Raw genomic sequence first — 54,841 nt, 5'->3', positions numbered from 1 at the left:
TGTAAATAGACCCGTTTTAGTTCCAGGCATTTTTTGAGATCCCGGCCAAATGATTGTGTTGCCGATATTCCTCCGGCGTCATATTGTTCAGTGATTCATGCGGGCGTTCACAGTTATATTCTGACACCCATCTTTCCGTGATTTCCCGCACTTCATTCAGCGTTCTGAACAGATAAAAATCGAGTATTTCTGTACGGTATGTTCGGTTAAAGCGCTCAATAAAAGCGTTCTGCGTCGGCTTACCCGGCTGAATAAATTCCAGTTTTACTGCATGTTGCTCTGCCCATTCAGCCAGTGCAAGTGAGATAAATTCCGGACCATTATCCATGCGTAGCATGACCGGATAGCCGCGATTTGCCGCGATCCTGTCGAGTACACGGACCACGCGCAAAGCTGGCAGATTCAGATCGATTTCAATCGACAATGCCTCACGGTTAAAGTCATCAACGACATTGAACGTGCGAAAACGACGGCCACAGACCAGAGCATCATGCATAAAATCGACAGACCAGCTCTGGTTCAGCGCTTCCGGTGTGGCCAGTGGCGAGGGATTACGCACCGGCAACCGTTGTTTGCCTTTACGGCGAAAATTCAGCTTCAGCAGACAATAAATACGATGGATCCTTTTGTGATTCCACGGGTATCCCTGCCGCCGCAGAACCTGGAAAAGTTTTGGAAAACCGTACCGTGGGTATCGCTCTGCCACTGCCTGTAACGCGACAATAACGGGTTCGTCACGCGTGGTATCCGGACGGTAATGGTAAACCGTTCTGCTCAGGTTCAGACTCCGGCAGGCCTGACGGATACTGAGTCCAAATGTCGTTATCAGATGAGTGACCAGCTCACGCTTAAAGGCTGGTTTTAAAGCTTTTTTTCGATAACGTCTTTCAGCGCCCGGTTCTCAAGGCTCAGGTCGGCAAACATCTGTTTGAGACGTCGATTCTCGTCCTCAAGATCCTTGATCTTTTTAATATCAGAAGCCTCCATGCCGCCGTATCTGGACTTCCAGTTGTAGTAGGTGGCTTCAGAGATACCGGCCTCCCGGCAGACATCTTTAACGGTTCGTCCGGCTTCAACCGATTTAATTACAGCAATGATCTGATGCTCAGTAAAACGGGCTTTACGCATAGCGATCTCCTTTGTTGGCAGAGTGATTATGCCGGAGGGTCTCTAAATGTGAATGGCACGATTATGCGGGATACTTACACTACGATCTGCTTCGCTCAGTGCGTGCTGAGTTCCCTCAAACTGTTTTACTATTCCGAGCATCTATTTAGGACGATCTGGTGATGAGATTTGGCATTGAATTCGCACAAAAAATTACCATTCCCATGAACAGAAGTTTTGTGATTTAATCATCATGACGGGTAAGTTTTTTCTTAAAATTAAGCTATATCAAAGAGAATGCTTAGCTTGCTAATTAATTGACTTGCAAAGGACTTGATATGCAGTGTTTAGATTTAACATTTGAAGTCATCAGCAATACCAACGCTACCGCCAACTATACGGGTGGTTGCTCTGGAGAACGTAGCGACTGTTGTACTCGTGTATGCACACGAGCTGGTAACGACGAGCAAAACTCAACGTCGAATTTAGATGCTTGGGAAAAATACTTGGAGGTTAACGCCGGCGTTCTCCAATATTAATCTAAATTCAAAATCGCCCTTGATGGGCGATTTTATTAGGAATATACAATGGACTCCAAAAAATATAAAATAAAAGAAACTGTAGATATTTTCATATCGAATGAAGATAATACTGATAATGTCAAACTCACATTTCATGTGATGACAACGCGTGATAGATTAGAAATAAAAACCAATAAAAATGTCGCTCGATTTATTGCCAGCCTTGATGGTATAAAAACTATAAATGATATAGTTACTGAGATGGGGTCCCTACGCTCAAAAGATGTCGATAAACTAATTTCTTTTTTACTAAATCAGCATTTTATTTATGATGTAAATAACATTTGCGATATTGAGCCTCGTTTTTCACGACAAATTACATTTTGGGACGATTTTGTCCTTGAACGACCTGGTGTAGACACTCAACATATCTTGGAGAGCAAAAAGGTTGTTTTATTTGGGTGTGGAGCTGTTGGAGCCAAAATTATAGAAATACTTGTCCGCGCGGGTGTTAAAAATATAGTTTTGGTTGATTATAAGTCCCTTTCAAAGTCAAATGCAGCAAGGCATTGTTATTATAACTATAAGAAAATCGGAAAACCAAAGGTAGATGTCCTGTCAGAATTTTTGAGTTGGATCGATAGTAGGGTAATAATAACAAAACATTTTGAAAAATTTATACCTACTACTAATCTATCCTCTATCATTCCTGATGATACAGATCTGATTATTAATACTTGTGATGAGCCTTATATAGGTCATACTTCTTTAAAACTTGGTCGATATGCACAAGCAAGAGCTATTCCGCTGTATGTATCAGGTGGATTTGACGCCCACTTAATGAGTTCAGGAGAATTAATATTCCCTCCACATACACCCTGTATAGACTGTGCCCAAAATACGTTTTCAAAGGCATTAAAAGGATGGAAGCCTGTATATAGCATAGTCAATAATCCTCAACTGGATCTTTCAAAATCTGTCTATGAGAATTATATTCCCGGAGGGCCTGGTGGATTAGCAATGATGAATGGTTTTTCAGCTAACCTAAGTTGCATGAAATTAATTCACTTCCTGTTGGATGACTCAGCATTTTCATATGTAAATAGTCGGTATGAATACCTTCCAAACGAAGGCAAAATGACTAATTTTGAATTGGTAAAACAAAGTGGATGCAAAATCTGTAATGAATAATTTTAGACTGCGACAAAGTATTGGCATCGTCGTAAAGGATGATACTGTAGAGTTTTTTAAATCAAATATTAGAGAAAGTATAAAAATAAAAATCAGCTTTCCAAATATAGTTGAACTCTTAAAGATGTTTGATGGGCAAACTTCTCTTCAAGAAATTGTAGCAAATTATTCAGGAATCGATATTCAACAACTTGAAAAGTTAGCTTTGTTTTTGAATGAAAACAATATAATTATCGTTCAAGATTGCCAATACCCTGCAGAGCTTGTCACTGAACAATATAGAATGATCAATACATTTGAAGACTACTGTCATACCACCAGTGAGGTTTTAGAATGTATAATTAATCTTAAAAAATCAAAAGTAATGATTGTAGGTATTGGAGCAGTCGGTAGTAATGTGGCAACGTATCTTGCTCATTGCAATGTTGGTTCGATAATTTTTGTGGATCACGATAATGTAGATATAAGTAATTTACATCGTCAGTTTTATTTTGAAGATGAAATTAACTCTGATAAAAATTTGGCGTTACTCAACTCTTTGAAAAAGATATCTCCAGATATTAAGATTGACATTATCAATGACGTTATCGATGATGATTTTTTTAAAAGAAATGTTCTGCCCTCTGATATAGATTTGATAATAAACTGCGCTGATGAACCTAATGTGGATTACACCAGTAAAATAATCGCCCTCTTTAGTATGACTCATAATATCCCACATATAGTTGGCGGGGGATATAATCTTCATCAAACCCTTATCGGTCAGACAATTATTCCATTTAAGTCAGCATGCTTTAATTGTTTTAACCTATTTTTAGGAAAAATAAATAGCAAAGACCTTGTCAATGTGAAGAAATTGCATCGGGTAAAACGAAAATTAGGTTCATTTTCACCACTATCAGGTCTGGCTGCAAGCCTTGCAAGCTTGGACGCTATAAAATTACTTACCGGGAAAGTAGAGCACTTGCAACAAGAAAATAAAAGGGTCGAATTTAGTCTTAGAAGTTTATCTTTTAACGTCCAAGATGTTCCACGTGATCCTGAATGTGATTGGTGTAGAGGAAAGTATGAATAAGATTATTTTTGAGGGAATAGCCACCCATAATTTAAAGGAATTAGATGTTACTATACCATTTAATACAATAACCGCTATTTATGGCCGTTCGGGCGCAGGAAAAAGTTCTTTAGCATTTTCATCAATTTATCAATTATGCAAAGATGAGTTTGATGCTGTAGAAAACGGTTATTTGAATGAAAGTGATTATAAAGTTGCAAATTTCAGTGGGTTAATTCCCGCTGTTGCGATACCACAAAGAAACACAAATAATAACCCTCGTTCAACAATATATTCATATCTGAATATAGCTCAAGCTTTGTCATCTTTAAAAGTCAAGAGAAACGTAGTAGTACCTAATTATGATAAATTAAAAATAAACAATTACAAAAATGAATGTCCTTACTGCTTAGGCCTTGGCGAGATAGTTAGTGTGGATGAATCTGAATTAATTAATGAAAAATGTAGGCTAGATCAAAAACCATTTTTATGTTGGCGGACTGGTGAATTATCAGATTATTATCACCAATTACTTATGGTCTATTGTGATAAAAATAATATAAAAGTAGATGATACTTTTGATTCACTATCACTTGAAAAGAAAAACCTAATACTATACGGAGAAAGCGCTGAGAAATTATCTTTTAGATTTAAACACAAAGGAAAAACTAAGCAAAGAAGAGCTTTTTATAAAGGCGTAATGTCTTTTGCTAATTCGAATATAGGACGGAGCCAAAACAATTCAAAGTATAAAAAGGAAGAAAATTGCTCATTTTGTAATGGAAGCAGAATTAACCAAGAAACGGCACAACTTGATGTTTTAGGATTTACATTTGATGATTTTTTACTATCTCCTATATCTGAATTATGTAATACCCTGAAAAAAACTATAGGTGACTCCGTATTAATTAGAGTGTTGTCCTCAATAAGTAATATGGGATTGGGATATTTAAATTTGTCTCGTTCAATTCCCAGTCTTTCTGGGGGGGAAATACAAAAACTTATTTTCAGCAGGCTTTTAACATCTAATACAACAGGTATTCTGATTGTTATTGATGAAATATCATCCCAAATTAACCCCATCGATTTTGAAGATATCTTTAAAAAGCTAAAAAAATTATCAGAAAAAAACACAGTGATTTTAGTAGAGCACTCGCAGTATTTCATAGATCTTGCTGATCAGCAAATCCATGTTGGTAAATACGCAGGTTCTTCTGGTGGGGAAATTTGTGAAAAAGAAAAAATTCAGCCGCAAAGGAACCTAAATCCCAAAAATAATATATCTGATTACTATTACTTTGAAGGGCTTAATAAAAACAACATCATTAATCAAAATATACGTATCCCTAAAGAGTGTGTTACTGTTTTTTCTGGAATCTCTGGATCGGGGAAATCATCTTTAGCTAAAGCTATTTGTAGTCTTACCGATTCGATTTATATAAGCCAAAAATTGTCTTCATATACAGGACGTTCTAGTGTCGCAACTATCACAGATTTGAATAAATTAATTGCAGAATTTTTCTCCGATACAACAAAATTAGATATAGAGTATTTCCTTCCAAACAAACTTGGTGGATGTAAAGTTTGTGAAGGTAAGGGCGTGATAAAATATGAAAGGGGTTTTGAAAAGGATATCTACATATCATGTCATAAATGTGAGGGCAAACTGTTTGACCACAATATAGATGAAGTAATGTCTCAAATTAATGGTATGAATATAATAGATGTATATGATACTGAGTTGAAAGAGTTAAGCTCTTTTTTTAATAACACTAAGATTAATACTATTCTTGAAACTATCCATTGTCTTGGAATATCACATTTGAAACTTAATAGAAAAACGCAGTCCCTGTCAGGTGGCGAAATGCGAAGAATAAAATTATGTGAAATACTATCTAAGTCCAGAAAAACAAACAAAATATTGTTTATTGATGAACCTGTCGCCGGACTTGATTCTGAGACGGCTTCGAAGGTGCTGAATTTTATATATCAAAAATCTAAATTATTCAATGCAATTGTCATTATAGAGCATAGGCCTGAGGCAGATGACTATGCCGACTTTAAAGTACTAATTGGTCCTTTGTCTGGAAAGCAAGGTGGGCGAGTTATAGAACAAAAGATTATTGAGTCAGTTAGATGAATATAATTAACACACTATCTAATTAGTATGTGTAGTTATGATATTAATTTAATGAAATATAAGGGGGTGTTTTTGAAGAGTTAAGAAACGATTTTTAAATTAGTGTTGTTATGTATTTTAATCACATGAGATGAAGGCATCTTGTTAAATTTATATACCCATGATCATCAAAGACGGTTGATTGGCTGCAATTGAGATCATGGGCGGTTACCTTTTTAATTTTTACTGAACGTTATAAAACTGAACTGGAACGTCTGCACAGTTCCTGAGGTGATAAAAGAGTTAATGATTCGAACAAACGGCTTATGTAGGCTGCAGTTCGTCATGATAATTCCAGACTACATCTTCACAACATGACCATAGATAACCACATTTATAATCACTAAATTTAGGAAATGACGCAAGTTCGATGGTCGGCTCTCCTTGTCACTGACAAATTAGACTGAAGAGCGTAGTGTGATTCTGGTAATTATCAAACCAGACAAGTCCGTATTGGATAAGATTACCGAAGGTTTTAAACGAATGTACCGGATACAGCTATCATATATTTAACTGTTCAGAACGCTGTAAGAAGAACGGAAAATTGAAGTGGACTCATTAACGGATTGCAATAATAATTATCTTGTTCAATTCTTCGATAATATTAATCTGGAACTGTGTTCAATGATATCTTGAAATGAACCTCCCTTTACCTCTAACCGGATGGATAGAATTAAATTAAGAGAATCTACAATTCAATGTTCGATTTTGACTATTAGTTTGCTTACGTGTAAAAACTTACGGAACGCCTTGGTATATAAACTTAAATTTATCTTATGCAAAATGATTGATAAAAATGAGATCTACAATTTAAGCAATAGTTTTCCATATAAAATATATAGTTGCGATTGTCTAATCTGTTATAGTAAATGTTGCAGACATTGAAGGAGAAAGACCAGGTTTTTCTTTTCTAACCGAAGGGAAGAAAAGCAAGGGGAAACCGGAGAAGCAAGTGCAGCGGCTTCGCAGAGTTAGCCCTTGCTTTAGTTAAAAGATGACAAAAATACTGTACTAGATGTTTTACAAAATGCAAAAGGTAGCTTTGTTTCTGTTGACCTTAAATGCTTCTATTGCAGCGCAGGTGAAGCTCTGGATTTATTGCTTCGCTTATACAAGCGAAGCATTTTTAATGCAGTTCTTTCAAGCTTCACTTGTACTGATTTTAAATAATTCTATTTAGAAAGGGTGAGGGGATCATTTTTTTCTCAGGGTGTATTTTTAATCTATTATTTTGAATTAAACCATTACCTCCTGTTGACAATCTTTTAAAATACATTATGAATAGTGTGTGTCATGCAGAATGGTTTATGAAATTTATCCTGTACTGTGTACAGTTTTCTAATTGCCCCATGTTATGGGGATATTGGAAAGGCTACTTTTTTGAGTAGCCTTTCGTCCATTTAGGCTGCGAAAGTTTTAAGTTGTTGTGACTGAATATAATTACTCCACCATTGCATAAGTTTTTCTCTTTCTGCAATATATTCCGCACGATTATATGCTGCAATGATTTCGTCCTTTTTAGAGTGGGCAAGTGCTGCTTCGAGCACCTCGGTCCTGAATTTTCCTGATTCTTCTGCTGCAGTTCTTGCTATAGACCGCATTCCATGTGCTACAAGCTCACCACCAAAACCCATACGAATAATTGCTGCATTAGCTGTTTGTTCATGCATATGATTGAGTGGGGCTTTTATGCTGGGAAACACCCATTCGCGATGTCCACTGATAGACTCCATTGTATTGAGTATTCGAATAGCTCCTTTGCTTAATGGAACTTTATGAGGCTTTTTCATTTTCATGAACTCAGCTGGAATGTTCCACATATGATTGTCCATATCTATATCAGACCATCTTGCACGTACTGCTTCGCCTGGACGAACCCATGTGAGAAGCTGCCATTCAATCAATAATCGTGTTTCTAAACTGACAGAAGCATTGTTTAAGGCAACTAAGAAGCGGGGGAGCTCGGAAGGGGGTAATGCTGGCATATTCTGTTTTTTAGGCTTACTGAACCGTTGCCCCAGATTGTCAGCCGGATTGAACTCGATAAGTTCCTCAGTGGCTGCCCAACGGAAAATTTCATTTAATCGAGAAATGACTCGACGCAAGGTTTCTAGAATCCCTCGTTGCTCAATAGGATCAAGATGTTGTTTTAAGAGTTTAGGTCGGATCTCATTGATAGGAACATTACCTAGACCTGGAAAAATATTCCTCTCCAGGCTTCTCCAGATGTCTTCTGCATGGTCTTTTGAGATGCCTGAAGTCTTGACCTTCTCATCTAACCATTTTCTTGCTACGGCTTGTAGGGTGTGTTCAGTCGCACTCTTTAATGCATTTGCTTTATCGTTGATATGGACCTGAGGGTCAATGCTATTGGCTAGCAGGGAGAGATACTCATCCCGTAAAGCTCTGGCTCTTGCAAGGGGGAGGTGAGGATAGGTTCCTAAGCACACTTTAGTTCGCTTTTTGGTCACTGGCACAGCATACCTGAAGTACCAATTTTTCCTTCCTCCACTTGAGAGGGGAGCGATTCGTAGCATCAGACCATCGCCGTCAAACAGGTTGGTTTCTTTGTCTGAAGGTTTGGTGCTTTTGATTTCAGTATCTGTGAGTTTTTTTGCGAGTTTTGCCATTTTGGGACCCTCGATTTTTGGACCCTTTGTGTTGGGTCCCATTCAGGGTGCCATAACTTGTGGTTCCCAGCAATTCTCACTAGACGTTAATGGACATAAAAAAGCCCGCAGAGCTTGTGCTATGTGGGCTTAGTAGACTTTACTGAACTTCAGTATATCAATGTTTGGTGGAGCTGGCGGGAGTTGAACCCGCGTCCGAAATTCCTACATCCTCGGTACTACATGCTTAGTCAGTCTTTACATTCGCCTGGCACCTGCGGACAGACACGCCACTACCAGACTAGCCTGATTAGTTTTAACGCTTCAACCCCAGGCAGGGCCTCCACGCGATCTCTTTTGGGTTTGACCTCTCTTTGATCCCCGTCTTAAGAGCGGAAGCTAGGGAGAGAGGGCTCAGAGCAGGTTATTAAGCTGCTAAAGCGTAGTTTTCGTCGTTTGCGACTATTTTTTTGCGGCTTTTTACGAGGCCAACCGCCCCTCGGCATGCACCTTGGGTTTCGCGAATCCCGTCGAATCCAGAATCAGCCCCAATGTGTTAGAGCAAGTATAACAGACTTGTGACACGCGTGACCAGCCCCCGCAACCCCTAATCCTCAAGGATTTAGCGCTCGCGCAGCGCTTCTTTTGCGCGATTAAACGGTTTGATTAAATAGTCGACGATGGTTTTTTCACCTGTTTTTATATCCACTGTGGCAATCATGCCCGGTACGATGGAGAAATGGCGTCCCAGTTTGTTCTGTAAGAAGTCCTGATGCGTGCGGATAAACACGCGGTAATAGAAGATTTCCGGTTTCACTTTGTCCTGAATGGTGTCCGGAGAGATGGTTTCGACTACGCCTTCCAGGCCGCCGTAAATGGCGTAGTCATAGGCGGTAATCTTCACCAGCGCCCGTTGTCCAGGATGGATGAACGCGATATCACGCGGCGACAAGCGGGTTTCTATCAGCAGATGATCGTCCAGCGGCACAATCTCCATCATCTCGCCGTTGGGCGGGATAACGCCGCCGATGGTGGTGACCTGGATGTTTTTCACAATACCGCGCATCGGCGCGCGTACGGTCAGGCGGGTGACGGAATCCTCGCGTCCTTTTAAAATCGCCGCCAGCATGTCCACTTCGGCGTTAGCTTTTGACAGCGCTTCCCGCGCCTGCACGAAATATTGCGAGCGCAGGTCGGTGATTTTTAATCCCAGATCGCTTTTTTGTCGTTGCAGGCGCAGCACTTCTACGTGGCTGGCGGCACCGCTTTTCTCCAGCCGTTGGGTGATGGCCAGTTCTTTATTTACTGAGACCAGGGCATCTTGCAGTTCCGCCATTGAATCCGCAAGCTGCGCGCGACGGCTTTTATACAGGCGAGTTTCGGAGGCGATGAGATCCGGCCAGGCGCGCAGTGAATCGGGAAAGACCAGCGGCAGATCGTTAACTTCGGCATTAAGCCTTGCGCTGGAAGCCAGTGAGGCGCGATAACGGGCGGCGCTCTCCCCAACGTTGGACTCAGAACGGGTAGGGTCGAGGCGCGCCACAATTTGATTGGCCTGCACTTTATCTCCCTCGCGTATCGTAAGCTCAGCGAGAATGCCGCCATCCAGCGACTGCAAGACTTGCTCTCGCGAGCTGGGGATCACTTTCCCGCTGCCGGTTGAGACTTCATCCAGCTTGCCGAAATATGCCCAGATACCCAGGACGGCAAACAGCAGCGTGCTGAGCAGAATAATGCGGCTGGCCCCGGAAAAACGGTGCTCGCGGCGGATATCGAGGTCGTCCATGGCGGCATCATGCGGATTGGTTTTCATTTTTCCACTCCCGACCGTGAGTTGGGGCGGGTGCCCGACTCGCATTTAATGCCTGCGCTTTCGGGGCATCCATAACCAGTTGGCCTTCTTTTAATACCACCACGCGTTCGACCAGCTCCAGAACCGGTACGCGATGGGTGGCGACAATCAATGTGCGGTTACCCAACCACTGGTTGAGGCGCTGAATAAACTCCCGTTCGGTATGTTCATCCAGCGAGGCGCTGGGTTCGTCGAGCAGCACGATATTGGGCGATCGCAGCAGCATTCTTGCCAGCAGGATCGACTGCCGTTGCCCACCGGACAAACCGTTGCCGCCCTCCATAATGGGATGCGCCAGCCCTTTGGCGAGCTGTTTAACGAAAGCCGCCGCGCCGCTGACCTCCAGCGCTTCGAAGATCTGCGCGTCGCTGGCATGCGGTGCGCCGAGGGTCAGGTTCTCGCGTAGGGTGCCGAAAAACAGCCGAGCATTCTGGCTAAGAAAACCGATGTTGCGGCGTAAATCAGCCATATCGATCTGCGCCAGACTCAGGTTGTCGAGCCGGACATCGCCCTGGATAATCTCCACTCCGCCCGCCATGGCCTGCAGCAGGGTTGATTTCCCGGCACCGTTACGCCCGAGGATCGCCACCCGTTCGCCGGGCATGACCTCCAGGCGCGAGATGCGCAGCGGAACGCGCTGGTCGTCGCTGTGGTAGCGAAAGTGTGCGTTCTCAAACAGATAATGACCGTGAAAAATTTCCTGATGCACCCGGTCTTCGTCGTACTGCGTTTCGGTGGGGAGCTGCATGATGCTGTCTAACCCCATCTTCGCCGCCTTGACCTGTTGCCAGCGGGCCAGCACGCCGCACAGATTAGCCATTGGGGCAATCATTCTGGAACCGAGCATCGAGGCGGCCACCACGGCCCCGGTGGTCATCGTGCCTTCAATGACCATCGGCGCACCAAACATAATGATGGCGGCGTAGACCAGACTTTGTACCGACATGCCCCAGCCAATCAGCCCCTGAGTCAGCCTGCGCGTGCGCAGCCCGGACTCTCCGGTAATGCGGATGTAGCTGTTCCACTGCTGTAAAAAGCGGTTTTCAGCCTGCATCAGCTTGATGTCTTCCAGCCCTTGGACGCTTTCGACCAACACTGCGTTGCGCAGGGTGGATTCATGGGCAGCCTGGTTGGCGAGCACCGCCAGCTTCTTCTGTAACAGCAAACCGGGCAGGATCATCAGCAGGGCCGCGACGGGCGCTATCCATGCCAGCGGCGGGGCGATAAAAGCCAGCACCACGATAAACAAAAAGAAAAACGGCAGATCGACAATGGTCGACATGGTCGAGGAGGTGATCATCTCGCGAACCTGTTCCAGCTCGCGCAGTTGAGAAATGAAGCTCCCCGTCGAGCGGGGGACGGCGCTGTTACGCAGGCGCAATGCATGGCTGAATACGCGATCGGAAATGCGCATATCGGCGCGTTTGCCGAGCAGGTCCATTATGTGGGTACGCGCTTCGCGCAGCAAAAAGCCAAACAGCACCGCCACCAGAACGCCAGTGGAGAGAACATACAGCGTTGGATAAGACTGAGCGGGGATCACCCGGTCATACACCTGCATAGAAAAGATAATCCCGGCGAGCGACAGAACGTTAATCAGAAAGGCGGCAATCATGACCGGCAGGTAAGGGCGGATGTCCTTTAACACCAGTTCGCGCATCCAGTCGGGCTTGAAGCGCGAAATATAGCGGTCTACCCGACTGTCCTTCAGCGCCGACAGCGGGCGCAGCGCGGTAATACTCACGATCTCCGGCAGAAGTTCTGCAATCGTTAACCGGTTACGCTGGCCCCCTTCGGCGATGATGAAAACATCTAACGTATCTTCGCCGTTGAAATGCTCTATCACCATTAGCTGGCCGTCGCGCAGTTCCGCCACCACCGGCAGATGCCACTGACCGAACGCCTGCGTGGCGGTATCCAGCGCATGAAATGACAGGCCCGCCTGACGCGCCAGTTGCGACAGGGCCGTTGCCCGGCTTTTTCCCGCAAACCACGGGGCGTTGGCCTGGATTGCGCCGGGAGAACAGGCCACGCGATAGTGATTGGCAATATGCGTCATCGCCAGCGCCCACTGGCTAAGAGCGTGTTCACTAATCGCATCTTCTGCATGTGAATCGAGGTCGCTCATAGCTTGATCTCCACCGATTGAATGCTGCGATTATTTAAGGCGAACGCCTGGCGAAGCGAGCCAGTGTTATAGAGGCAGTTCAGCTGGAGCTGGCGCAGCTGGTTTTGAGTCTGGAGTTCGGCAAAACGGGCCTGATACACCTCTTGCTCGGCGTTAAGCACGTCGAGCAGCGGGCGCGAACCGAGGTCCAGATACTGCTGTTGATAAAGCTCGCGCGTTTGTTCACTCAGTCGCTGCTGGCGGCGCAGAATCTGCAGGGCGGTGGCGAGGCTCATTGCCTGGCTGCGGGACTCGAGTAATTTTTGCCGTACTTCGAGTCGGGTGCGCTGGATGGAGTATTGCGCAGACTCTACCGCATGGCTGGCGGCGTTGCGCCTGGCGGTGAGTCCACCCCCCTGATACAGCGGCATCTCAACTTTTACCCACGTGGAGTACTGGGTTTTGTCGAGTACCTCATGGCTGGGGTATTTGTCGTTGAGATAATGCTGAACCGACGGTTCCAAAGAGATGGTGGGCGTCATCTGCGCGTTGGCGTAATCGAGATTTGCCTGTGCCACATTCGCTTGTGCCCAGGCCGCCAGAACCGCGGGAACCAGTTTATCTTCCGGTTTGACCACATCGCAGCTGCTGTCCAGTTTGGCCGGGAATTCGTTGCTGATGCCGTTAAGTGAGTTCCAGCCGAGGTAACTCATCAATGTGGCCTTACTGCTGTCGAGATTGGCCTGATACTGCGCCAGCTGAGAACGTGCAGACTCGATACGCGCATCGGTTTGCACCACGTCGGACAGCGAGGTTGCCCCTTCATCATTGCGTTGTCGGGTCAGTCGACCAATGTCGTTTAAGGCGGTGAGCTGTTCTTCGGCGGCATCCACCATTTGTTGCCACGTCTGCACCTGGACTATCGCGTTGGCGGTTGCGTGGGCGATGGTATCAATACTGAGTAACACATTCGCCTGCTGTTGTGCGGCTCCGGCGGTCTCGGCGCGGACCTGGCTTGCGACTTTACCGAAGTCGTACAGCATTTGTGACACCGAAATAACCAGCGCCGGGCTAAAGCCGTGGTCGGTATAGGTATTGCTGTAACCGTTATTCATTCCGGCAGAAACCTGCGGGTAATATTTCGATTTCGCCACGTCTATCTGCTCGTTTTGTGAGAGCAGTTTGCCGATCGATTCACGAATAGAAGGATGCCAGCTCACGGCACGACTTACCGCGTCGTTGAGCATCAGGTTGCCGGGGGCGGCAGCGCTCAGCGGCAGATCGGCAACCGCGCCGTCCAGCGAGGGAAGCATCTGGCTGGTGGCCAGTCCTTCCGGCGTAATAATTTGCGGTTCATCTTCGGCATTCACCCGCAGGGTACAGAGCGTTAATGCCAGAAGTAATGCAACAGGCGCGACATTTTTCATAGTTTATCCCTTACAAAATACGGCAGCGACGACTGTTATTGCCCCGGACGTCATGGCATCCGGGGCTGTAGTTATGGCGCTTTAACGCATTGCGTTAACGTCAGGGTACGATGTGATTTTGTTGCACCAGCTCATCGAGCGTGGTGTGTACGTTCTCCAGCGTTATGAGATTGGTTGAGTGATATGTGTTGCCCGTACCGTCGCGGTCGATGGCAATCACCGTGTTGTTACCGCTGGTGGTTACGGTGAGGTAGTTGCCGAGTGTAGCGTTCTGCCCGTTCCAGCCCACCAGCAGGTCGCCGATATCGATTTTGTCACCCTGGGCCAGCGAGAAGTTGGTCCAGGTATCGGTAGCACCATTGCTAATGTTGCCGCCGGTAGCGTCGTTGGCGTTGAGCAGGTGATAAATCAGCGTATCGCCGTAGGCGCTGCCAGTCAGGCGATCGGCATCGACGGTACTCACCACTTGCGGATTCATATTGATGGCCAGCGTAGCGGTATCGGTATGGCCATTCTGGTCGTTAAGGGTGTAGGTAAATGTCTCTTTGGTGACGATGGTGGAGAGCGAGACATCGCTGTTGAGGGCATAGGTGTAATGACCATCAATGCCAATGGTCAGTTTGCCGTACAACCCGTTAATGATGGCGCTGGTCGTGCTACTCAGCGGATCAAGCGTGGCGGTACTGCCGCCCGTGCCGTTCACCGTCAGCAAGGTATGCACGCTGGCAATATGGTCTCCGTCATAAATATTGCCGGTGACGCTGTTCGCTGTGGAAGTCTCGAAGTTTTGCAGGTCGATTATCGTGCCTTTCACGCTGGGGGTGATGGTGATATTCCCCAGCCCCAGCCCCCCGACGCTTCCGGTATAGTCGAGGCGATAGTTGCCGGGGTGCAGTACGATCCCGCTCAAGGCTATATCGATATTGCCGCCAACCAGCAATCCGCCATTGAAAGAGTTACCGGCAATCTTGATGTTGTTGCTGTCATACAGCGCCCAGGTGACGGTCAGCCCGCCCAGCGTCAGACCTGACGCGACGTTAAAATGCAGTATGGCGTTTTGCACCGCCGTTCCCGTAGCGATTTCAATGACGCCAGTACCACTTTTTGAGGTGGGTGAAAGGAGTTGGGCACTCCAGCTGGCGTTCCCGACGCTGTCGTCGGTAAACGACCGGGAAGTATCCGCCTGGGTGGTGACCGCCATCGTGCTGCTGACGTCATTTACTGCATCCAGCGCCTGCGGTGTTGGTTTGATATTCAGCGATGCACTGCCGGTATCGCCGTTTGGCGCTTTGACCTTATACACGAAACTGTCCGGCGTATTGATACCGTCTGCGCCCAGTCCGCTTCTCAGTGTGTAGGTGTAATTCCCTTTCGCATCAATAGTCAGCGTGCCGTACTGCCCGTTAATGGTGGTAGTGCCCGTTGTGTTCACGGTGACACCGTTCACTTCGGTGATAACGGTATTGGCCGGAGCCGAGTCGTTGACCAGCAGGTTTCCATTGGTTGTCGCACTCAGGCTGTCGACGGCGTAGGTGTGATCGGCCTGGATATTCAGGGTATAGCTGGTCAGCAGCGTCAAACCGCCGGAGGCGTTAAGCAGGAACAGGTAGTCACCGCCAGGTAGGGTGATGGTGTAATCCGTTGAGCTACCTCCTAGCAGCGCCGTGACCCAGTTGGGCTTCACGCGGAACTGCTCATACTGCTGAATGGACTCGTTGAAGCGATAAACATAGAGATCAAAACCGCCCACCGTGACGCCGAGAACGCTGGCCTTGACGGTCAGCGTGCGGGTCGCGCCGTCATCTACGTTAAATTTGATCGGGTTGGTTAAACCGTTAACCAGGCTGACGTCCAGCACATTACCCAGTCCGACGTTGGCGAGGGTGAAGCCGGTTTGCTGTGATGTGCCATGATCAACCGCGATGACCTGCGTCCCGTAAGTCAGCGCAGCCACATCATCTGCCGCGGTTACCGTACTGGTGGTTGGAGCCTGACCGAGCGTTACCACCAGTTTTGCCGAGGAGTGATCGCTGCCATGCGTCAGCGTGTAGGTAAAACTTTCAGAACGGCCATACACCGAGATTGACGTATTGGTCAGGGTATAGGTGTAACTACCGTTCTGATTGATATGCAGAATGCCGTATTTCCCCTGCACATTAATGCCCTCTGCCGGGATGTTCACGACGTTGCCGTTACCGTCGGTGATGGCGGTGACCAGCGTACCGGAAGGGGCGTTATCCTGCCCGTTGGCGGGATCGGTATCGGTGATGATATTACCAGACTCGGTCGTACCACCGGTGATGGTCCCTGCGCTGGCTTTTACCACTGAGACATCAAGGCTGGTATATGCCCCGGTCGCCAGCAGGTTGGTGTTGTAGCTGACCACGCGGTAATCACCGCCAGTCAGTCCGCTGTAATTGAGCGTTACGCCCGAGGCGCCCAGGGTGAGCAGGCTGGCAAAGTTTGGTTTCCCGGTATCCACCACTGTCACCCAGGTATTCAGCGCGGTGTCAAAGCGCTGGATGACGACTTCAAGCGTGTTTAAAAGCGACAGCACCACGCCGGTCGCTGCGGCATTGATCGTAATGGATCCGCTGCCGCCAGAGGCGATGCTGAAATTCACGCTTGCCGTATCGTTCCCCAGCACGTTGGCGACATTTCCCAGCGCATTGACCAACAGGAAACCATAATCGCTTTGATGCTCGGTGCTGACGGTGACATCGGTTTGTAGCGGCAGGCTGGTGACATTGTCTTCAGCCAGCAGCGGCAATACTGGTGCGAGAGCGCTTGTCGGCGATGAGGCATTTCCCGCCGCATCGGTCGCCGTGGCGGACAGCGACTGCCCTTCAATTTGGCGAACCGGCAGGTTGACGCTGTAGACACCGCTGCTGTTGGCGATTGCCGTCACGCTGGTGCCGCCGGGCAGAGAAATGGTGACGGTGCTTCCCGCTTCGGCGACGCCGCTGACGGTACCGCCATCGGCGCTGATCAGGATCGTTGGTGCGGTCGGTGGTGTGGTATCCACAATCACGCTGAACGAACCGGACAACCCACTTGCGCCGTTGGCGTTGGTTGCCGTGGCGGTAAACGCATGGTTACCTTCACTGAGTGCACCGGATGGGGTAAAGCTCCAGATCCCGTTACCGTCTGCGGTCGTGAAGCCCATTAGCACGCCGTTGTTGTACAGATTGATGACGGCGTTAGCCTGCGCCGTTCCGCTGAGCGTTGGCAGGGTGTCATTGGTGGTTTTACCGGGAGCGACGGGTCCCATGATAGTGCCGACGTCATCGAGCACGCTGGCAATAACAGGCGCAGGTGGTACGCCGGTAAACGGTGCCAGCACGCTACCCGCCGTACCGATGTTGCCTGCGGCATCCTGTGCGCTGACCAGCAGAGTTTGCCCACTGATTTGCGGTGGGTTCAGAGTGAAGGTGAAATTACCGGAGGCGTTGGCGGTTGCCGTGCCGAGCACCGTTCCTCCGCTGGAGGTAATAATGACCGTGCTGTTTGGCTCGACAACGCCGGTGAGCGCGGTGCCGTTGGCGTTTACCGCCAGCCCGGTTGGGATACCCGGGGCAACGGTATCGACCACGATCGCTGCCGCAGACGATATGCCACTGGTATTACCCGCACTGTCCGTTGCAGTGATGGTAAACGAGTGGGTACCTTGTGCCAACGCGGTAGTCGGGGTGTAGCTCCAGTTGCCGCTGCCGTCCGCCGTTACGCTGGTGACAAAGCTGCCGTTATCATAAATATCAACTCGCGCGTTGGCTTCCGTGATGCCGTTTAACGTTGGACGCGCGTCGTTGGTCGACTGATTGCTGCCAATCGGCCCGGTGTTTGGCCCGACATCGTCAATAATACTGCTGATTGAAGGCTGCGTCGGCGCCGTGGTGTCAACCACCACGCTGAAGCCTGCGGTTGCGCCGCTGGTGTTGCCCGCCGCATCGGTGGCGGTGACGGTGAAGGTGTGCGATCCATTTGCCAGCGGTGTGGTTGGGGTAAACGACCAACTGTTATTGCTTTGCACCAGCGCGGTACCCAACAGGGTGCTTCCGTCATAGATGCTGATGGTGCTGCCTGCCTCGGCGGTGCCGTTCAGCGTTGGACGTGCATCGTTGGTCAGTTGTCCGTTGCTGAGCGCTGCATTGAACACGCCGCCTGCGATATCATCCACCACAGAGACCAGCAACGGGACGGATGGTGCAATGGTGTCGACATTAATCGTAAACCCGCCTGAGACAGGACTCACGTTCCCGGCGGCGTCGGTGGCGATGGCGGTAAACACATGCTGACCGTTACCCAGCGTGGCAGGCAGATATTCCCAGGTGCCGTCTATCGTCGCAGTCACCGTTGCCAGCAGCGCGCCATTATCGTAGATGGCTACCCGGGCACCGGCTTCCGCTGAGCCGCTGAGTACGGGGCGGGTGTCGTTGGTAGAGGCTCCGTTCGATAGCGTTCCGGTTCCCGGCTGCACGTCATCAAACGCCTGGATAATCGTTGGCGCAAGCGGGGCGACGGTATCAACAACGATGTTAAATCCTGCAGATGTCGGGCTGACGTTTCCGGCCGCGTCGGTGGCTGTTACCGTCAGCGCGTGGTTACCGTTGCTAAGTTGGGTTCCCGGTGTGAAGCTCCAGGCGCCCGTACCATCTACAGGAGCAGATCCGATCAGCGCTCCGTTATCGTAAATTTTCACCGTGGAATTGGCTTCTGCCGTACCGCTAAGCGTCGGGAGTGGATCGTTCGTGGCCTGACCGTTGTTCAGATTTCCAATCAGTGGGCCGACATCATCCGCAACCTGAGTAATCACTGGCGCTGTCGGTGCCAGAGTATCGACAGTGTAGGTAAAGCCACCAGAAGGCAGGCTGGTATTGCCTGCGCTATCTGTAGCCGTGACGGTCAGAGTATGCTGGCCGTTACCCAATGCCGCGGAGGGCGTAAAACTCCAGTTTCCGCCTGCGCCGACGATGGTGGTGCCAATCGGCTGACCATCGCTCAGGACGGTAATCGTCGCGCCAATTTCACCGGTACCGCTGAGCGCCGGGCGACTTTCGTTGCTGATTTGCCCATTGGAGATTGGCCCGGTTGTCGGCGCGGTATTGTCCTGAACGGTCAGAATTACCGGTGCAGACGGGGCAATAGAGTCCAGCTCAATAGTAAACGATGATGATACTCCGCCTGTGTTCCCCGCCTGATCTGTGGCAACGACGGTGAAAATATGTTGCCCCTGTCCCAGCGGAGTATCCGGAGTGAAGCTCCAGTTACCTGACTCGTCCACCTGAGTTGTACCTATTTCAGCGCCGTTATCACGGATCGTGATGATGGCGCCAATCTCGCCTTTGCCGTTCAGGGTAGGCTGCGCATCGTTTGTAAGCTGTCCGTTGGTCAGCACGGTATTGCCGAGCTGATCGTCAATTACTGAGGTAATGCTCGGTGCGGCTGGCGCCAGCGTGTCGACGACGACCACAAATGGTGGCGTTGTCGGGCTAATGTTACCCGCGTTATCTGTAACGCTGGCAGTCAGCGAGTGGCTTCCTTCTCCGAGAGCAGGGGCAGGCGTAAAGCTCCAGTTGCCATTTTCGTCGCTGGTGGTTGTGCCGATTACCGTGCCATTATCGCGGATGGTAACAACCGAATCCGCCTCGGTAACGCCAGCAAGCGTTGGGGTATTATCATTGGTCAACTGCCCGGAGGTCAGGGGCTGGATCGTACCAACGTTGTCCGTGACCGTCACAATAGATGGCGCATTCGGTACCAGGGTATCGACAATGATCCGGAAATCACTGGATGGATCTCCCTGGTTGCCAGCGGCGTCCGTTGCGCGGACGGTAAAGAGATGATCGCCTTCTCCCAGCGGTGCTGTCGGGGTAAAGCTCCAGAATCCGTTACTGTTTACGGTCGTTGTGGCATAAGCGATACCGTTATCGTAGAGGGTAATGGTTGCCCCGGGTTCGCCAGTTCCGTTGAGCGTCGGACGTGAATCATTTGTAATTTGCCCTTTATCCAACGATCCAGTGCCGGGGGCAACATCGTCGATAATGCTGGTGATCGTTGGCGCTTGCGGTGCCGTCGTGTCGATGGTGATAGCGTAGTTGGGTGACTGACCGCTCAGTATGCCATTGACGGTTTGCGCCACAGTGAAGTTATAGGTTACGCCATTAGTCAGTGGGTCGGGTAACTGATAACTCCATGCGCCAGACACGGCATCGGCAGTTACCGTGATGGGGAGCAATGTGCCATTTATATAAATATTAACAGTCGCCCCTGCTGTGGCCGTCCCTTGCAGCAACGGTAATGTGTCATTGGTAGTTTTACCGTTGCCAATCACCCCCATGATAGGCGCAATGTCATCAACGATCTCAAGCGTTGGTGGATGAGGAACGCTGGAGGTTGCAGCGTTAAACGTTGTCGGATCGCTTTGATTTCCGGCGGGATCCTGAGCGATGGCGTTGAGCGCCTGACCGGTTGTTTGTGCTGGCGAAATTGTGACAGCGAAGTTACCTGAACCGTCTGCGATCCCTTGGCCGAGGATCGTGGTACCGCTGCGAATGATGACGGTACTGCCTGGATCGGCAGAGCCGCTAACCAGCGTACCTTTCGGGTCTACGCTGGTAACCGTAGGCGTTGCAGGCGGCAGGGTATCGACAATCAACGTCAGCGGGTTATCTGCTGTCAGTGAGTTACCTGCGTCATCCACGGCGCCGAAAGTCAGTGTGTGAGTGACATTGGGCGTGAGGGGGACATCCACACTCCAACTGCCGTTAGCAGCAACGGTAGCTGTCGCAATGGCGATGGGATTGTTACCATCGAAAATCAAAATCGTACTGCCCGGTGTGCCGGTACCGCTAATGGTTGGCGTTGTATCGTCCGTGACGCTGCCGCTGGTTAGCGAACCGGTAAAGACGCCAACGTTATCCTGGATATCCGTGACCTGCGGCAACGTTAACTTCGTGTTGTTAACCGTAAACGAAATGCTGTTTGAATTGTCGCTGACGTTACCTGCGGGGTCAGTTGCGGTAGCGCTTAATGTGTAGTTTCCGTTTGCCAGCGCAGTCCCGGGGGTAATACTCCAGGTACCGCCTGCCACCGTTGCAGTGCCGATCACCGTACCGCCGTTATACAGAGTGATGATGTCTCCATTGACACCTGTACCACGAATGGTTGGCGTGGTGTCATCGGTCACGGCGTTGGGCGCAAGGTCACCCATGATATCGCCGATGTTATCATTGGCGGCGATAATCACCGGCGGCGCAGACGGCGTCGTGTCGATGTTCAGTGTTATAGCTGTTGATGGCTGGCTGACGTTGCCTGCCGGATCGGTTGCGGTGAGGGTTACCTGGTAAGTACCTGGAGTAACCGGTGCTGGCGGAGTAAAGCTCCAGGTTCCGTCTGCACCTACTGTTGTCGTTCCCTGCAAAGGGGGAGTGCCGTTCAGATAAATGGTAATCAAATCCCCGACGTTTCCCGTGCCGCTAAAGGTTGGCGTGGTATCGTTGGTGTTGCCGTTAGTGACCACACCTGTTACCGGAGCCACATCGTCGGTAATGATTGGCGCGGCTGGTTGTGCGGGAGGTGTGTTGTCTACCGTCAGGGTAAAGCTGGCTGATGGGATCCCCGTGTTGCCTGCAACATCAGTCGCCGTAGCAGTGAATTTGTGCGGCCCGTCGGCGAGTGAGGTTGGGGTAAATGTCCAGGTGCCGTCTGGCTGTACGGTGACGGTGCCAATGGAACCGCCATTATCATAAATCGTAATCTTCGCGCCGGGCTCGCCGGTTCCGGAGAGTTCTGGATTCAAGCTTTTGGTACTGCTGCCGTTACTCAGCGTTTGTAGATTTGTCCCAATCAGACCTTCTGCGGAGCTGATAACTGGGGCTGCTGGTGGGGTGGTATCAATCGTTAGCGTAAAGGTCCCGGCATTACTGGCGTTGCCTGCAACGTCCGTGGCAATAGCGGATAAATTGTGTGAGCCTTCACTGAGCGGTTGGTCGAGTTGAATACTCCAGGTGCCTCCGGGCAAAACAGTCGTGCTTCCAATTGGCGTAGTTCCATCATAGAGAGTGATCTTAGAACCGTCTGTTCCAGTTCCTTTCAGCTCTGGCAAGGTATCGTTTGAACGGCTTCCGGTAGGCAGATCGATCGGTGCATTCCCAACGTCGTCGGTAGCAGCCAAAATGACAGGATCGCCTGGCGGTTGGGTATCTACGGTAACGCTGACCACTGTGGGTGAAGTGATGACATTACCGGCGGCATCAGTTGCCGATACCGTAAACTGATGGGTGCGATCGCTGAGCACCTGATTCCCCGGAACGGTATAACTCCAGGTACCCGAGCTGTCGACAAGAATAACCGTCAATAACTGAATGCCATCGTACAGGTTCACCAGTGAACCTGGCTCACCGGTACCCGAGATGGTTGGCGTATTGTCGTTGGTGACCCAACCGTTATTTGCAACGCTGCCCGTAATGCTGCCAACGTCATCGTTAACCAACGTTATCACTGGAACAGTTGGCGTAATGGTATCGACAATTATTTTCCAGCTTGCCGCGCTGCTGGTGTTATTCGCGGCGTCTGTGGCTGTCACCGTGAAGATGTGAGCGCCCTCGCTTAGCGCCGAGACTGGCGTATAGTTCCAGTTACCGTTGATATCAGCGACAACGGTCGTCAGCAGGGTGCCGTTATCGTAAATTTTGACCTGAAAACCTGCTTCGGCGGTGCCTTCCAGCTTAGGTTTGCTATCGTTGGTGACATCGCCGTTTTTGAGAGGGCCCTGGTACATGGGCTGGTCATCCGTCACGGCGGTGATGATGGGTGTTCCGGGGGCGGTAATATCCGGAGCCACCGCGGAAGTTGGCTGACTCTCGTTATTGCTGCTGTCCGTTGCGGTAACTTTTACCGTTTCGCCGTTCATTTTCGACGGCGTAATCGACACCGTGAAGTTGCCGCCGCTGTCTGCCTGGCCTGTGCCGATCTGATTACCATTGCTGTCTTTTACGGTGACGGAGCTTCCCGCTTCAGCATGTCCGCTTACAGAACCACCGTCCCCGGCGACGATGACGCCGGTAGGCGCGTCAGGTGCCGTGGTATCCGGGGCGGTAATCGCGCTGTTGCCGCTGGTATTGCCAGCCGCATCCGTCGCATTGGCGACAAGATGTTCTCCGTTGGTCTGCGGCGGAACCAGCGTGGCGGTGAATTCTCCGTTCGAGCCGGCGGTTGCTGTTCCAATTATCGCGCCACCAGGATCCAGAATATGTACCGTACTGTTGGGTTCCGCCATGCCGGTAACCTGATCGCCTGTAGGATTAATCACCAGATTAGCTGGCGGTTGTGGTGCTGTGATGTCTGGCGCGAGCGCGGTTTCCGGTTGGCTTGGGTTCCCGGCGGGATCGGTGGCAATAGCGGTAATGGTTTCACCATTGGTCTGTGGCGGGTCAATGGTAATGGTAAATGAGCCATCCGTTCCGGCGACGCCGCTGCCGATCTGAAGACCGTTATTATTGATGGTCACGGTACTTCCTGGTTCGGCTGTACCGGTGACGACAGAGCCGTCGGCAGATACGTTCAGATCGTCCGGTGCTGACGGTGGCTGAGTATCGATAGTGATATTGAATGCCGCTGACGTTCCTCCCGTGCCCAGGTGGTTGGTTGCTGTGGTGGTGAAGGAGTATGAGTCGTCCTGCAAGTTGGTGTTGGAGGTCCAGGTCCAGTTGCCGCTGGAATCGGCAAGCACGCTTACAACAAGCGCACCGCTGTTATAAATGTTAACCGTGCTGTTGGCGTCTGCGGTACCCGAGATCGTAGGCGTTGGGTCGTTGGTGGCCTGATTATTGTTCAATGGTCCAGTTGAGGGGGTAACATCATCCACAATGCTGACGATAACGGGTACGCCCGGGTAGCCAGAGTTAGTGGCATTGAAGGAGGTATCTGGCCCGATGTTGCCTGCCTGGTCCTGAATCTTCGCGATCAGTGCTTCACCGTGCGTCTGTGAAGGTGAAATCGCGATGACGAAATTGCCGGTTTGATCAACGGTAGTTGAACCCAAAACCTGATTATTACTACCGATGATAATGACCTGGCTTCCCACCTCTGCACTACCGGTTACCTCGGTGCCTTGCAGGTTTACGGAGGAAATGACCGCGCCTTCAGGCGGGGTGGTATCAACGGTGAATGTCGGTACACTCGTTTCCGTGCTCACGTTACCCGCATCGTCAGTTTGCGTCAGCGTCAGATTGTGAACACCGTCGCTAAGCGGTGTATCCGGTGTAAACGTCCAGTTACCATTGTCATCCACCTGAACCATGCCAATCAGAATGCCATTATCAGAAATACTGATGTAAGAGCCCGCTTCACCAGTGCCTGTGAGTGTTGGCGTGGCATCGTCGGTTACGCCGTTATTACCTATCAAGCCTTTAATGGAACCTGAATCGTCAGTTACTTCTGTGACCACTGGGGCGTCGGGGGCAAGCGTATCGACAATAATCTCCCAACTGTCCGACATGTCGCTGCTGCCCGTACCGTCTGATGCACTGACGGTAAACTTGTGGGTACCGTCTGCGAGCGGAGAGGATGGCGTAAACGACCAGTTGCCGTTGGCATCGATAGTGACCTGGCCGATTTCGACGCCGTTATCAAAAATATGCAATGTGGCATTTGCGGGGCCGGTGCCCTGGAGAGTGGGCGTATTATCGTTGGTGGATTCCTGCTGATTAACAGGACCAGTAATCAGCTCCTGGTTATCGATTATGCTGGTGATAACGGGTACGTCAGGCATGTTAGGGGTTGTTGTTGGCGGTGAGCCGCCATCCCCATTATTACCGTTGCCATTTCCGCCATTTCCGTTTCCGGCGTTATTATCACTCCCGCCGCCGCCGCCGCCGCCACCTGCCGCGAGGCCAATTCCGCCTGCGACCGCGATCCCACCAAGAACCCACGGCCAGACGGCGCCGCCTTCATGGCTTCCCTCGGCAGTCATTAGTGGAGTGAGATCGTCCAAATGCTGGAAATGGAATGCCCCATCAGTATCCTGAACCCACCACAGCGCACCATTACTGTCTTCCAGAACAAGCTGGTTTTGCGCATCACCTTTTCCGACGTAGAAGTTCTTAATGGTGATGGTTTCACCTGAGCGGAGTGTGACAACCAGATCCTGATTAACGCGTGTCAGTTGACTCACCTCCTCACGCGACACCGACAGTTTCACGATAGAAGGCGAACTGAGCGTAACTTCAGAGGATTCAACATTTGTGGAAACGCCAGTTAATTTTGATACAACGGCGAGTAGACGCATATGTTCACTCCTGATGGCATGTCGGGAGTATTAATCCGCAACAGCGCGCTGGGAAAATGAGCAGACAGGGGCCCGTTCATCATAAAGATGAATTTAGACATGTAATTACATTGATTAGGTCATACAGATGTTCGTTTACTTATCAAATACGTTTGGGACCTGTCGGCTGAATAGTTCTTTCGTATTAGATGATATAGTCAGAAAGAAAGTATTCTGCAACTTATCCATATTAAAAATATATTTGGCTTATTGAAAAGGATACTTTCCGGTGCGTATTTAATGGTTGGTTTTTTAGTTAATTTATTGTATCTAAAGGGTTTGTGATTTAACTGGGATGAGGAGGTGATATAATAAACAACAGTAATAATAGTGTTATTAAATAAGTTTAAATACAGGTGGTATGGTCTTGAAGTTTTATTTTATTAGACTATGGAGTGCTACGGTAATGCCAGGGAAGTTTATTTTATACCTGAACGATTCAGCTCAAATAAACCATAAACTCGATGAATGTATTAGGTGGGTTTCAATAACTAAAAAATAAGAACCAGTCTCAGGATGAGAGACTGGTCATAGGGGAGTAGCGATTAGCGACCAGCATTTTTCATAATACGTGCTTTATCTAACTGCCATTCGCGTTCTTTCACATCGGAGCGCTTGTCGTGCTGTTTCTTACCTTTTGCGACGCCAATTTTCACTTTGCACCAGGCATTTTTCCAGTACAGTGAAAGCGCAACGACGGTATAACCGTCACGATTCATACGACCATACAGGGAGTCGAGTTCACGCTGGTTTAACAACAGCTTACGGGTACGGGTGGGATCACATACTACATGCGTTGAGGCAACAGCCATCGGTGTGAAGTTGGCGCCAAACAGGAACGCTTCGCCGTCTTTAAGGATGACGTAGCTGTCGCCGATGTTAGCTTTACCCGCGCGCAGGGATTTGACTTCCCAACCTTGCAGAGCGAGTCCTGCTTCGAACTCTTCTTCAATAAAGTATTCGTGTCGCGCGCGCTTGTTCAGCGCGATTGTGGCTGAGCCAGGTTTGTGTGCTTTTTTCTTCGTCATAATGCCGCTCAGTATAGGTAATCTGGAATCGAAAAACACCCCATTTCATCCAGCGGGGCGCAAGGCGCTATCTTAGCACGAGTTAGGCTATAGCGTTTTTTTTAGCGGGGGATAAATGGTATTATTTGTGTGATTGATATTGATGGAAATTGTTATGCCTCAGATTAGCCGGACCGCTTTAGTACCTTACAGTGCGGAACAGATGTATCAGCTAGTGAATGATGTTAAATCCTATCCCCAGTTTTTACCGGGTTGCACCGGTAGCCGTGTGCTGGAGTCAACTCCGGGACAGATGACAGCGGCGGTGGATGTCTCGAAAGCAGGGATCAGCAAAACGTTCACTACGCGCAATCAACTGACCAGTAACCAGAGCATCCTGATGCATCTGGTCGACGGACCGTTCAAGAAACTCATTGGCGGATGGAAGTTTACGCCACTGAGTCATGAAGCGTGCCGCATTGAATTTCATCTCGATTTTGAGTTCACCAATAAATTAATCGAGCTGGCGTTTGGTCGTATCTTTAAAGAGCTGGCTTCAAACATGGTGCAGGCCTTCACGGTTCGCGCGAAAGAGGTTTACAGTGTCAGCGTCAGCTAAAATTGTCGTTGAAGTGGCGTATGCGCTGCCCGAGAAACAGTATCTGCAACGTGTAACGCTGCAACAGGGCGCTACGGTGGAAGAGGCTATCCGCGCTTCCGGGCTGCTGGAATTACGTACCGATATCGATCTCAGCAAAAATAAAGTGGGCATTTACAGCCGTCCGGTAAAGCTTGCTGATGTTCTGCAGGACGGTGACAGGGTGGAAATCTACCGGCCACTGATTGCTGATCCGAAAGAGCTGCGCAGACAGCGAGCAGAGAAATCCGCTAAAAAATAGCAGACAATAAAAAAGGTGCTCATTGAGCACCTTTTTTGATCTATCAAACCTACTTGTTGTCGGTCAAAGCAGGTTTGTTATCAATGTTGGTCAAAACGCCGCTGCTGTTAAAGGTCAGCGTCAGTGTTTGCTGAGTTACGCCTTCATGACCAGGTTGCTGACGGAACACATAAAACCAGGTGTTAGTGCCAAAAGGATCGGACATCATTGGTGTACCCAGAGCATAAGCAACCTGCTGTTGCGTCATACCCGTGCGCACTTTGGCGACATCGGTAGGTGTCAGATAATTTCCCTGGTTGATGTCAGGGCGGTAAACCACTCGCTCCAGAGTGGAACAGCCTGCAGTCAACATCAGTAGTACTGCTGCAGCAGCAGTCAGCGTTTTACAGCGCATAGTGATTTGATTCCTTTTCGGGCCCGAGCAGTACGCGGCTCATATGTAATATGCCGATGATAATAGACCTTTCACCACTTTAAAACCTTTTGCTGTCGGGTCGGTCGGCGATTTTATGTTGAACTCAGACCTTAACAAGGTAAAAAAGTTTATGCCGCCAGCAGTTCTTTTGCATTTGCGAGGGTATTGCGCGTTACTTCGCTACCGCCAAGCAGGCGGGCTAATTCCTGCAGGCGAGCGCGTTTATCAAGCGGCTGCATGTGTGTTTCGGTCATCGCGCCATCCGTTTCTTTGCTGACGTAGAAGTGTTGATGGCCACAGCCAGCAACCTGCGGCAGGTGAGTAACACACATTACCTGAGTTGACTCGCCCAACTGACGCAGCATTTTTCCCACTATCGCAGCAGTCGGGCCGCTGATACCGACATCCACTTCATCGAAAATCAGCGCAGGTGTTTCCATTTTGCGTGCGGTAATAACCTGAATAGCCAGCGCAATGCGCGACAGTTCCCCACCTGAAGCCACTTTCGCAATCGGCTGCAACGGCTGGCCTGGGTTAGTGGTCACTTTAAACTCTACGCGATCGGCACCGTCTGCGCTCAAATGATGTTCCTCAAATTTCACATCAATGCAAAAGACACCGTGCGGCATTGAGAGAGTATGCATGCTCTCTGTAATCAGTTGTCCCAGTTCCTGAGCATAATGCTGGCGCTGTTTGTGCAGCATTTTTGCCGTTTCCAGAGCCTGCTGGTGGTGATTATTCACCGCCAGGGTTAAGGTTTCGAGCGAGTCGGCCTGATCGTCTAACTGCTGTTGTTCATCCAGCAATGACTGATAGAACTGTGGCAGCGCTTCAGGGGCAACATGATGCTTGCGGGCCAATGAGATTTGTTTGGAAATACGCTGTTCAAGTTCGAACAAACGGTTAGGGTCCAAATCCAGACGATCGCAATAGTGGCGCAGCTCGTCGCTGGCTTCGCTGAGCTGGATAGTGGCCTCTTCCAGCATATCCAGGATACCGGAAAGTTTGCCGTCCATGCCTGCCAGTTCAGTGACCAGGTGCTTTGCGGTGTACAGTTGGCTTTGCAGGTTGATGTCTTCGTCATCCGCCAGGATAGCCAGCGCCTGTTGGCTGGTGGTGAGCAATTGCCCGCTGTTAGCCAGACGCTTGTACTCTTCATCAATTTGCTCAAATTCACCCGGCTGCGGGTTGAATTCGTTCAGTTCCTTTAACTGGTATTGCAACAGTTCCGCCCGGGCTGCGCGTTCCTGACTTTGTTGTTGATGATGCGCCAGATCACGACAGCTTTGGTGCCACAGCTGGTAGCGCGCAGCCATTTCCTGAGTCAGGGACGCTTCATTGGCGTAACCATCCAGCAGAGACTTTTGGTGTTCTGATTTTGTCAGGAGCTGATGCGCATGCTGACCGTGGATTTGAATAAGCAACTGGCCCAGCTCACGCAGCTGTGACAGCGGTACGGCAGTGCCGTTAATGAAGCCACGTGAACGTCCGTCGCTGCTGATAACGCGACGCAGCAAACATTCACGGCCTTCCTCAAGCTGGTTTTCTTCCAGCCAGCGCAGAGCCGCGGGGGTGTCTTTTAAGGCGAATCGCGCGCAGAGGTCGGCTCGCGTGGCGCCTGCACGTACCATGTCGGCGTCTGCGCGTCCGCCCAGGCACAAACCGAGAGCATCAATGGCAATGGACTTACCCGCACCGGTTTCACCGGTAATAACGGTCATTCCGTTCTGGAAATCGATCTCAAGTTCACGAACGATAGCAAAATTGCTGATGGTCAGTTGTGCCAACATAGCTGTTTTCCTGTATGAAAAACCATAACTGTAATTACATACAGTATAAACTGGTTTTTTATACAGTAAAGAGGTTGGCGTTAAATTAGAATAATTTTTTTGACCAGCCTAGTTTAGTGCTTAATGTGTTGAAATAGCTGTAATCTTTTGGGTGTATCAGGTTTAGATGATAATCACAGCGGCGAATTAATACGTCTTCACCTTCCTGTATAGGCAGGGCGATCTGACTGTCGCAACTGATTTCCAGATCGTTACGGCGATGAGAGAAGCGCAGGCGAATGGTGCTGCTACTGTTGATCACCAGCGGTCGCGCGGAAAGCGTATGCGGGAACATCGGGACCAGCGTAATAGCATCCAGCGAAGGCGTCAGGATCGGACCTCCGGCAGAGAGCGAGTAGGCGGTAGAGCCGGTCGGTGTGGAAATAATCAAGCCGTCCGAGCGCTGGGAGAAGGCAAAAATTTCATCGATATAGACTTCAAATTCAATCATGTGCGCCACTTTTCCGGGGTGCAACACAACTTCATTGATCGCCGTGCTAATACGCTTCTGGCAATCCTGTTGGCACACCTGGGCTTCAAGTAAAAAGCGCTTTTCGCTGATGTAGTGGCCTTCCAGCACGTCAGCTAACTGTTGGTGGGCATTGTCTGGGTCAAGGTCGGTCAGAAAACCGAGATTACCGCGGTTAATGCCAATAACCTTGATGTCATAACGTGCCAGGGTGCGTGCGGCGCCCAGCATATTGCCGTCGCCGCCGACTACCACGGCGAGGTCTGCCTGCTGGCCAATCTCTGCGAGCGTACCGGTTTTCACATTTTTCAGCTGCAGCTCGTGGGCGATTTGTTGCTCAACGATAACCTCATAACCTTTGGCGCACAGCCAACGGTAGAGCATTTCATGTGTGGTCAGTGCAGTGGGGTGACGTGGATGCCCCACAATGCCAATACACTTGAAATGTTTGTTCATTTTCTCGAGGTCCTTGTAACGAAGATTAGTGACAATGTGAGTACTTCCCTTGAATCCCTGAATCTGATCCCCATAATAAGCCAAGTTAGCGAGATGAATGCGAAAAAAACGCGGAGAAATTCATGAGTAGTAAAGAACAGAAAACGCCTGAGGGGCAAGCCCCGGAAGAAATTATCATGGATCAGCACGAAGAAGTTGAGGCGGTTGAACCAGACGCTTCTGCTGAGCAGGTGGATCCGCGCGATGAAAAAATTGCGAATCTGGAAGCTCAGCTTGCTGAAGCCGAAACGCGCGAGCGCGACAGCGTGTTGCGTATCAAAGCGGAAATGGAAAACCTGCGTCGTCGTACCGAACTGGACGTAGAAAAAGCGCATAAGTTTGCACTGGAAAAATTCGTCAACGAACTGCTGCCGGTGCTGGATAGCCTGGACCGTGCGCTGGAAGTTGCGGACAAAGACAATGACGCTATGGCGGCTATGGTCGAAGGTATTGAGCTGACCCGTAAGTCAATGCTGGATGTTGTGGCGAAGTTTGGCGTACAGGTGGTTGCGGATATCGACGTGCCGATGGACCCGAACGTGCACCAGGCGATTGCAATGGTAGAGTCTGACGACGTTGCTGCCGGTAATGTGCTGATGGTTATGCAGAAAGGCTATACCCTGAACGGACGTACCATCCGTGCGGCGATGGTCTCTGTGGCGAAAGCCAAAGGCTAATTAGCCTCAGACCGGGTAATGCTGATGCGCTACCCGGTCTGGATTACTCTCACTGGTCCGATACGCTTTCCCGCAGCGGTTTGACGGGCAACACCTGCACCTGTTTAATCATATTGTCCTGCACGTCGAGAATATCGATATCGTACTGCCCAATACGCACACGTGTGCCAGCAATCGGGATCTCTTCCAGCGCTTCAAGAATAATACCGTTCACAGTACGTGCGTCATCTTCCGGCAGATGCCAGTTAAACGCCTTATTGATTTCACGAACGTTGGCGCTACCGTCAATGATCACCGAACCGTCATTCTGCGGCGTGACTTCTTCGGCAAGCGTCGGTGACATTGAGGTCGTGAAGTCACCAACAATCTCTTCCAGGATATCCTCGACCGTAACCAGTCCCTGAATATCGCCATATTCATTGACGACCAGTCCCACTTTCTTCTTGTTGCGCTGAAATTTAATGAGCTGAGTGCTGAGTGGCGTGCCTTCCGGAACGTAATAAATTTCGTCGGCGGCGCGTAACATGGTCTCTTTGGTGAACTCTTTTTTCTCGGCCATCAATCGCCAGGCTTCACGTACGCGTAGCATGCTGATGGCGTCATCGAGCGAGTCGCGATACAGCACAATACGACCGTGCGGAGAGTGCGAAAGCTGACGCACGATTGATTTCCAGTCATCGTTAATATCAATGCCGATGATTTCATTACGCGGGATCATGATGTCATCGACGCTGACTTTTTCCAGATCCAGCACTGACAGCAGCATATCCTGGTTACGGCGTGAGATTTGCGAGCGCGATTCATTCACCAGTGTGCGTAGCTCATCTTTACTCAGCGAACCGCTCACTACGATATCCGTTTTGATGCCCATCATGCGCATCAGCAGCCGTGTGATGGTGTTGAGTAGCCATACCAACGGCATCATCAGAATCTGCAGCGGAGCCAGCAGGACGCTGCTCGGATAGGCGACTTTTTCCGGATATAGCGCGGCAATCGTCTTTGGCAGCACTTCGGCAAAAACCAGCACCACAAACGTCAGTACCCCAGTGGCAATGGCGACGCCCGCATCGCCATACAGGCGCATACCGACAATGGTGCCGAGCGCGGAGGCCAGAATATTCACCAGATTATTACCGATGAGCACCAGGCTTATCAGGCGATCCGGCTTGCGAAGTAACTTTTCAACGCGTTTCGCCTGTCGATTTCCCTGCTTGGCCCGATGACGTAGACGATAGCGATTCAGGGTCATCATTCCGGTTTCAGAACCGGAAAAATAGGCGGAAATGACCACCATGATGAGGAGCGTGACAATGAGCGTGGTGGTGGAGATGTGTTCCACGTAGGATTCCTTAAAGATTTAACTCACGAACTGCTGCAGGATGCGACTGCCGAAATAGGCCAGCGTCAGAATGCCTGCGCCTGCGACGTTAAACCATACGACGCGACGTCCGCGCCAACCTTCATGGTAATGCCCCCACAACAGAACGATATAGACAAACCATGCCACGATAGAGAGAACGGCTTTATCAATGTTCTCGGTACTGAACAGGTTATGCATGTAAAACAGGCCAGTGCACAGGGTGAGCGTCAGCAGAACCACGCCAATTTGGGTGATATGAAACATTTTCCGCTCAATACTCATCAGTGGCGGCATCTCATTGCTGAAGGCCAGTTTCTTGTTTTTCAGCTGGTAGTCAATCCACGCAAGCTGTAGCGCATAGAGTGCGGCGATAATCAGCGTGGCGTAAGCGAACAGCGATAGCCCGATGTGAATCATCATGCCCGGCGTAGCTTCGAGATGAGTGATGAACTCGTTAGGCATAAACGTGGCGAAGGCCAGGTTTATCAGCGCAAAGGCGTAGACAATAGGCAGCAATAACCAGCCACGATTGCGGGACGCGACGATGGTCATAACCGTACAGATCATCAGGCTTACCAGCGAGCCGACGTTCAACAGACTCAGGTTTTGTCCGCTTTCACCGCCGGGTAGGATACGCGCTTCCAGGGCGATAGCATGGCTTACCAGCGCAACAACCGCAGAGAGAATAGCCATACGCCGCCAGCCGCTGTTTTTTTGCAGCAGTGCGGGAATAATCAGCGCGAGGCTGACTGAGTAGGCGACAAGGGCGAGCAGAGCAAAAACGGGCATATAGGTGTCGACAGTTGGCCAGTGATAAAGAAAAGCAGTATAGCGTTACGTGACCGCTGCTCCAACCGTTGCATAACAACAAAGGCGGCTTCATGTTATACTGCGACAAATTTCTGTTGATGTGTCGCTGTCGCGACCGACCGTTTCCACCCCAGGCGAGAGACAATGTTTGATAATTTAACCGATCGTTTGTCGCGCACGCTGCGCAATATCAGTGGCCGTGGACGCCTTACTGAAGACAACGTTAAAGAGACGCTGCGCGAAGTGCGCATGGCGCTGCTGGAGGCTGACGTAGCGCTGCCGGTAGTGCGTGAGTTTATCAATCGCGTAAAAGAGAAAGCGGTTGGTCATGAAGTTAACAAAAGCCTGACGCCGGGTCAGGAGTTCGTCAAGATTGTCCGTAACGAACTGGTTGCGGCAATGGGCGAAGAAAACCAGACCCTGAATCTGGCGGCACAGCCGCCAGCCGTGGTGCTGATGGCGGGCCTGCAGGGTGCGGGTAAAACGACCAGCGTCGGTAAGCTGGGTAAATTCCTGCGCGAGAAGCACAAGAAGAAAGTGCTGGTGGTCTCCGCGGACGTTTATCGCCCGGCGGCGATTAAACAGCTGGAAACGCTGGCCGAGCAGGTCGGTGTGGACTTCTTCCCGTCGGATGTCGGCCAGAAGCCGGTCGATATCGTTAACGCCGCGCTGAAAGAAGCCAAACTCAAATTCTACGACGTGCTGCTGGTGGATACCGCCGGTCGTCTGCACGTTGACGAAGCGATGATGGACGAAATCAAACAGGTCCACGCTTCTATCAAACCGGTAGAAACGCTGTTTGTGGTCGACGCCATGACCGGTCAGGATGCCGCGAATACCGCAAAAGCCTTTAACGAAGCGCTGCCGCTAACCGGCGTAGTGCTGACAAAAGTTGATGGTGATGCCCGTGGCGGTGCGGCGCTCTCTATTCGTCATATTACCGGTAAGCCGATTAAATTCCTCGGCGTCGGCGAGAAAACCGAAGCACTGGAGCCGTTCCATCCGGACAGGATTGCTTCGCGCATTCTCGGCATGGGCGACGTGCTGTCGCTGATCGAAGATATCGAAAGCAAGGTTGACCGCGCGCAGGCAGAAAAATTAGCCAGCAAGCTGAAAAAAGGCGATGGCTTCGATCTCAACGATTTCCTTGAACAGCTCAACCAGATGAAAAACATGGGCGGTATGGCAAGCCTGATGGGCAAGCTGCCGGGCATGGGTCAGATCCCTGACAATGTGAAATCGCAGATGGACGATAAAGTGCTGGTGCGTATGGAAGCCATCATCAACTCGATGACGATGAAAGAACGCGCTAAGCCGGAAATTATCAAAGGTTCCCGTAAACGCCGTATCGCTGCCGGTTGCGGTATGCAGGTTCAGGACGTAAACCGCCTTCTGAAACAGTTCGACGACATGCAGCGCATGATGAAGAAAATGAAGAAGGGCGGAATGGCGAAGATGATGCGTGGTATGAAGGGGATGATGCCGCCTGGATTCCCAGGCCGCTAATCGGCCTGGCTTGTTTGCCATTTCGGCACCGGGGTGTGCTCGCCATCCTCACGTACTGCGTGTACGCTCCGGTGGCTGCGCGCACGCCGGCACCGAACTGACGGCACCGCCAACGGCCTTTTATAGCAGAGTTATCAACTGCTGATTGCATTTTCCCCAGAAATCAGTAAAATTTTCGGGCTTTTAATATGACACCCGGGCTCCGTTCCTCGATGGGGCCTGGGTGTTTTATTCACACAAGAGGATGTTATGGTTACTATTCGTTTAGCTCGTCACGGCGCTAAAAAGCGTCCGTTCTACCAGGTTGTTGTTACCGACAGCCGTAATGCACGCAACGGTCGCTTCATCGAGCGCGTTGGCTTCTTTAACCCAATCGCTAGCGAAAAAGAAGAAGGCACTCGCCTGGATCTGGATCGCATCGCTCACTGGGTTGGCCAGGGCGCGACTATTTCTGATCGCGTAGCTACGCTGATCAAAGCAGCAAACAAAGCAGCTTAATCTGTCACGGTGGTCATGATGAGCAAGCAACTCGCCGCACAGGCTCCTGTGGAACCCATCGTTTTGGGGAAAATGGGGTCTTCTTACGGTATCCGTGGTTGGCTCAGAGTGTTTTCTTCCACTGAAGACGCCGAAAGCATTTTTGACTATCAGCCCTGGTTTATCCAGAAGGCGGGTCAGTGGCAGCAAGTACAGCTGGAAAGCTGGAAGCACCACAATCAGGATCTGATCATCAAGCTGAAAGGCGTTGACGATCGTGATTCGGCGAATCTACTGACTAATTGCGAAATTGTCGTGGATTCCTCGCAGTTGCCAGCGCTGGAAGATGGTTCCTACTACTGGAAAGACCTTATGGGCTGCCAGGTAGTGACTACTGAAGGCTACGATCTCGGTAAAGTCGTCGATATGATGGAAACCGGTTCGAATGACGTCATCGTCATCAAGGCAAACCTGAAAGATGCGTTTGGTATCAAGGAACGTCTTGTGCCGTTCCTCGATGGGCAGGTTATCAAGAAAGTCGATCTCGCTACTCGTACTATCGAAGTAGATTGGGATCCTGGTTTTTAAACCACCGGATAAACGGTAAAAGTCGGCGTTATGGGGATTGGCTTGTGTTTATAGGTATCGTTAGCCTGTTTCCAGAAATGTTCCGCGCAATTACCGATTACGGGGTAACTGGCCGGGCAGTAAAAAATGGCCTGCTGAACATCCAGAGCTGGAGTCCTCGTGACTTTACTCATGACCGGCACCGTACCGTGGACGATCGTCCTTACGGCGGCGGACCGGGGATGTTAATGATGGTGCAACCTTTACGGGACGCCATTCATGCAGCAAAAGCTGCGGCTGGTGAAGGCGCAAAGGTGATTTATCTGTCACCTCAGGGACGCAAGCTTGATCAAGCGGGCGTTAGCGAACTGGCCACGAATCAAAAGCTGATTCTGGTATGTGGTCGCTATGAAGGAATAGATGAGCGCGTGATTCAAACCGAAATTGACGAAGAATGGTCAATCGGCGATTACGTACTCAGCGGTGGTGAGTTACCGGCAATGACGCTGATCGACTCCGTTTCCCGGTTTATTCCGGGAGTTCTGGGTCATGAAGCTTCGGCAATCGAAGATTCTTTTGCTGATGGGTTGCTGGATTGCCCGCACTATACCCGACCTGAAGTGTTAGAGCAGATGGAAGTACCGGCAGTGTTACTGTCGGGGAACCACGCTGAGATTCGTCGCTGGCGTTTGAAGCAGTCGCTGGGCCGGACCTGGCTTAGAAGACCTGAACTTCTGGAAAACCTGGCTCTGACTGAAGAGCAAGCAAGGTTGCTGGCGGAGTTCAAAACGGAACACGCACAACAGCAACATAAACATGATGGGCAGGCGTAAGCCCCCAATATCAGTTTACCCAGGATAAGAGATTAAATTATGAGCAACATTATTAAGCAACTTGAACAAGAACAGATGAAGCAGGACGTACCTTCCTTCCGTCCGGGTGATACCGTGGAAGTGAAAGTATGGGTTGTTGAAGGTTCCAAAAAACGTCTGCAGGCATTCGAGGGCGTGGTTATCGCTATTCGTAACCGCGGTCTGCACTCTGCATTCACTGTTCGTAAAATTTCCAACGGCGAAGGCGTTGAGCGTGTCTTCCAGACTCACTCTCCGGTAGTTGACAGCATTGCTGTTAAACGTCGTGGTGCTGTTCGTAAAGCTAAACTGTACTACCTGCGTGAGCGCACTGGTAAGTCTGCTCGTATCAAAGAGCGTCTTAACTAAGATTCGCGCAAGCGACATCCTGTTAGAAAAGGGCTGGCCGAAAGGCTGGCCCTTTTTTTATCCCGACGTTTACTTCTTTTATTCTTTATGGCAATGGAATGACTGCGCGGCGCGCAGCCAGTTGGGGGATGATTATGGCGTTGAGATCACAACCGCCACGCGGCGGTTTTCAGCGCGACCTTTTGATGTCTGGTTGCTGGCAATGGGATATTTCTTCCCGAGTCCCTGAGTCGTCAGGTTGGTGCGGGGAATATTAGCGCCCTGCGCCCAGGCATCGGCAACAACATTAGCGCGTTTGAGTGACAGAGCTTCGTTATAGCTGTCTTCGCCGTAGTTATCGGTATGACCATCCAGGCGAGCATGATTCAGCCCGGTAGCTGCTAGTTTGGATGCCATTTCCTTGATCTGTTTTTCACTTTCAGGACGGAGTTTATAGTCATTTTTGTCAAACAGGATGGTGTCAGACAGGCCGAGAGACCAGTCTCCTGATGCTTCAGTAAATCCGTATGATTTCATGGCTGCAATTTGCTCCGGGGTAAATTTCCCTTGAGGTGCCTGACAGCCAGCCAGAATCAGTAAAAGCAGAAGAAACGGGGATAATAAACGTTTTAGCATGTGTGTAATTCCTTATTATTTAATAATGCGTTCAGAACGCAAATGTTTAGCCTGATACATATTTTGATCGGCAAGTTCTTGTAATTTTTCGGCAGAGGCATGTTCCCACGTCAGCGCAAACCCAATGCTGAGTGTCATGCTTGCCAGATGACCATTATGCAGGTCAAAAGGTCGGTTAAACTCTTGTGACAGTGCCGCGCAGATCCGCTGAACCTCATATTCAGAGTGAACGCTATACAGCACCATAGCGAACTCATCGCCGCCAAGTCTGTATGGGTAATGGCGACTCCCCCCAAACTCGGATAACCTTTTTGCGACTTCAATCAGGACCCGATCCCCCGCTGCGTGGCCCCAGGTATCATTAATAAATTTAAAATTATCGCCATCAAGGAATAACAATGCCGAGCTGCTGTGCGCTGCGTCGTCATTCATTAGGGCATTTATGCTGCTGCGAAATGCGGCGCGATTAGCCAGACCCGTCAGAGGATCATGTAGTGCAGTACGCAAAAGCTGAGCGTTTTTTGCCTGCAGTTTAAGTTGCCACTCCTCCATCTCGTCCAGCAGACTATTAAAGTCCAGGGCAAAGAGATGAAACTCTTCAATGCGTTCCTCTGATACGCGCCGTGAAAAGTTACGATTGGTACGAACATCATGTACCACCTCGGTAATGTTTTGCAGTGCATCCACAACGCCATTGTGTAAATAGCGAGTGAGCATTAATGCAATACCGGATGCCAACAGAATGCACCCGGTAAGGACGGCCAGCGACAAATAGATGAAATGACTGATAACGCTATCGCGCGCAGTCAATCGTACTTCACCGATGACGTTGCCATTATGCAAAATTGGCTGAGTGACCGGTTGTGGGAACAGCCAGTGGCTGATAATCCCGCTGATTTTTTCAGTGGTATCCTGCGCGTTATAGCGCCAGGTGGCGATCACCTTCTGGTTTTTATTACGAACTTCTGCAACAGAAAATTGCCCCTGCTGGCCCAGTGCCGCCAGCGTTTCAGTTGCTGCAACACTATCAGAAAAGACTAATGCAGCTTCGAGCGTACGGGTCATAGTAGCGGCAGTCAGATCCAGATTCTTTTGCGCATACTGTCTTAATGCCAGCACGGAAGAAATGCTGAGCAGCAGCCAGATCAGCATCATGGTTACCAGAACGCTGATTATGCTGATACGCCGTAATGTCCGCTTAAACGTCGGGCGTGCTATGGGAGAATGGCCCTTATCCATGCTTATTATTCCGTGCAAGCATCAATACGTCTGGACTGACCCTTACGCCGCTGCGTGAAAGGGAATCCATATTTACGGAAAATCTCACATCTTCGTCTTTAATTATGAGGCAAAAGGCGCTGCCAATAACGCATTCGGGGTTCTGTTCAGCAATTAATAACAATGCCTTAGTCGGATATTTATTCTTTAATTCCACCTGATAAGTAGGGGATTCTTTTCCAAAATAAAAACCGTCACACTGCGAAACTAATATTTCTTGTTCCGTACGGATGATGACGGGAAGATAGGGTAATGCGCCTGCACTGGTATCTTTCAGGACACTGGAAAAACGCGATGAAGAGAAAATACACAGTTTTGGGGGCCCGGAAAGTGCAGGCCAGCGTGTATAACTGACGATGCCGGAAACCATAGTGCGTACAGATTTTGCTTCTTCCGTAACGCTTTGGGCATACAGCGGTAATCCGGTCAGGAGCAGTGCCAGTAGAAGTATGAGTCGGTAAGAATAGCTCATGAATAGTTACCTACCAGCGTTTGCTGTAAAACGTCGAAATACATTCAAGATTGTTTGCAACAAAATAACATTATTTTCCTAAGCCGTCATTATTCCTGGAATAATGCTATTGGTGATTTAAGTTAAATCTTAATGGTTTATAAAATATAAACCATTGTTTAATTTAACCTTATCGAGGCGGCACCCTCGTTTGCCCCTTGCTGCCAGGCGCTGTGTAACTGGTCAACATTTTCGACCGTATCACAACTTGAGGGAAAAGTTTTCCCGGTCAGGCCTCTGGCATAAACAAAATCCTGCTGGCAGGTTTTACGCTGTCCCTCGGCGTAACCCTTAAGGTATTCCGTACGATCGACGTTGCGGTCATTGTAGTTGTCGGCAAGCGTTTCATTATCTTTAACGGCATAGCCCGAAATGGCATCTTGTATCCCGGCGTCGTACCAGTCGGTACCAGTCCAGGTAGGGGCATGGGTGTAGGGGTCTATCTGACATCCGCTAAGAAGTAATAGAAACAAGATGCTGATGAGTTGCTTCATTGCCTGTGCTCCTTCGTTTTTTTAAGCATAGTGGATCTGAAAATTCGGTGGTGTAAATTTAAATGTACATTTATAAGGGCTGTTTTTTCCCTTAAAATAGCGCAATGTAAATTAAAATTTACGGATTGTGGATTGAAATCTTTACCTGTTGTGATATCGTTATTTCCTCCTCGCTGAGGATCAACTATCGCAAACGAGCAAAACAGGATCACCATCATGCAAAAAGACGCGCTGAACAACGTACATATTACCGACGAACAGGTTCTGATGACCCCGGAGCAGCTGAAAGCTGAATTTCCGCTGAGTCAGGAGCAAGAGGCGCAAATCGCCCAGTCGCGTAAAACCATCTCAGATATTATCTCCGGTCGCGATCCGCGCCTGCTGGTCGTATGTGGCCCATGCTCCATTCACGATCCTGAAATGGCTATTGAGTACGCTCGTCGATTTAAAGCCCTTGCCGCAGAGGTCAGCGATAGCCTCTACCTGGTGATGCGCGTCTATTTTGAAAAACCCCGTACCACCGTCGGCTGGAAAGGGTTAATTAACGATCCTCATATGGATGGCTCTTTTGATGTTGAAGCAGGTCTGAAAATTGCGCGTCAGCTGCTGCTTGAACTGGTAAATATGGGACTGCCGCTGGCAACTGAAGCGCTGGATCCAAATAGCCCGCAATACCTGGGCGATCTGTTTAGCTGGTCCGCAATCGGTGCCCGTACCACGGAATCGCAGACTCACCGCGAAATGGCTTCCGGTCTTTCGATGCCGGTTGGCTTTAAGAATGGTACCGACGGTAGCCTGGCGACCGCCATTAATGCTATGCGTGCGGCTGCGCAGTCGCACCGCTTTGTCGGTATTAATCAGGCCGGGCAGGTTGCACTGCTGCAAACACAGGGGAATCCGGACGGTCACGTGATCCTGCGCGGGGGTAAAGCGCCGAACTACAGCCCGGCAGATGTCGCCCAGTGCGAAAAAGAGATGGAGCAGGCGGGACTACGACCTTCTCTGATGGTAGATTGCAGTCATGGTAATTCCAATAAAGATTACCGCCGTCAGCCTGCCGTGGCTGAATCCGTGATTGCACAAATCAAAGATGGCAACCGCTCGATCATTGGCTTGATGATTGAAAGTAATATTCACGAAGGCAACCAGTCTTCTGAACAGCCGCGCAGCGAAATGAAATACGGCGTATCCGTAACTGACGCCTGCATTAGCTGGGAAATGACGGATGCGCTGCTGCGTGAAATTAGCCAGGATTTAAACGGCCAGCTGTCGGCGCGTGTAGCATAAGAGGTTGGTTATGGTTGCTGAATTGACCGCATTACGCGATCAAATTGATGAAGTCGACAAGGCGCTGCTGGATTTACTGGCACGCCGCCTGGAGCTGGTTGCCGAGGTCGGTGAAGTAAAAAGCCGCTTTGGGCTTCCGATTTACGTGCCGGAACGGGAAGCCTCTATGCTTGCCTCTCGTCGCGCGGAAGCGGAAGCCCTTGGAGTGCCGCCGGACTTGATTGAAGATGTGCTACGCCGCGTTATGCGTGAGTCCTACTCCAGTGAGAACGATAAAGGGTTTAAAACGCTTTGTCCTTCTCTGCGGCCGGTGGTGATCGTCGGCGGCGGCGGTCAGATGGGGCGTCTGTTCGAGAAAATGCTCACTCTGTCAGGTTATCAGGTGCGGATCCTGGAACAGCAGGACTGGGAGCGCGCAGCTGAGATCGTCTCTGATGCCGGCATGGTGATCGTCAGCGTGCCGATCCACGTCACCGAGCAGGTGATCGCCAAATTACCGCGTCTGCCTTCTGACTGCATTCTGGTGGATCTGGCTTCGGTGAAAAACGGTCCTTTGCAGGCGATGCTGGCTGCGCATGATGGCCCGGTGGTGGGGTTACACCCGATGTTTGGTCCGGACAGCGGCAGCCTGGCCAAGCAGGTCGTCGTCTGGTGTGATGGACGTCAGCCGGAAGCCTATCAGTGGTTTCTGGAACAGATTCAGGTATGGGGTGCGCGACTGCATCGGATTAGCGCCGTTGAACACGACCAGAACATGGCGTTTATTCAGGCACTGCGTCACTTTGCGACCTTTGCTTACGGTCTGCATTTAGCGGAAGAGAACGTTCAACTGGAGCAGTTGCTGGCACTATCTTCGCCGATTTACCGCCTTGAACTGGCAATGGTTGGCCGTCTGTTTGCCCAGGATCCGCAGCTCTATGCCGATATTATTATGTCGTCTGAGAGCAACCTTGCGCTGATTAAACGCTACTACCAACGTTTTGGCGAGGCGATCGGTTTGCTGGAGCAGGGCGATAAGCAAGCGTTTATCGACAGCTTCCGTAAGGTGGAGCACTGGTTTGGCGATTATGCGAAACGCTTCCAGAGTGAAAGCCGTACTTTGTTACGTCAGGCGAATGACAGCCGTCCTTAATTAAGATGCCGGATGGCGGCTTCGCCTTATCCGGCCTTCAAAAATCGTATGAATCGTAGGCCGGATAAGCGTAGCGCCATCCGGCATTGTCAAACGTTAGCTCGGATCGACTGGCACCACGTTCTCACTTGGATAGCATCCCAGTACTTTCATCGAACGCGTAATCTCACCCAGCTCTTTCAATGCTTTTTGCATCTGGGGCGATTCCAGGTTGGCCTGGATATCAAGATAAAACATCTCTTCCCACGGATTGCCGTGAATCGGGCGTGACTCCAGTTTAGTCATAATCAGATTATGGTTACGCAGTACCAGCAGCGCCTCAACCAGCGCACCGGCCTGTTGTCCTGTTGCCATCAGCAGCGTGGTTTTTGCCGGAACCTGGTCGGATACATTGATTGCTTTACGTGCCAGCACCACGAAACGGGTGATGTTTTGCGACTGGTTAGCCTCAATATGTTCGAGAACCTGCAATCCATACAGTACGCCTCCGGCTTCGCTCCCCAGGGCCGCCACGCGCGGTGAGTTAGCCTGCGCAACTTTTTCCATCGCCGCAGAGGTGCTTTCGGTGTACTCAATCTTCCAGTGCGGGTAGCGATTCAGGAACTTGCTGCACTGCTGGAACGGCTGCGGATGACTATATACCGTTTCAATGGTCTCAAGATCCGTTGTGCCAGACACCAGTACACAGTGGTCTATTGTAATGGTCATCTCGCCAACGATAGACAGGCTGGTGTGCTGAAGCAGGTCGTAAACGTCGTTAATCCCACCGGAGCTGGTGTTTTCAATCGGAACTACAGCATAGTCAGCCTGTCCGGTTTCGACCTGATTAAAGATATCGGCAAATTTTGCGCAGCCGCTTTCAATAAATTGTTCAAAATGGCGGGCAGCGTACTGACGTGCTGCGAGGTGAGAATATGACCCTTTTGGCCCAAGGAAGGCCACGCGTGCGGAGTGTGGGTTAATTTTGTTCAGGTGCTGCTGGAGCAGTGCCTGTTGAGTCAGGACGGAGTCTTCGATGATGAGCTGGAACAGGCGAGTAATGTAGTGAGCATCAAGATGATGTGCTTTGCCAAGCTGAATGAGTCGGTCCAAAAGGTCACGTTCACGGTCGATATCACGAACCGGACGATGCGAAAGCAGTTTGGCTTTACCAACTTCTACGGCCAGTCCACGTCGCTCAGCCAGCAGGGCCAGTAATTTTTCATCCAGCGTGCTGATCTTATCGCGCAGCGCCAGCAATGGGTTTTCCGATGTCATAGTGTTGCCTTTCTTGTTATCAATAAAAAAGGCCCCCCGTTGTGGGAGGCCTTATTGTTCGTCTTCGCATTCTTTATCACACGACGAAACGCCTCCCATTCAGGGGAAGGTAAAAAAGAATGCGAAGAAGAACGGGACAAGTTTCATGTAATTTTCCTTTGGCTACGTCAGTAAAGTACCCGTACTGTTTTCACCCTGTCAACAAAAAACGCGCCCGAAGGCGCGTTGGCGATACACTCAATGTAAGGGACTACTCTTCTTCTGCTTCGACGAAGTTGGCGTCTTTGACTGAAGTTGTTGCACGACGGGCTTCGCCTTTGTGCTGCACTTTATTGAGCTGCCGTTCCAGCTTGTTGATCAAATCGTTAATTGCGGTGTACATATCCTCGTGTTTTGCGCTGGCGACCAGATGTCCGTTCGGTGTATTGATGGTGGCATCAGCAATGAAACCCTGTGGCTCCTTAGACAGAATGATATGTGGATTAATCAGATGAGTTTGCCATTTTTCTAGTTTGGCGAGACGGTCTGCGACATGCTGGCGAATTGCCGGAGTAATTTCCATTTGTTTACTGGTAATGTTCATTGTCATAAATTTTACCTCTTGTCTTTCCCGTCTTGGTGATTCCAGCATACCGTTCCTAATGTCAAAATGTGTGATCTAAATCACATTATTTTGTCGCTTTTTGTCAAGAAAACCTTTTTGTGAGGCACCGCAGGAACAGGCGATTTTTTACTTGAGGAATACCTGAAAGCAGGCCATATTTGATGGGATGCGTCGGAGCTAAACCGCTTCAGTTGTGGCGTTAACGGATAAAAAAACGGCAGCCCTTGGGCTGCCGTTTTGCATTCTGAGGCAAATCAGGTATTGCTGCTGTTGGCGGCAATGATTTTCGCGACTTTTTCAGCCTGCGCATTCATCTGCATCTGGCGATAAGCGTTTTCCATCAACGGCAGGGCATTACGTGTTGCCTGGGTATCCGGGTAGTCGCGCAGCATGCCTTCCACACGGTTTACCACGGCAACCCATGCGCCGCGGGCAGTGTAGTATTCTGCAACGGAGTATTCATACTTCGCCAGCCGGTCTTTCAGGAACACCAGACGTTTGGTGGCGTCAGTGGTGTACTGGCTATTCGGATACCCACGCACCAGTTTGGAAAAGTCATTAAACGCAGCTCGGGCATGTTGTGGATCGCGATCGCTGCGATCAACACCAAAGAATCCTTGCAGTGCGCTATCATCCAACGCCATATTGGTCAGGCCACGCATATACATGACATAATCAATGTTAGGGTGTGTCGGGTTAAGACGGATAAAACGATCGATGGCAGCCTGAGCAAGTGGCAGATCGGCGTTTTTGTAGTAGGCATAGATGAGATCTAATTGCACCTGCTGAGAATACGGTCCAAATGGATAACGGTTATCCAACGCTTCCAATTGCGTTATTGCCTGTTTCCAGTTACCGTCCTGCAGCTTTTGCTGAGCAGTCGCGTAGATTTCATTTGGCGGATTATCGGGCACCTCTTCCTTTGAACCAGAGCAACCCGCCAAAAACAGGCTCAACGTGGCTGCTGCCACCAGATATTTCATGCGCGTCATGACGTTTTGACTTTCCTCAAAATGTAATACGGGAGATTCTCTGTTCCTGCTCCCGGTTAAGACCAGCTACAATAGCACACTATATTAAACGGCAAAGCCGTAAAACCCAACGTTAAACGAAGAAGCAGTTTATGGCACAACGAGTAGAACTCACCGCAACAGTCTCCGAAAATCAGCTCGGTCAACGCTTAGATCAGGCTTTGGCCGAATTGTTCCCTGATTATTCGCGATCGCGCATAAAAGAATGGATCCTCGACCAGCGCGTACTGGTAAATGACCAACTTTGCGATAAACCGAAAGAAAAAGTGTTGGGTGGAGAGCGTGTCTCCATCAACGCAGAAATTGATGAAGAGGTTCGTTTTGAACCTCAGGATATCCCACTGGATATCGTTTATGAAGATGACGACATTCTTGTCATCAACAAACCCCGTGACCTTGTAGTGCATCCGGGCGCCGGGAATCCCGATGGCACGGTATTGAATGCGTTACTGCATTACTACCCGCCAATCGCGGATGTTCCTCGTGCTGGTATCGTGCACCGTCTGGATAAAGACACGACCGGATTAATGGTGGTGGCAAAAACGGTTCCGGCGCAAACACGTTTGGTGGAGTCGTTGCAGCTGCGCGAAATTACCCGTGAGTACGAAGCCGTGGCGATTGGTCACATGACTGCTGGCGGAACCGTTGAGGAACCGATTAGCCGTCACCCGACCAAGCGTACGCACATGGCCGTACACCCAATGGGGAAACCGGCGGTAACGCACTATCGCATTATGGAACACTTCCGTGTGCACACGCGTCTGCGGTTGCGTCTGGAAACCGGACGTACGCACCAGATCCGCGTGCACATGGCACATATCACTCATCCTCTGGTGGGCGATCAGGTCTACGGTGGCCGTCCACGTCCACCGAAAGGCGCTTCTGACGAATTTATCTCCGTACTGCGTAAGTTCGACCGTCAGGCGCTGCATGCGACCATGCTGCGTTTGTATCACCCGATTTCCGGTATCGAAATGGAATGGCATGCGCCGATTCCACAAGATATGGTGCAATTGATTGAAGTGATGCGCGCTGATTTCGAAGAACACAAGGATGATATTGCCTGGCTATGAGTAAGCTAATTGTCCCGCAGTGGCCGATACCGCAAGGTGTCGCGGCGTGTAGTTCTACCCGTATTGGCGGAGTCAGTATGCCGCCTTACGATTCGCTGAATCTGGGCGCCCATTGCGGCGATAACTCGGAGCATGTTGAAGAGAACCGCAAACGACTGTTTGCTGCGGGCAATCTGCCGTCAAAGCCGGTCTGGCTGGAGCAGGTCCACGGTAAGGATGTCCTGAAACTGACCGGCGAGCCTTACGCCTCCAAACGTGCAGATGCGTCGTACAGCAACACGCCGGGCACCGTGTGTGCGGTGATGACCGCTGATTGTTTGCCGGTGTTGTTTTGCAATCGTGCCGGAACGGAAGTTGCTGCTGCCCATGCGGGTTGGCGCGGATTATGCGCCGGCGTGCTGGAAGAGACGGTGGCGTGTTTTGCCGACAAACCTGAAAACATTATTGCCTGGCTAGGCCCGGCGATAGGTCCAAACGCGTTTGAAGTTGGACCAGAAGTCCGCGAGGCGTTCATGACGAAAGATCCGCAAGCGGACCTTGCATTTGTGCCGCGCGGCGACAAGTATCTGGCGGATATCTACCAGCTTGCCCGTCAGCGCCTGGCCAATGTCGGCGTGGAGAATCTCTACGGTGGCGAACGTTGCACCTTCAGCGAAAGTGAGACGTTCTTCTCTTATCGTCGCGACAATACCACGGGTCGTATGGCAAGTTTTATTTGGCTGATATAACCTAAAGAATCAAGACGATCCGGTACGTGTAATTTTCTTTTCACATAATTCAGGTCATTCACCTTGAATAATTGAGGGATGACCTCATTTAATCTCCAGTAGCAATTTTGACCTGTTATGGGAGGAGTTATGCGTCTGGATCGTCTTACTAATAAATTCCAGCTTGCTCTTGCCGATGCCCAGTCACTCGCATTGGGGCACGACAATCAATTTATCGAACCACTTCATCTAATGAGCGCCTTGCTGAATCAGGAAGGGGGATCGGTACGTCCTTTATTAACGTCTGCTGGCATTAATGCTGGCCAGTTACGTACAGCCATTGACCAGGCGTTGAGCCGTTTGCCACAGGTAGAAGGTACCGGCGGCGATGTGCAGCCTTCTCAGGAACTGGTGCGTGTACTGAATCTTTGCGACAAGCTGGCGCAAAAACGTGGGGACAACTTTATTTCGTCAGAACTGTTCGTTCTGGCGGCGCTTGAGTCACGCGGTACGCTGACCGATTTATTAAAATCAGCAGGCGCGACGACCGCCAATATCACTCAGGCAATTGAACAAATGCGTGGAGGTGAAAGCGTGAATGACCAGGGGGCTGAAGACCAACGTCAGGCCTTGAAAAAATATACCGTCGATCTGACCGAACGTGCCGAACAGGGCAAACTCGATCCGGTCATCGGCCGTGATGAAGAAATTCGCCGTACCATTCAGGTGCTGCAACGTCGTACTAAAAATAACCCGGTGTTAATCGGTGAACCTGGCGTCGGTAAAACAGCCATTGTTGAAGGGCTGGCCCAACGCATCATCAATGGTGAAGTGCCGGAAGGCTTAAAAGGCCGTCGTGTGCTGGCGCTGGATATGGGCGCGCTGGTGGCTGGGGCAAAATATCGTGGTGAGTTCGAAGAACGTTTAAAAGGTGTGCTGAACGATCTCTCGAAACAGGAAGGCAACGTCATTCTGTTTATCGACGAATTGCATACCATGGTTGGGGCGGGTAAAGCCGATGGCGCAATGGACGCCGGGAACATGCTGAAACCTGCGTTGGCCCGTGGGGAGCTGCACTGCGTAGGTGCAACAACGCTTGATGAATATCGCCAGTACATCGAAAAAGATGCGGCGCTGGAACGTCGTTTCCAGAAAGTGTTTGTGGCTGAACCTTCAGTGGAAGACACCATCGCAATCTTGCGTGGCCTGAAAGAACGTTATGAACTGCACCATCATGTGCAGATTACTGACCCGGCGATTGTTGCGGCAGCTACGCTGTCTCACCGCTATATTGCCGATCGTCAGTTGCCGGATAAAGCTATCGACCTTATTGACGAAGCGGCATCCAGCATTCGTATGCAGATTGACTCCAAGCCGGAGGAACTCGACAGACTCGACCGCCGTATTATCCAGCTCAAACTGGAACAGCAGGCATTAATGAAAGAGTCTGATGAGGCAAGTAAAAAACGTCTCGATATGCTCAACGAAGAGCTGGACGACAAAGAACGCCAGTATTCTGAGTTAGAGGAAGAGTGGAAAGCTGAAAAAGCTTCCCTCTCGGGAACGCAAACTATCAAGGCTGAGCTGGAGCAGGCAAAAATCGCCATCGAACAGGCGCGCCGCGTTGGCGACCTGGCGCGGATGTCTGAACTGCAGTACGGCAAAATTCCTGAACTGGAAAAACAGCTGGAAGCAGCTACCCAGTCTGAAGGCAAAACCATGCGTCTGCTGCGTAATAAAGTCACGGATGCAGAAATTGCTGAGGTGCTGGCGCGCTGGACCGGGATCCCAGTTGCTCGCATGCTGGAAGGTGAACGGGAAAAACTGTTGCGTATGGAGCAGGAGCTGCACAGCCGCGTGATTGGTCAGAACGAAGCGGTGGAAGCCGTTTCTAACGCCATCCGTCGTAGCCGTGCGGGCTTGTCCGATCCGAATCGTCCGATTGGTTCATTCCTGTTCCTTGGTCCAACCGGTGTCGGTAAAACCGAACTGTGCAAAGCGCTGGCAAACTTTATGTTCGACAGTGACGATGCAATGGTGCGTATCGATATGTCCGAGTTTATGGAGAAACACTCCGTGTCTCGTTTGGTCGGGGCACCTCCGGGATATGTCGGTTATGAAGAAGGTGGTTACCTGACGGAAGCAGTACGTCGTCGTCCTTACTCTGTCATCTTGTTGGATGAAGTGGAGAAGGCGCATCCGGATGTGTTCAACATTCTGCTGCAGGTGCTTGATGATGGTCGTCTGACTGACGGACAGGGGAGAACGGTCGACTTCCGTAATACGGTTGTCATTATGACCTCAAACCTGGGTTCCGATCTGATCCAGGAACGCTTCGGTGAGCTGGATTACGGCCATATGAAAGATATGGTGCTGGGCGTTGTGAGCAATAACTTCCGCCCGGAATTCATCAACCGTATAGATGAGGTTGTTGTGTTCCACCCGCTGGGTGAGCAGCATATTGCTTCTATTGCTCAGATCCAGCTGCAGCGTCTGTATAAACGTCTGGAAGAGCGTGGCTATGAAATCCACATTTCTGACGAGGCGCTTAAACTGCTGAGTGCGAATGGTTACGATCCGGTGTATGGCGCGCGGCCATTGAAACGTGCTATCCAGCAACAGATCGAAAACCCGCTGGCGCAGCAAATTTTGTCTGGTGAGCTGATTCCGGGTAAAACGATTCGTCTGGAAGTGAATGACGATCGCATCGTGGCAGTGCAGTAAGTCACAATACAACAATAAACGGGCCCTGCGGGGCTCGTTTTTGTTTAAAATCCAGGCGGAAATGGACGTATTGATTGAAAAGTAATCGCTTAATAAGTTTTTTATATTTTTAACTTGTCAGCCTGAAATAACTCCCTATAATGCGCCTCCACTGACACGGAACAACGGATTACAGGATTACAAGCCGCCGGGTCAGCGGGGTTCCACTGAGAACTCCGGCGAAGAAAGCGAAATTAAATGCTTGACTTCGTGGCGGGATGGCGTAATATGCACACCCCGCGCCGCTGAGAAAAAGCGAAGCGGCACTGCTCTTTAACAATTTATCAGACAATCTGTGTGGGCACTCGAAGATACGGATTCTTAACGTCGCAAGACGAAAAATGAATACCAAGTCTCAACGAGTGAACACGTAATTCATTACGAAGTTTAATTCATTGAGCATCAAACTTTTAAATTGAAGAGTTTGATCATGGCTCAGATTGAACGCTGGCGGCAGGCCTAACACATGCAAGTCGAACGGTAGCACAGAGGAGCTTGCTCCTTGGGTGACGAGTGGCGGACGGGTGAGTAATGTCTGGGAAACTGCCCGATGGAGGGGGATAACTACTGGAAACGGTAGCTAATACCGCATAACGTCGCAAGACCAAAGAGGGGGACCTTCGGGCCTCTTGCCATCGGATGTGCCCAGATGGGATTAGCTAGTAGGTGGGGTAACGGCTCACCTAGGCGACGATCCCTAGCTGGTCTGAGAGGATGACCAGCCACACTGGAACTGAGACACGGTCCAGACTCCTACGGGAGGCAGCAGTGGGGAATATTGCACAATGGGCGCAAGCCTGATGCAGCCATGCCGCGTGTATGAAGAAGGCCTTCGGGTTGTAAAGTACTTTCAGCGAGGAGGAAGGTGTTGTGGTTAATAACCGCAGCAATTGACGTTACTCGCAGAAGAAGCACCGGCTAACTCCGTGCCAGCAGCCGCGGTAATACGGAGGGTGCAAGCGTTAATCGGAATTACTGGGCGTAAAGCGCACGCAGGCGGTCTGTCAAGTCGGATGTGAAATCCCCGGGCTCAACCTGGGAACTGCATCCGAAACTGGCAGGCTAGAGTCTTGTAGAGGGGGGTAGAATTCCAGGTGTAGCGGTGAAATGCGTAGAGATCTGGAGGAATACCGGTGGCGAAGGCGGCCCCCTGGACAAAGACTGACGCTCAGGTGCGAAAGCGTGGGGAGCAAACAGGATTAGATACCCTGGTAGTCCACGCCGTAAACGATGTCGACTTGGAGGTTGTGCCCTTGAGGCGTGGCTTCCGGAGCTAACGCGTTAAGTCGACCGCCTGGGGAGTACGGCCGCAAGGTTAAAACTCAAATGAATTGACGGGGGCCCGCACAAGCGGTGGAGCATGTGGTTTAATTCGATGCAACGCGAAGAACCTTACCTACTCTTGACATCCAGAGAACTTAGCAGAGATGCTTTGGTGCCTTCGGGAACTCTGAGACAGGTGCTGCATGGCTGTCGTCAGCTCGTGTTGTGAAATGTTGGGTTAAGTCCCGCAACGAGCGCAACCCTTATCCTTTGTTGCCAGCGGTTCGGCCGGGAACTCAAAGGAGACTGCCAGTGATAAACTGGAGGAAGGTGGGGATGACGTCAAGTCATCATGGCCCTTACGAGTAGGGCTACACACGTGCTACAATGGCATATACAAAGAGAAGCGACCTCGCGAGAGCAAGCGGACCTCATAAAGTATGTCGTAGTCCGGATTGGAGTCTGCAACTCGACTCCATGAAGTCGGAATCGCTAGTAATCGTGGATCAGAATGCCACGGTGAATACGTTCCCGGGCCTTGTACACACCGCCCGTCACACCATGGGAGTGGGTTGCAAAAGAAGTAGGTAGCTTAACCTTCGGGAGGGCGCTTACCACTTTGTGATTCATGACTGGGGTGAAGTCGTAACAAGGTAACCGTAGGGGAACCTGCGGTTGGATCACCTCCTTACCTTAAAGAACCTGCCTTTGTAGTGCTCACACAGATTGTCTGATGAATGATGAACTTCTGAATGTACTTTCGAGTGCATTAAGAAGTTTTGCTCTTTAAAAATCTGGATCAAGCTGAAAATTGAAACGACACACTGTTTCATTTCTCCGTAATAAGAAATGAAAAGCRGTGTGTTCGAGTCTCTCAAATTTTTGCAAACCGATGATGAATCGAAAGAAACATCTTCGGGTTGTGAGGTTAAGCGACTAAGCGTACACGGTGGATGCCCTGGCAGTCAGAGGCGATGAAGGACGTGCTAATCTGCGATAAGCGTCGGTAAGGTGATATGAACCGTTATAACCGGCGATTTCCGAATGGGGAAACCCAGTGTGTTTCGACACACTATCATTACGTGAATACATAGCGTAATGAAGCGAACCGGGGGAACTGAAACATCTAAGTACCCCGAGGAAAAGAAATCAACCGAGATTCCCCCAGTAGCGGCGAGCGAACGGGGAGCAGCCCAGAGTCTGAATCAGCATGTGTGTTAGTGGAAGCGTCTGGAAAGTCGCACGATACAGGGTGAAAGTCCCGTACACAAAAGTGCATGTGTTGTGAACTCGAAGAGTAGGGCGGGACACGTGGTATCCTGTCTGAATATGGGGGGACCATCCTCCAAGGCTAAATACTCCTGACTGACCGATAGTGAACCAGTACCGTGAGGGAAAGGCGAAAAGAACCCCGGCGAGGGGAGTGAAAAAGAACCTGAAACCGTGTACGTACAAGCAGTGGGAGCACCCTTTGGGGTGTGACTGCGTACCTTTTGTATAATGGGTCAGCGACTTATATTCTGTAGCAAGGTTAACCGAATAGGGGAGCCGAAGGGAAACCGAGTCTTAACTGGGCGTTAAGTTGCAGGGTATAGACCCGAAACCCGGTGATCTAGCCATGGGCAGGTTGAAGGTTGGGTAACACTAACTGGAGGACCGAACCGACTAATGTTGAAAAATTAGCGGATGACTTGTGGCTGGGGGTGAAAGGCCAATCAAACCGGGAGATAGCTGGTTCTCCCCGAAAGCTATTTAGGTAGCGCCTCGTGAATTCATCTTCGGGGGTAGAGCACTGTTTCGGCTAGGGGGTCATCCCGACTTACCAACCCGATGCAAACTGCGAATACCGAAGAATGTTATCACGGGAGACACACGGCGGGTGCTAACGTCCGTCGTGAAGAGGGAAACAACCCAGACCGCCAGCTAAGGTCCCAAAGTCATGGTTAAGTGGGAAACGATGTGGGAAGGCACAGACAGCCAGGATGTTGGCTTAGAAGCAGCCATCATTTAAAGAAAGCGTAATAGCTCACTGGTCGAGTCGGCCTGCGCGGAAGATGTAACGGGGCTAAACCATGCACCGAAGCTGCGGCAGCGACACTATGTGTTGTTGGGTAGGGGAGCGTTCTGTAAGCCGTTGAAGGTGTACTGTGAGGTATGCTGGAGGTATCAGAAGTGCGAATGCTGACATAAGTAACGATAATGCGGGTGAAAAACCCGCACGCCGGAAGACCAAGGGTTCCTGTCCAACGTTAATCGGGGCAGGGTGAGTCGACCCCTAAGGCGAGGCCGAAAGGCGTAGTCGATGGGAAACAGGTTAATATTCCTGTACTTGGTGTTACTGCGAAGGGGGGACGGAGAAGGCTATGTTAGCCGGGCGACGGTTGTCCCGGTTTAAGCATGTAGGCGGGAAGTTTAGGTAAATCCGGACTTCTTTTAACGCTGAGGTGTGATGACGAGGCACTACGGTGCTGAAGTAACAAATGCCCTGCTTCCAGGAAAAGCCTCTAAGCATCAGGTAACACGAAATCGTACCCCAAACCGACACAGGTGGTCAGGTAGAGAATACCAAGGCGCTTGAGAGAACTCGGGTGAAGGAACTAGGCAAAATGGTGCCGTAACTTCGGGAGAAGGCACGCTGATATGTAGGTGAAGTGATTTACTCATGGAGCTGAAATCAGTCGAAGATACCAGCTGGCTGCAACTGTTTATTAAAAACACAGCACTGTGCAAACACGAAAGTGGACGTATACGGTGTGACGCCTGCCCGGTGCCGGAAGGTTAATTGATGGGGTTATCCGTAAGGAGAAGCTCTTGATCGAAGCCCCGGTAAACGGCGGCCGTAACTATAACGGTCCTAAGGTAGCGAAATTCCTTGTCGGGTAAGTTCCGACCTGCACGAATGGCGTAATGATGGCCAGGCTGTCTCCACCCGAGACTCAGTGAAATTGAACTCGCTGTGAAGATGCAGTGTACCCGCGGCAAGACGGAAAGACCCCGTGAACCTTTACTATAGCTTGACACTGAACACTGGTCCTTGATGTGTAGGATAGGTGGGAGGCTTTGAAGTGTGGACGCCAGTCTGCATGGAGCCATCCTTGAAATACCACCCTTTAATGGCTGGTGTTCTAACGTAGACCCGTAATCCGGGTTGCGGACAGTGTCTGGTGGGTAGTTTGACTGGGGCGGTCTCCTCCTAAAGAGTAACGGAGGAGCACGAAGGTTAGCTAATCCTGGTCGGACATCAGGAGGTTAGTGCAAAGGCATAAGCTAGCTTGACTGCGAGAGTGACGGCTCGAGCAGGTGCGAAAGCAGGTCTTAGTGATCCGGTGGTTCTGAATGGAAGGGCCATCGCTCAACGGATAAAAGGTACTCCGGGGATAACAGGCTGATACCGCCCAAGAGTTCATATCGACGGCGGTGTTTGGCACCTCGATGTCGGCTCATCACATCCTGGGGCTGAAGTAGGTCCCAAGGGTATGGCTGTTCGCCATTTAAAGTGGTACGCGAGCTGGGTTTAGAACGTCGTGAGACAGTTCGGTCCCTATCTGCCGTGGGCGCTGGAGAATTGAGGGGGGCTGCTCCTAGTACGAGAGGACCGGAGTGGACGCATCACTGGTGTTCGGGTTGTCATGCCAATGGCATTGCCCGGTAGCTAAATGCGGAAGAGATAAGTGCTGAAAGCATCTAAGCACGAAACTTGCCCCGAGATGAGTTCTCCCTGA

At 50.3% G+C, this 54,841-nt stretch carries 36 protein-coding genes, 2 rRNA genes, 1 other RNA gene and 1 other annotated feature; of the genes, 18 read left to right on the top strand and 21 right to left on the bottom strand.

Translation table 11 applies throughout. The features are described 5' to 3' along the window. Positions 1-16 precede the first annotated feature (16 nt). Positions 17-1,128, bottom strand: a protein-coding gene (locus OGY37_RS17100) for an IS3 family transposase (RefSeq protein ID WP_103848104.1) whose coding sequence is annotated in 2 segments (ribosomal slippage) — positions 17-867 and positions 867-1,128 — 1,113 coding nt in all. Because the reading frame shifts where the segments join, the coding sequence is not laid out codon by codon here. A 566-nt stretch (positions 1,129-1,694) separates the two neighbouring features. On the opposite strand from OGY37_RS17100, the gene OGY37_RS17095 reads away from it, so the two are divergent. The 3 genes from OGY37_RS17095 to OGY37_RS17085 are packed head-to-tail and all read left to right on the top strand — an operon-like array spanning position 1,695 to position 6,013. Then, entirely contained in the window at positions 1,695-2,819 is a 1,125-nt protein-coding gene (locus tag OGY37_RS17095; RefSeq protein ID WP_286621311.1) for a ThiF family adenylyltransferase, read from the top strand. Continuing rightward, positions 2,812-3,894, top strand: coding sequence for a HesA/MoeB/ThiF family protein (locus tag OGY37_RS17090; protein ID WP_286621309.1), 1,083 nt, complete (start codon positions 2,812-2,814; stop codon positions 3,892-3,894). Before OGY37_RS17095 ends, OGY37_RS17090 begins: the two co-directional genes overlap by 8 nt. Then, entirely contained in the window at positions 3,887-6,013 is a 2,127-nt protein-coding gene (locus OGY37_RS17085; RefSeq protein ID WP_286621307.1) for an ATP-binding cassette domain-containing protein, read from the top strand. Before OGY37_RS17090 ends, OGY37_RS17085 begins: the two co-directional genes overlap by 8 nt. Positions 6,014-7,452: 1,439 nt before the next feature. Here OGY37_RS17085 and OGY37_RS17080 read toward each other — a convergent pair. The 7 genes from OGY37_RS17080 to smpB all read right to left on the bottom strand — a co-directional run bounded on the left by OGY37_RS17080 (position 7,453) and on the right by smpB (position 26,401). Further along, the gene (locus OGY37_RS17080; RefSeq protein ID WP_286621305.1) at positions 7,453-8,682 is read right to left on the bottom strand and encodes a phage integrase central domain-containing protein; all 1,230 of its coding nucleotides are present in this window, start codon (positions 8,680-8,682) and stop codon (positions 7,453-7,455) included. A gap of 165 nt (positions 8,683-8,847) precedes the next feature. After that, positions 8,848-9,211, bottom strand: a transfer-messenger RNA (tmRNA) gene (ssrA, locus tag OGY37_RS17075). 72 nt (positions 9,212-9,283) lie between these two features. Beyond that, positions 9,284-10,447 carry a beta-barrel domain-containing protein gene (locus OGY37_RS17070; RefSeq protein ID WP_122973896.1) on the bottom strand — a complete coding sequence of 388 codons (1,164 nt, stop codon included), beginning with the start codon at positions 10,445-10,447 and terminating at the stop codon, positions 9,284-9,286. 7 nt (positions 10,448-10,454) lie between these two features. Further along, positions 10,455-12,641, bottom strand: coding sequence for a type I secretion system permease/ATPase (locus tag OGY37_RS17065; RefSeq protein ID WP_286621303.1), 2,187 nt, complete (start codon positions 12,639-12,641; stop codon positions 10,455-10,457). Beyond that, positions 12,638-14,047, bottom strand: coding sequence for a TolC family outer membrane protein (locus OGY37_RS17060; protein WP_063941899.1), 1,410 nt, complete (start codon positions 14,045-14,047; stop codon positions 12,638-12,640). Before OGY37_RS17060 ends, OGY37_RS17065 begins: the two co-directional genes overlap by 4 nt. Positions 14,048-14,147: 100 nt before the next feature. Continuing rightward, a complete protein-coding gene (locus tag OGY37_RS17055) occupies positions 14,148-25,334 on the bottom strand; it encodes a BapA/Bap/LapF family large adhesin (protein WP_286621301.1) in 11,187 nt (3,728 codons plus the stop codon). Between the two features lie 584 nt (positions 25,335-25,918). Further along, the gene (gene smpB, locus OGY37_RS17050; RefSeq protein WP_003031211.1) at positions 25,919-26,401 is read right to left on the bottom strand and encodes an SsrA-binding protein SmpB; all 483 of its coding nucleotides are present in this window, start codon (positions 26,399-26,401) and stop codon (positions 25,919-25,921) included. Positions 26,402-26,555: 154 nt separating this feature from the next. Between smpB and ratA the strand changes: the two genes are divergently transcribed. Further along, positions 26,556-26,999 (top strand): type II toxin-antitoxin system toxin RatA, encoded by a 444-nt coding sequence (gene ratA / locus OGY37_RS17045; RefSeq protein ID WP_003826396.1) that lies wholly within the window; start codon positions 26,556-26,558, stop codon positions 26,997-26,999. Beyond that, positions 26,983-27,279: an RnfH family protein gene (locus tag OGY37_RS17040; RefSeq protein WP_008785525.1), complete on the top strand. Its 297-nt coding sequence runs from the start codon at positions 26,983-26,985 to the stop codon at positions 27,277-27,279. Before ratA ends, OGY37_RS17040 begins: the two co-directional genes overlap by 17 nt. A 49-nt stretch (positions 27,280-27,328) precedes the next feature. On the opposite strand, the gene bamE is transcribed toward OGY37_RS17040, so the two are convergent. From bamE to nadK, 3 genes are all read right to left on the bottom strand, one after another. After that, positions 27,329-27,673: an outer membrane protein assembly factor BamE gene (bamE, locus tag OGY37_RS17035; protein WP_003826401.1), complete on the bottom strand. Its 345-nt coding sequence runs from the start codon at positions 27,671-27,673 to the stop codon at positions 27,329-27,331. A gap of 149 nt (positions 27,674-27,822) precedes the next feature. Further along, complete coding sequence (gene recN, locus OGY37_RS17030; protein WP_286621299.1) at positions 27,823-29,484, bottom strand: DNA repair protein RecN; 1,662 nt, start codon at positions 29,482-29,484, stop codon at positions 27,823-27,825. Between the two features lie 85 nt (positions 29,485-29,569). Next, positions 29,570-30,448, bottom strand: a complete 879-nt coding sequence (gene nadK / locus OGY37_RS17025; protein ID WP_003826406.1) for an NAD(+) kinase — start codon at positions 30,446-30,448, stop codon at positions 29,570-29,572. A gap of 122 nt (positions 30,449-30,570) precedes the next feature. On the opposite strand from nadK, the gene grpE reads away from it, so the two are divergent. Beyond that, positions 30,571-31,164 carry a nucleotide exchange factor GrpE gene (gene grpE / locus OGY37_RS17020; protein ID WP_003826408.1) on the top strand — a complete coding sequence of 198 codons (594 nt, stop codon included), beginning with the start codon at positions 30,571-30,573 and terminating at the stop codon, positions 31,162-31,164. 49 nt (positions 31,165-31,213) lie between these two features. Here the strand turns inward: grpE and OGY37_RS17015 are convergent, their stop codons facing one another. Then, positions 31,214-32,503, bottom strand: a complete 1,290-nt coding sequence (locus OGY37_RS17015; RefSeq protein ID WP_003826409.1) for an HlyC/CorC family transporter — start codon at positions 32,501-32,503, stop codon at positions 31,214-31,216. Between the two features lie 18 nt (positions 32,504-32,521). Beyond that, complete coding sequence (locus OGY37_RS17010) at positions 32,522-33,313, bottom strand: cytochrome C assembly family protein (RefSeq protein ID WP_003031224.1); 792 nt, start codon at positions 33,311-33,313, stop codon at positions 32,522-32,524. Positions 33,314-33,478: 165 nt separating this feature from the next. Here OGY37_RS17010 and ffh point away from each other — a divergent pair, with 165 nt between their 5' ends. From ffh to rplS, 5 genes are all read left to right on the top strand, one after another. Beyond that, entirely contained in the window at positions 33,479-34,840 is a 1,362-nt protein-coding gene (gene ffh, locus OGY37_RS17005) for a signal recognition particle protein (protein ID WP_003031226.1), read from the top strand. A gap of 249 nt (positions 34,841-35,089) precedes the next feature. Further along, the gene (rpsP, locus tag OGY37_RS17000; protein WP_003031228.1) at positions 35,090-35,338 is read left to right on the top strand and encodes a 30S ribosomal protein S16; all 249 of its coding nucleotides are present in this window, start codon (positions 35,090-35,092) and stop codon (positions 35,336-35,338) included. Positions 35,339-35,356: 18 nt separating this feature from the next. Then, complete coding sequence (gene rimM, locus OGY37_RS16995) at positions 35,357-35,905, top strand: ribosome maturation factor RimM (protein ID WP_003031230.1); 549 nt, start codon at positions 35,357-35,359, stop codon at positions 35,903-35,905. Positions 35,906-35,949: 44 nt separating this feature from the next. Further along, entirely contained in the window at positions 35,950-36,717 is a 768-nt protein-coding gene (gene trmD / locus OGY37_RS16990) for a tRNA (guanosine(37)-N1)-methyltransferase TrmD (protein ID WP_003826417.1), read from the top strand. A gap of 39 nt (positions 36,718-36,756) precedes the next feature. Next, complete coding sequence (gene rplS / locus OGY37_RS16985) at positions 36,757-37,104, top strand: 50S ribosomal protein L19 (RefSeq protein ID WP_002914145.1); 348 nt, start codon at positions 36,757-36,759, stop codon at positions 37,102-37,104. Positions 37,105-37,236: 132 nt separating this feature from the next. On the opposite strand, the gene OGY37_RS16980 is transcribed toward rplS, so the two are convergent. From OGY37_RS16980 to OGY37_RS16965, 4 genes are all read right to left on the bottom strand, one after another. Continuing rightward, a complete protein-coding gene (locus OGY37_RS16980) occupies positions 37,237-37,719 on the bottom strand; it encodes an OmpA family protein (protein WP_148361623.1) in 483 nt (160 codons plus the stop codon). Between the two features lie 15 nt (positions 37,720-37,734). Continuing rightward, the gene (gene dgcN, locus OGY37_RS16975; protein ID WP_286621297.1) at positions 37,735-38,958 is read right to left on the bottom strand and encodes a diguanylate cyclase DgcN/YfiN; all 1,224 of its coding nucleotides are present in this window, start codon (positions 38,956-38,958) and stop codon (positions 37,735-37,737) included. Next, positions 38,951-39,469, bottom strand: a complete 519-nt coding sequence (yfiR, locus tag OGY37_RS16970) for a regulatory sequestration protein YfiR (RefSeq protein WP_148361624.1) — start codon at positions 39,467-39,469, stop codon at positions 38,951-38,953. The genes dgcN and yfiR overlap by 8 nt, the downstream gene beginning before the upstream one ends. A 158-nt stretch (positions 39,470-39,627) precedes the next feature. Further along, positions 39,628-40,002, bottom strand: a complete 375-nt coding sequence (locus OGY37_RS16965) for a DUF2799 domain-containing protein (RefSeq protein ID WP_286621295.1) — start codon at positions 40,000-40,002, stop codon at positions 39,628-39,630. Positions 40,003-40,218: 216 nt separating this feature from the next. On the opposite strand from OGY37_RS16965, the gene aroF reads away from it, so the two are divergent. Then, positions 40,219-41,289, top strand: coding sequence for a 3-deoxy-7-phosphoheptulonate synthase AroF (gene aroF / locus OGY37_RS16960; protein ID WP_003031241.1), 1,071 nt, complete (start codon positions 40,219-40,221; stop codon positions 41,287-41,289). Between the two features lie 10 nt (positions 41,290-41,299). Further along, positions 41,300-42,421, top strand: coding sequence for a bifunctional chorismate mutase/prephenate dehydrogenase (gene tyrA, locus OGY37_RS16955; protein WP_149281622.1), 1,122 nt, complete (start codon positions 41,300-41,302; stop codon positions 42,419-42,421). Positions 42,422-42,517: 96 nt separating this feature from the next. Here the strand turns inward: tyrA and pheA are convergent, their stop codons facing one another. From pheA to bamD, 4 genes are all read right to left on the bottom strand, one after another. Then, positions 42,518-43,678: a bifunctional chorismate mutase/prephenate dehydratase gene (pheA, locus tag OGY37_RS16950; protein ID WP_003826458.1), complete on the bottom strand. Its 1,161-nt coding sequence runs from the start codon at positions 43,676-43,678 to the stop codon at positions 42,518-42,520. Between the two features lie 22 nt (positions 43,679-43,700). Further along, positions 43,701-43,826 (bottom strand) — a sequence feature (Phe leader region). Then, positions 43,778-43,825, bottom strand: coding sequence for a pheA operon leader peptide PheL (pheL, locus tag OGY37_RS16945; protein WP_100250063.1), 48 nt, complete (start codon positions 43,823-43,825; stop codon positions 43,778-43,780). It overlaps the preceding feature by 48 nt. A 102-nt stretch (positions 43,827-43,928) precedes the next feature. Continuing rightward, entirely contained in the window at positions 43,929-44,267 is a 339-nt protein-coding gene (gene raiA / locus OGY37_RS16940; RefSeq protein WP_003031244.1) for a ribosome-associated translation inhibitor RaiA, read from the bottom strand. 269 nt (positions 44,268-44,536) lie between these two features. Then, positions 44,537-45,274: an outer membrane protein assembly factor BamD gene (gene bamD / locus OGY37_RS16935; protein WP_003826460.1), complete on the bottom strand. Its 738-nt coding sequence runs from the start codon at positions 45,272-45,274 to the stop codon at positions 44,537-44,539. 131 nt (positions 45,275-45,405) lie between these two features. Between bamD and rluD the strand changes: the two genes are divergently transcribed. The 5 genes from rluD to OGY37_RS16910 all read left to right on the top strand — a co-directional run. Then, the gene (gene rluD / locus OGY37_RS16930) at positions 45,406-46,386 is read left to right on the top strand and encodes a 23S rRNA pseudouridine(1911/1915/1917) synthase RluD (protein ID WP_003826464.1); all 981 of its coding nucleotides are present in this window, start codon (positions 45,406-45,408) and stop codon (positions 46,384-46,386) included. Next, positions 46,383-47,114 (top strand): purine nucleoside phosphorylase YfiH, encoded by a 732-nt coding sequence (yfiH, locus tag OGY37_RS16925; RefSeq protein ID WP_198579088.1) that lies wholly within the window; start codon positions 46,383-46,385, stop codon positions 47,112-47,114. The genes rluD and yfiH overlap by 4 nt, the downstream gene beginning before the upstream one ends. Positions 47,115-47,243: 129 nt before the next feature. Beyond that, positions 47,244-49,817, top strand: a complete 2,574-nt coding sequence (gene clpB / locus OGY37_RS16920; protein ID WP_003826468.1) for an ATP-dependent chaperone ClpB — start codon at positions 47,244-47,246, stop codon at positions 49,815-49,817. A 451-nt stretch (positions 49,818-50,268) separates the two neighbouring features. Further along, positions 50,269-51,810 (top strand): 16S ribosomal RNA (locus OGY37_RS16915). Positions 51,811-52,045: 235 nt separating this feature from the next. After that, positions 52,046-54,841, top strand: a 23S ribosomal RNA gene (locus OGY37_RS16910); the annotation flags it as partial.

The organism is Citrobacter sp. Cpo030, from assembly GCF_030333005.1.
GTDB classification, from domain to species: domain Bacteria; phylum Pseudomonadota; class Gammaproteobacteria; order Enterobacterales; family Enterobacteriaceae; genus Citrobacter; species Citrobacter portucalensis.
Note: the sequence above shows the minus strand (reverse complement) of the source record. Positions and strands in the feature narration are given on the sequence as shown.

What these genes read in the sequence shown, in the direction of transcription:
- OGY37_RS17095 (WP_286621311.1), top strand. Translation starts at nt 1,695, where the DNA reads ATGGACTCCAAAAAATATAAAATAAAAGAAACTGTAGATATTTTCATA.
- OGY37_RS17090 (WP_286621309.1), top strand. Translation starts at nt 2,812, where the DNA reads ATGAATAATTTTAGACTGCGACAAAGTATTGGCATCGTCGTAAAGGAT.
- OGY37_RS17085 (WP_286621307.1), top strand. Translation starts at nt 3,887, where the DNA reads ATGAATAAGATTATTTTTGAGGGAATAGCCACCCATAATTTAAAGGAA.
- OGY37_RS17080 (WP_286621305.1), bottom strand. Translation starts at nt 8,682, where the DNA reads ATGGCAAAACTCGCAAAAAAACTCACAGATACTGAAATCAAAAGCACC.
- OGY37_RS17070 (WP_122973896.1), bottom strand. Translation starts at nt 10,447, where the DNA reads ATGGACGACCTCGATATCCGCCGCGAGCACCGTTTTTCCGGGGCCAGC.
- OGY37_RS17065 (WP_286621303.1), bottom strand. Translation starts at nt 12,641, where the DNA reads ATGAGCGACCTCGATTCACATGCAGAAGATGCGATTAGTGAACACGCT.
- OGY37_RS17060 (WP_063941899.1), bottom strand. Translation starts at nt 14,047, where the DNA reads ATGAAAAATGTCGCGCCTGTTGCATTACTTCTGGCATTAACGCTCTGT.
- OGY37_RS17055 (WP_286621301.1), bottom strand. Translation starts at nt 25,334, where the DNA reads ATGCGTCTACTCGCCGTTGTATCAAAATTAACTGGCGTTTCCACAAAT.
- smpB (WP_003031211.1), bottom strand. Translation starts at nt 26,401, where the DNA reads ATGACGAAGAAAAAAGCACACAAACCTGGCTCAGCCACAATCGCGCTG.
- ratA (WP_003826396.1), top strand. Translation starts at nt 26,556, where the DNA reads ATGCCTCAGATTAGCCGGACCGCTTTAGTACCTTACAGTGCGGAACAG.
- bamE (WP_003826401.1), bottom strand. Translation starts at nt 27,673, where the DNA reads ATGCGCTGTAAAACGCTGACTGCTGCTGCAGCAGTACTACTGATGTTG.
- recN (WP_286621299.1), bottom strand. Translation starts at nt 29,484, where the DNA reads ATGTTGGCACAACTGACCATCAGCAATTTTGCTATCGTTCGTGAACTT.
- nadK (WP_003826406.1), bottom strand. Translation starts at nt 30,448, where the DNA reads ATGAACAAACATTTCAAGTGTATTGGCATTGTGGGGCATCCACGTCAC.
- grpE (WP_003826408.1), top strand. Translation starts at nt 30,571, where the DNA reads ATGAGTAGTAAAGAACAGAAAACGCCTGAGGGGCAAGCCCCGGAAGAA.
- OGY37_RS17010 (WP_003031224.1), bottom strand. Translation starts at nt 33,313, where the DNA reads ATGCCCGTTTTTGCTCTGCTCGCCCTTGTCGCCTACTCAGTCAGCCTC.
- ffh (WP_003031226.1), top strand. Translation starts at nt 33,479, where the DNA reads ATGTTTGATAATTTAACCGATCGTTTGTCGCGCACGCTGCGCAATATC.
- rpsP (WP_003031228.1), top strand. Translation starts at nt 35,090, where the DNA reads ATGGTTACTATTCGTTTAGCTCGTCACGGCGCTAAAAAGCGTCCGTTC.
- rimM (WP_003031230.1), top strand. Translation starts at nt 35,357, where the DNA reads ATGAGCAAGCAACTCGCCGCACAGGCTCCTGTGGAACCCATCGTTTTG.
- rplS (WP_002914145.1), top strand. Translation starts at nt 36,757, where the DNA reads ATGAGCAACATTATTAAGCAACTTGAACAAGAACAGATGAAGCAGGAC.
- OGY37_RS16980 (WP_148361623.1), bottom strand. Translation starts at nt 37,719, where the DNA reads ATGCTAAAACGTTTATTATCCCCGTTTCTTCTGCTTTTACTGATTCTG.
- dgcN (WP_286621297.1), bottom strand. Translation starts at nt 38,958, where the DNA reads ATGGATAAGGGCCATTCTCCCATAGCACGCCCGACGTTTAAGCGGACA.
- yfiR (WP_148361624.1), bottom strand. Translation starts at nt 39,469, where the DNA reads ATGAGCTATTCTTACCGACTCATACTTCTACTGGCACTGCTCCTGACC.
- OGY37_RS16965 (WP_286621295.1), bottom strand. Translation starts at nt 40,002, where the DNA reads ATGAAGCAACTCATCAGCATCTTGTTTCTATTACTTCTTAGCGGATGT.
- aroF (WP_003031241.1), top strand. Translation starts at nt 40,219, where the DNA reads ATGCAAAAAGACGCGCTGAACAACGTACATATTACCGACGAACAGGTT.
- tyrA (WP_149281622.1), top strand. Translation starts at nt 41,300, where the DNA reads ATGGTTGCTGAATTGACCGCATTACGCGATCAAATTGATGAAGTCGAC.
- pheA (WP_003826458.1), bottom strand. Translation starts at nt 43,678, where the DNA reads ATGACATCGGAAAACCCATTGCTGGCGCTGCGCGATAAGATCAGCACG.
- raiA (WP_003031244.1), bottom strand. Translation starts at nt 44,267, where the DNA reads ATGACAATGAACATTACCAGTAAACAAATGGAAATTACTCCGGCAATT.
- bamD (WP_003826460.1), bottom strand. Translation starts at nt 45,274, where the DNA reads ATGACGCGCATGAAATATCTGGTGGCAGCAGCCACGTTGAGCCTGTTT.
- rluD (WP_003826464.1), top strand. Translation starts at nt 45,406, where the DNA reads ATGGCACAACGAGTAGAACTCACCGCAACAGTCTCCGAAAATCAGCTC.
- yfiH (WP_198579088.1), top strand. Translation starts at nt 46,383, where the DNA reads ATGAGTAAGCTAATTGTCCCGCAGTGGCCGATACCGCAAGGTGTCGCG.
- clpB (WP_003826468.1), top strand. Translation starts at nt 47,244, where the DNA reads ATGCGTCTGGATCGTCTTACTAATAAATTCCAGCTTGCTCTTGCCGAT.